The sequence below is a fragment of the Marinobacter sp. F4216 genome (genome assembly GCF_019931195.1).
Taxonomy (GTDB): domain Bacteria; phylum Pseudomonadota; class Gammaproteobacteria; order Pseudomonadales; family Oleiphilaceae; genus Marinobacter; species Marinobacter suaedae.
In genome coordinates this window covers 573,454-630,493 of record NZ_JAIOUO010000002.1, presented here as the reverse complement: position 1 = coordinate 630,493, position 57,040 = coordinate 573,454, and the positions used below count along the sequence as shown (strand labels likewise).

General features: G+C 56.7%; 56 protein-coding genes (2 of these 56 running past the window's edge). 32 read left to right on the top strand and 24 right to left on the bottom strand.

Features of this window, described 5'->3' with window-relative positions:
- On the bottom strand, positions 1–1,017 hold the 5' portion of the coding sequence (gene guaB, locus K8I84_RS03410) for an IMP dehydrogenase (RefSeq protein WP_223793308.1). It extends 447 nt beyond the left edge of the window; the window shows 1,017 of its 1,464 coding nt (coding positions 1–1,017); the start codon lies at positions 1,015–1,017; its stop codon lies beyond the left edge, outside the window.
- 190 nt (positions 1,018–1,207) lie between these two features.
- On the opposite strand from guaB, the gene xseA reads away from it, so the two are divergent.
- From xseA to K8I84_RS03395, 3 genes are all read left to right on the top strand, one after another.
- Positions 1,208–2,608, top strand: a complete 1,401-nt coding sequence (xseA, locus tag K8I84_RS03405; protein ID WP_223793307.1) for an exodeoxyribonuclease VII large subunit — start codon at positions 1,208–1,210, stop codon at positions 2,606–2,608.
- Positions 2,609–2,715: 107 nt separating this feature from the next.
- Positions 2,716–4,587 carry a propionyl-CoA synthetase gene (locus tag K8I84_RS03400; RefSeq protein WP_223793306.1) on the top strand — a complete coding sequence of 624 codons (1,872 nt, stop codon included), beginning with the start codon at positions 2,716–2,718 and terminating at the stop codon, positions 4,585–4,587.
- Between the two features lie 312 nt (positions 4,588–4,899).
- Positions 4,900–5,109, top strand: a complete 210-nt coding sequence (locus K8I84_RS03395; protein ID WP_223793305.1) for a cold-shock protein — start codon at positions 4,900–4,902, stop codon at positions 5,107–5,109.
- 97 nt (positions 5,110–5,206) lie between these two features.
- On the opposite strand, the gene leuA is transcribed toward K8I84_RS03395, so the two are convergent.
- Positions 5,207–6,901, bottom strand: coding sequence for a 2-isopropylmalate synthase (gene leuA, locus K8I84_RS03390; protein ID WP_223793304.1), 1,695 nt, complete (start codon positions 6,899–6,901; stop codon positions 5,207–5,209).
- A 146-nt stretch (positions 6,902–7,047) separates the two neighbouring features.
- On the opposite strand from leuA, the gene K8I84_RS03385 reads away from it, so the two are divergent.
- Complete coding sequence (locus tag K8I84_RS03385) at positions 7,048–7,545, top strand: Lrp/AsnC family transcriptional regulator (RefSeq protein ID WP_223793303.1); 498 nt, start codon at positions 7,048–7,050, stop codon at positions 7,543–7,545.
- A 169-nt stretch (positions 7,546–7,714) separates the two neighbouring features.
- Positions 7,715–9,448 carry a proline--tRNA ligase gene (locus K8I84_RS03380; RefSeq protein ID WP_223793302.1) on the top strand — a complete coding sequence of 578 codons (1,734 nt, stop codon included), beginning with the start codon at positions 7,715–7,717 and terminating at the stop codon, positions 9,446–9,448.
- A gap of 37 nt (positions 9,449–9,485) precedes the next feature.
- Here the strand turns inward: K8I84_RS03380 and murB are convergent, their stop codons facing one another.
- From murB to K8I84_RS03335, 9 genes are all read right to left on the bottom strand, one after another.
- Entirely contained in the window at positions 9,486–10,526 is a 1,041-nt protein-coding gene (murB, locus tag K8I84_RS03375; RefSeq protein WP_411722642.1) for a UDP-N-acetylmuramate dehydrogenase, read from the bottom strand.
- Positions 10,523–11,002, bottom strand: a complete 480-nt coding sequence (locus tag K8I84_RS03370) for a low molecular weight protein-tyrosine-phosphatase (RefSeq protein WP_223793301.1) — start codon at positions 11,000–11,002, stop codon at positions 10,523–10,525. Before K8I84_RS03370 ends, murB begins: the two co-directional genes overlap by 4 nt.
- Positions 11,002–11,787: a 3-deoxy-manno-octulosonate cytidylyltransferase gene (gene kdsB / locus K8I84_RS03365; protein WP_223793300.1), complete on the bottom strand. Its 786-nt coding sequence runs from the start codon at positions 11,785–11,787 to the stop codon at positions 11,002–11,004. The genes K8I84_RS03370 and kdsB overlap by 1 nt, the downstream gene beginning before the upstream one ends.
- Before the next feature lie 25 nt (positions 11,788–11,812).
- Positions 11,813–12,001 carry a Trm112 family protein gene (locus tag K8I84_RS03360; RefSeq protein WP_223793299.1) on the bottom strand — a complete coding sequence of 63 codons (189 nt, stop codon included), beginning with the start codon at positions 11,999–12,001 and terminating at the stop codon, positions 11,813–11,815.
- 41 nt (positions 12,002–12,042) lie between these two features.
- Complete coding sequence (gene lpxK / locus K8I84_RS03355; protein WP_223793298.1) at positions 12,043–13,071, bottom strand: tetraacyldisaccharide 4'-kinase; 1,029 nt, start codon at positions 13,069–13,071, stop codon at positions 12,043–12,045.
- Positions 13,068–14,846 carry a lipid A export permease/ATP-binding protein MsbA gene (msbA, locus tag K8I84_RS03350; RefSeq protein WP_223793297.1) on the bottom strand — a complete coding sequence of 593 codons (1,779 nt, stop codon included), beginning with the start codon at positions 14,844–14,846 and terminating at the stop codon, positions 13,068–13,070. The genes lpxK and msbA overlap by 4 nt, the downstream gene beginning before the upstream one ends.
- Positions 14,843–15,268 carry an ExbD/TolR family protein gene (locus tag K8I84_RS03345; RefSeq protein WP_223793296.1) on the bottom strand — a complete coding sequence of 142 codons (426 nt, stop codon included), beginning with the start codon at positions 15,266–15,268 and terminating at the stop codon, positions 14,843–14,845. Before K8I84_RS03345 ends, msbA begins: the two co-directional genes overlap by 4 nt.
- Before the next feature lie 5 nt (positions 15,269–15,273).
- Positions 15,274–15,900, bottom strand: coding sequence for a MotA/TolQ/ExbB proton channel family protein (locus K8I84_RS03340; RefSeq protein WP_223793295.1), 627 nt, complete (start codon positions 15,898–15,900; stop codon positions 15,274–15,276).
- A 72-nt stretch (positions 15,901–15,972) separates the two neighbouring features.
- Entirely contained in the window at positions 15,973–18,396 is a 2,424-nt protein-coding gene (locus K8I84_RS03335) for a DNA internalization-related competence protein ComEC/Rec2 (RefSeq protein WP_223793294.1), read from the bottom strand.
- Positions 18,397–18,476: 80 nt separating this feature from the next.
- Here K8I84_RS03335 and K8I84_RS03330 point away from each other — a divergent pair, with 80 nt between their 5' ends.
- The gene (locus tag K8I84_RS03330) at positions 18,477–19,022 is read left to right on the top strand and encodes a DUF2062 domain-containing protein (protein WP_223793293.1); all 546 of its coding nucleotides are present in this window, start codon (positions 18,477–18,479) and stop codon (positions 19,020–19,022) included.
- Here the strand turns inward: K8I84_RS03330 and K8I84_RS03325 are convergent.
- Both K8I84_RS03325 and K8I84_RS03320 read right to left on the bottom strand, forming a co-directional pair.
- Positions 19,010–19,720 (bottom strand): ABC transporter ATP-binding protein, encoded by a 711-nt coding sequence (locus K8I84_RS03325; RefSeq protein ID WP_411722641.1) that lies wholly within the window; start codon positions 19,718–19,720, stop codon positions 19,010–19,012. The two genes, K8I84_RS03330 and K8I84_RS03325, sit on opposite strands and share 13 nt — an antisense overlap.
- On the bottom strand, positions 19,713–20,954 hold the full coding sequence (locus K8I84_RS03320) for a lipoprotein-releasing ABC transporter permease subunit (protein ID WP_223793292.1): 1,242 nt from the start codon (positions 20,952–20,954) through the stop codon (positions 19,713–19,715). Before K8I84_RS03320 ends, K8I84_RS03325 begins: the two co-directional genes overlap by 8 nt.
- A gap of 189 nt (positions 20,955–21,143) precedes the next feature.
- Between K8I84_RS03320 and K8I84_RS16970 the strand changes: the two genes are divergently transcribed.
- From K8I84_RS16970 to infA, 9 genes are all read left to right on the top strand, one after another.
- Complete coding sequence (locus K8I84_RS16970) at positions 21,144–21,437, top strand: hypothetical protein (protein ID WP_317848195.1); 294 nt, start codon at positions 21,144–21,146, stop codon at positions 21,435–21,437.
- A gap of 262 nt (positions 21,438–21,699) precedes the next feature.
- Positions 21,700–22,002, top strand: coding sequence for an outer membrane protein assembly factor BamE (locus tag K8I84_RS03310; protein WP_223793291.1), 303 nt, complete (start codon positions 21,700–21,702; stop codon positions 22,000–22,002).
- Between the two features lie 159 nt (positions 22,003–22,161).
- Positions 22,162–23,163, top strand: coding sequence for an agmatine/peptidylarginine deiminase (locus K8I84_RS03305; RefSeq protein ID WP_411722640.1), 1,002 nt, complete (start codon positions 22,162–22,164; stop codon positions 23,161–23,163).
- Positions 23,160–24,071 (top strand): carbon-nitrogen hydrolase, encoded by a 912-nt coding sequence (locus K8I84_RS03300; protein ID WP_317848194.1) that lies wholly within the window; start codon positions 23,160–23,162, stop codon positions 24,069–24,071. The genes K8I84_RS03305 and K8I84_RS03300 overlap by 4 nt, the downstream gene beginning before the upstream one ends.
- 7 nt (positions 24,072–24,078) lie before the next feature.
- Complete coding sequence (locus K8I84_RS03295; protein ID WP_223793289.1) at positions 24,079–24,990, top strand: AAA family ATPase; 912 nt, start codon at positions 24,079–24,081, stop codon at positions 24,988–24,990.
- Between the two features lie 137 nt (positions 24,991–25,127).
- A complete protein-coding gene (gene trxB, locus K8I84_RS03290; protein WP_223793288.1) occupies positions 25,128–26,081 on the top strand; it encodes a thioredoxin-disulfide reductase in 954 nt (317 codons plus the stop codon).
- Positions 26,082–26,231: 150 nt separating this feature from the next.
- The gene (gene aat, locus K8I84_RS03285) at positions 26,232–26,945 is read left to right on the top strand and encodes a leucyl/phenylalanyl-tRNA--protein transferase (RefSeq protein ID WP_223793287.1); all 714 of its coding nucleotides are present in this window, start codon (positions 26,232–26,234) and stop codon (positions 26,943–26,945) included.
- Positions 26,946–27,659, top strand: coding sequence for an arginyltransferase (locus K8I84_RS03280; protein WP_223793286.1), 714 nt, complete (start codon positions 26,946–26,948; stop codon positions 27,657–27,659).
- 81 nt (positions 27,660–27,740) lie between these two features.
- Entirely contained in the window at positions 27,741–27,959 is a 219-nt protein-coding gene (gene infA / locus K8I84_RS03275) for a translation initiation factor IF-1 (protein WP_014421226.1), read from the top strand.
- A gap of 130 nt (positions 27,960–28,089) precedes the next feature.
- On the opposite strand, the gene clpA is transcribed toward infA, so the two are convergent.
- Together clpA and clpS are read right to left on the bottom strand one after the other, a co-directional pair.
- Entirely contained in the window at positions 28,090–30,360 is a 2,271-nt protein-coding gene (gene clpA, locus K8I84_RS03270) for an ATP-dependent Clp protease ATP-binding subunit ClpA (protein ID WP_223793285.1), read from the bottom strand.
- A gap of 18 nt (positions 30,361–30,378) precedes the next feature.
- The gene (gene clpS, locus K8I84_RS03265; protein WP_223793719.1) at positions 30,379–30,738 is read right to left on the bottom strand and encodes an ATP-dependent Clp protease adapter ClpS; all 360 of its coding nucleotides are present in this window, start codon (positions 30,736–30,738) and stop codon (positions 30,379–30,381) included.
- A 310-nt stretch (positions 30,739–31,048) separates the two neighbouring features.
- Here clpS and K8I84_RS16965 point away from each other — a divergent pair, with 310 nt between their 5' ends.
- The 8 genes from K8I84_RS16965 (at position 31,049) to K8I84_RS03225 (ending at position 38,087) form a co-directional block, all read left to right on the top strand.
- A complete protein-coding gene (locus K8I84_RS16965) occupies positions 31,049–31,345 on the top strand; it encodes a cold shock domain-containing protein (protein WP_302910160.1) in 297 nt (98 codons plus the stop codon).
- A 193-nt stretch (positions 31,346–31,538) separates the two neighbouring features.
- Positions 31,539–32,177: a pseudouridine synthase gene (locus tag K8I84_RS03255; RefSeq protein WP_223793284.1), complete on the top strand. Its 639-nt coding sequence runs from the start codon at positions 31,539–31,541 to the stop codon at positions 32,175–32,177.
- The gene (locus K8I84_RS03250; RefSeq protein WP_223793283.1) at positions 32,174–32,623 is read left to right on the top strand and encodes an NUDIX hydrolase; all 450 of its coding nucleotides are present in this window, start codon (positions 32,174–32,176) and stop codon (positions 32,621–32,623) included. Before K8I84_RS03255 ends, K8I84_RS03250 begins: the two co-directional genes overlap by 4 nt.
- Positions 32,624–32,673: 50 nt before the next feature.
- On the top strand, positions 32,674–33,852 hold the full coding sequence (mnmA, locus tag K8I84_RS03245; RefSeq protein ID WP_223793282.1) for a tRNA 2-thiouridine(34) synthase MnmA: 1,179 nt from the start codon (positions 32,674–32,676) through the stop codon (positions 33,850–33,852).
- A complete protein-coding gene (gene hflD, locus K8I84_RS03240) occupies positions 33,849–34,487 on the top strand; it encodes a high frequency lysogenization protein HflD (protein ID WP_223793281.1) in 639 nt (212 codons plus the stop codon). The genes mnmA and hflD overlap by 4 nt, the downstream gene beginning before the upstream one ends.
- Before the next feature lie 89 nt (positions 34,488–34,576).
- Entirely contained in the window at positions 34,577–35,944 is a 1,368-nt protein-coding gene (purB, locus tag K8I84_RS03235; RefSeq protein WP_223793280.1) for an adenylosuccinate lyase, read from the top strand.
- 16 nt (positions 35,945–35,960) lie between these two features.
- Positions 35,961–37,112, top strand: coding sequence for a cupin domain-containing protein (locus K8I84_RS03230; protein ID WP_223793279.1), 1,152 nt, complete (start codon positions 35,961–35,963; stop codon positions 37,110–37,112).
- Between the two features lie 9 nt (positions 37,113–37,121).
- Positions 37,122–38,087, top strand: a complete 966-nt coding sequence (locus K8I84_RS03225; RefSeq protein ID WP_223793278.1) for a GNAT family N-acetyltransferase — start codon at positions 37,122–37,124, stop codon at positions 38,085–38,087.
- Here K8I84_RS03225 and K8I84_RS03220 read toward each other — a convergent pair.
- Positions 38,076–39,086: a LysR family transcriptional regulator gene (locus K8I84_RS03220; RefSeq protein WP_223793277.1), complete on the bottom strand. Its 1,011-nt coding sequence runs from the start codon at positions 39,084–39,086 to the stop codon at positions 38,076–38,078. The genes K8I84_RS03225 and K8I84_RS03220 overlap by 12 nt on opposite strands.
- A gap of 239 nt (positions 39,087–39,325) precedes the next feature.
- Here K8I84_RS03220 and K8I84_RS03215 point away from each other — a divergent pair, with 239 nt between their 5' ends.
- Together K8I84_RS03215 and K8I84_RS03210 are read left to right on the top strand one after the other, a co-directional pair.
- Complete coding sequence (locus tag K8I84_RS03215; RefSeq protein ID WP_223793276.1) at positions 39,326–40,102, top strand: hypothetical protein; 777 nt, start codon at positions 39,326–39,328, stop codon at positions 40,100–40,102.
- A 42-nt stretch (positions 40,103–40,144) separates the two neighbouring features.
- Entirely contained in the window at positions 40,145–42,487 is a 2,343-nt protein-coding gene (locus tag K8I84_RS03210) for an ATP-binding protein (RefSeq protein ID WP_263282926.1), read from the top strand.
- On the opposite strand, the gene K8I84_RS03205 is transcribed toward K8I84_RS03210, so the two are convergent.
- Both K8I84_RS03205 and K8I84_RS03200 read right to left on the bottom strand, forming a co-directional pair.
- Positions 42,441–42,905 (bottom strand): MarR family winged helix-turn-helix transcriptional regulator, encoded by a 465-nt coding sequence (locus tag K8I84_RS03205; RefSeq protein WP_223793274.1) that lies wholly within the window; start codon positions 42,903–42,905, stop codon positions 42,441–42,443. The two genes, K8I84_RS03210 and K8I84_RS03205, sit on opposite strands and share 47 nt — an antisense overlap.
- Positions 42,906–42,907: 2 nt before the next feature.
- Complete coding sequence (locus K8I84_RS03200; RefSeq protein ID WP_223793273.1) at positions 42,908–43,420, bottom strand: glutathione peroxidase; 513 nt, start codon at positions 43,418–43,420, stop codon at positions 42,908–42,910.
- Positions 43,421–43,643: 223 nt separating this feature from the next.
- Between K8I84_RS03200 and K8I84_RS03195 the strand changes: the two genes are divergently transcribed.
- The 3 genes from K8I84_RS03195 (at position 43,644) to htpX (ending at position 46,306) form a co-directional block, all read left to right on the top strand.
- A complete protein-coding gene (locus K8I84_RS03195) occupies positions 43,644–44,858 on the top strand; it encodes a pyridoxal phosphate-dependent aminotransferase (RefSeq protein WP_223793272.1) in 1,215 nt (404 codons plus the stop codon).
- Positions 44,859–44,868: 10 nt separating this feature from the next.
- A complete protein-coding gene (locus K8I84_RS03190) occupies positions 44,869–45,327 on the top strand; it encodes a hypothetical protein (protein ID WP_223793271.1) in 459 nt (152 codons plus the stop codon).
- Positions 45,328–45,424: 97 nt separating this feature from the next.
- Positions 45,425–46,306, top strand: coding sequence for a protease HtpX (gene htpX / locus K8I84_RS03185; RefSeq protein WP_223793270.1), 882 nt, complete (start codon positions 45,425–45,427; stop codon positions 46,304–46,306).
- Between the two features lie 50 nt (positions 46,307–46,356).
- On the opposite strand, the gene pdxB is transcribed toward htpX, so the two are convergent.
- The 3 genes from pdxB to K8I84_RS03170 are packed head-to-tail and all read right to left on the bottom strand — an operon-like array spanning position 46,357 to position 49,381.
- The gene (gene pdxB, locus K8I84_RS03180; protein ID WP_223793269.1) at positions 46,357–47,511 is read right to left on the bottom strand and encodes a 4-phosphoerythronate dehydrogenase PdxB; all 1,155 of its coding nucleotides are present in this window, start codon (positions 47,509–47,511) and stop codon (positions 46,357–46,359) included.
- Positions 47,512–47,528: 17 nt separating this feature from the next.
- The gene (gene rhlB, locus K8I84_RS03175; RefSeq protein WP_223793268.1) at positions 47,529–48,794 is read right to left on the bottom strand and encodes an ATP-dependent RNA helicase RhlB; all 1,266 of its coding nucleotides are present in this window, start codon (positions 48,792–48,794) and stop codon (positions 47,529–47,531) included.
- Positions 48,791–49,381 carry an elongation factor P hydroxylase gene (locus K8I84_RS03170; protein ID WP_223793267.1) on the bottom strand — a complete coding sequence of 197 codons (591 nt, stop codon included), beginning with the start codon at positions 49,379–49,381 and terminating at the stop codon, positions 48,791–48,793. The genes rhlB and K8I84_RS03170 overlap by 4 nt, the downstream gene beginning before the upstream one ends.
- Before the next feature lie 163 nt (positions 49,382–49,544).
- Between K8I84_RS03170 and dsbD the strand changes: the two genes are divergently transcribed.
- Complete coding sequence (gene dsbD, locus K8I84_RS03165) at positions 49,545–51,434, top strand: protein-disulfide reductase DsbD (protein WP_223793266.1); 1,890 nt, start codon at positions 49,545–49,547, stop codon at positions 51,432–51,434.
- A gap of 8 nt (positions 51,435–51,442) precedes the next feature.
- Here the strand turns inward: dsbD and tusA are convergent, their stop codons facing one another.
- A complete protein-coding gene (gene tusA / locus K8I84_RS03160) occupies positions 51,443–51,685 on the bottom strand; it encodes a sulfurtransferase TusA (protein WP_223793265.1) in 243 nt (80 codons plus the stop codon).
- An 83-nt stretch (positions 51,686–51,768) separates the two neighbouring features.
- Here tusA and K8I84_RS03155 point away from each other — a divergent pair, with 83 nt between their 5' ends.
- On the top strand, positions 51,769–52,059 hold the full coding sequence (locus K8I84_RS03155) for an antibiotic biosynthesis monooxygenase family protein (protein ID WP_223793264.1): 291 nt from the start codon (positions 51,769–51,771) through the stop codon (positions 52,057–52,059).
- Positions 52,060–52,074: 15 nt separating this feature from the next.
- Here the strand turns inward: K8I84_RS03155 and rlmM are convergent, their stop codons facing one another.
- Positions 52,075–53,151, bottom strand: coding sequence for a 23S rRNA (cytidine(2498)-2'-O)-methyltransferase RlmM (gene rlmM / locus K8I84_RS03150; RefSeq protein WP_223793263.1), 1,077 nt, complete (start codon positions 53,149–53,151; stop codon positions 52,075–52,077).
- A gap of 252 nt (positions 53,152–53,403) precedes the next feature.
- Here rlmM and K8I84_RS03145 point away from each other — a divergent pair, with 252 nt between their 5' ends.
- A complete protein-coding gene (locus K8I84_RS03145) occupies positions 53,404–55,116 on the top strand; it encodes a diguanylate cyclase (RefSeq protein ID WP_223793262.1) in 1,713 nt (570 codons plus the stop codon).
- On the opposite strand, the gene K8I84_RS03140 is transcribed toward K8I84_RS03145, so the two are convergent.
- Complete coding sequence (locus K8I84_RS03140) at positions 55,113–55,757, bottom strand: alpha/beta family hydrolase (protein WP_317848192.1); 645 nt, start codon at positions 55,755–55,757, stop codon at positions 55,113–55,115. The two genes, K8I84_RS03145 and K8I84_RS03140, sit on opposite strands and share 4 nt — an antisense overlap.
- Before the next feature lie 225 nt (positions 55,758–55,982).
- Between K8I84_RS03140 and ccoN the strand changes: the two genes are divergently transcribed.
- Positions 55,983–57,040: the 5' portion of a cytochrome-c oxidase, cbb3-type subunit I gene (gene ccoN, locus K8I84_RS03135; RefSeq protein WP_223793261.1), read on the top strand. 370 nt of this gene lie beyond the right edge of the window; the window shows 1,058 of its 1,428 coding nt (coding positions 1–1,058); it begins with the start codon at positions 55,983–55,985; the stop codon falls past the right edge of the window.

The following is a 57,040-nucleotide window of genomic DNA, read 5'->3' as shown; positions in this document are numbered from 1 at the left end:
ACCACCATCGGCAATCACGGGAACGCCGCGCTCTTTCAGAGCTGCAGCCACATTGGAGACGGCTGAAATCTGGGGCACACCGATGCCCGCCACAATCCGCGTGGTGCAGATGGAGCCAGGACCAATTCCCACCTTCACAGCGTCTGCACCGGCATCGGCCAGGGCGATAGCCGCCTGAGAGGTCGCAATGTTACCACCAATAACCTGTACGTCCGGAAAGTTCTGCTTCACCCAGCGAACCCGCTCGACCACACCACGGGAATGCCCGTGCGCGGTATCCACAACGATCACATCAACACCGGCTTCGGCCAGCGCAGACACTCGCGCTTCCGTATCGCCACCGGTACTGACCGCCGCGCCAACACGCAGGCGCCCCTGATCGTCCTTGCACGCCAGCGGGTAGTCCTTGGCTTTCTGGATATCCTTTACGGTAATCAGGCCACGCAACTGGAAGGCATCGTTCACAACCAGAACTTTCTCGATGCGGTGGCGATGCAGCAATTCCTTGACCTGGTCAAGGCTGTCACCCTCCTTGACCGTAACGAGCTTCTCCTTCGGGGTCATGATGTCCCGAACCAGGGTATCCATCCGGCTTTCAAAGCGAATATCGCGACCAGTCACGATACCAACCAGATCATGCCCATCCACCACAGGCAGGCCAGAAATGTTGTTGGCCATGGTGATGTCGACCAGCTCGCGGACGGTTGTGTCCGGAGCAACGGTGATCGGGTCTTTCACCACACCGCTTTCGAATTTCTTGACCTTACGGACCGCGGCAGCCTGTTGCTCCACAGTCATATTCTTGTGCATGATGCCGATGCCGCCTTCCTGAGCCATGGCAATCGCCAGCTCGGCTTCGGTAACCGTATCCATGGCGGATGAAAGCAAGGGAATATTCAGGGTAATATCCCGGGTGAGTTGCGTCTGAAGGACAACTTCGTGCGGAAGAACTTCCGAGTATCCAGGAACCAGCAGAACATCATCAAATGTGAGGGCTTCTTCGGCAATTCGCAGCATTGGGACCCGCCTTGTGAACATGCTAATTTGGAAATTTCAATGCTGCTCCAGGAGCGGAACAGCAAAGCAAAAACCGTAATCGATCTATTATAAAGTGGCTCAACTGGCCAGTAAACCGCACCCAAAGGGCATCAACTCCCCATCCCTTTGAAATAACAGTTTTTTTAAACATACGTCTCGGCTATTCCTTATGAATCAATCCGGTCCGCGCGCCCACATGCCCTCACTTGGAGATCCACGCCCCCGTGCGCTCAGTGTGAGTGAGTTGAATCACCAGGCTCGACACCTGCTGGAATCGAGCTTCATGCAGGTCTGGGTGGAAGGAGAACTGTCAGGGTTCTCGCGCCCCTCCTCCGGACACTGGTACTTCTCCCTGAAAGATGCCCGGTGCCAGATCCGCTGCGCCATGTTCCGGGGATTCAACCAGCGAATCCGTACCATCCCCAAGGAGGGCGACCAGGTTCGAATTCGGGGGAAAGTGACGCTTTACGAAAATCGCGGGGATTTCCAGATCATAGTAGAGCACATCGAACCTGCCGGACTGGGTGCACTCCAACAGGCCTTCGAGCAGCTGAAAGCCAAACTACAGGCCGAAGGCCTGTTCGACACGGCCCGGAAGAAACCCATTCCGGATCCGCCCCGACATATCGGCGTGGTCACCTCACCCACCGGCGCTGCGATCCACGACATCCTGACTGTGCTGGCGCGGCGCTGCCCGGCAATTCCTGTCACACTGTATCCGACCGCGGTTCAGGGAAACGAAGCAACATCAGACATCGTTCGCGCCATTGAGCGGGCGCAAGCCCACGGCAAAGCCGATGTGCTGATTGTCGGGCGCGGAGGCGGATCACTGGAAGACCTGTGGTGCTTCAATGAAGAGGCCGTGGCGCGGGCGATAGCCAACTGCACTATTCCGACCGTGAGCGCGGTCGGTCACGAAGTGGATGTCACCATCGCCGATTTTGTCGCGGATCTCAGGGCCCCGACACCATCCGCAGCCGCAGAGAAAATTTCACCGGACCAGAGCCACTGGCTGCGACAGATACGCGAGCAGGAGCTTCGGCTGGCCAACGCTGCCCGAAGAACCCTGAAGCGACTCGAAACCCAGCTTGGCCACCTGGGTGCCCGCCTGCGAGATCCACGCCGAACCCTGCAGGAAAAAGCACAACGCCTGGATGAGCTTGAAGTGAGACTGGCAAAAACCGCTCTTCAACGGCTCGAACAGAAAAAGATTCGCATTACGCACCTGGACCAGCGACTGGCCATGCAGTCACCCGTTCGGCAACTGGCGAACAGCGAACAGGCGCTCGGGTATGCTGCCAACAGTCTGATGAACATCATGCGCCAGCAGCTGGAGCGACATCGCAACAAACTTGACCACACGGCTCAGACACTGCATGTGGTTAGCCCGCTGGCGACCCTAGGGCGGGGATATTCAATCTCACGAGATACTGACGGGCACATTCTTCGCGACACAACCGTGCTGTCCCCGGGCAACACGGTAACCACCCGGCTAGCCAGGGGGTCTTTTTCCGCCACCGTCACCAGAATTGATGATCAGGAGAATGGAACAACCGCTCAGGAAGACTAAGCCAATGGTCTACTAGTCCATGATTTCAAACCGCTTAGAGTTGGAGCTGTACAAGGGTTGTACAACAACAAGAAAAGATAAACGCGGTCTGAATGAAGGTGGAATGTATGGGCTACTACACGGAGTTCGGACGGTCTATCGACCATCCGGAAGACTTCTGGCGCGAACAGGCTGAACAAATCGACTGGATCAAGCCGCCGAAAACCATATGGCAACCGACGGAGAACGGACACGGCGTCTGGTTTCCCGACGGTGAACTCAACTCATCACACATTGCCCTGGATGCCAATATCGAAGCCGGTCGGGGCGACCAGACAGCACTGATCTATGACTCCCCCGTCACAAACACCAAGCGCTCCTACACCTACCGCGAACTGACCGATGCCGTCGCCCGCTTCGCCGGCGCCCTTAAGAACCAGGGCATCACCAAGGGCGACCGGGTCATTATTTACATGCCCATGATCCCGGAAGCGGTCATCGGCATGCTGGCATGCGCCAGGATTGGCGCCATTCACTCGGTGGTATTCGGTGGCTTCGCGTCTCACGAACTGGCCGTTCGGATCGATGACGCCCAGCCCAAAGCGGTGCTGACGGCCTCGTGCGGAATCGAAATCAACCGAGTCATCGCCTACAAGCCTCTGGTGGACAGGGCCATTGACCAGACCACGCACAAGCCCGAGTGCTGCATCATCTTCCAGCGCCCCGAGGTCCAGGCCGAATTCAATTCCGATCGCGATTTCGACTGGCAGGCAATCACCGAATCAGCTCAACCGGCTGACCCGGTACCGGTCAAGGCGACGGATCCGCTTTACATTCTTTATACCTCTGGCACTACCGGCAAACCCAAAGGCGTTGTCCGAGACAACGGCGGGCACGCCGTCGCCATGACCTACAGCATGAAGCTGGTGTACGACGCCAATCCCGGTGATGTCTACTGGGCCGCCTCGGATGTCGGCTGGGTCGTGGGTCACAGCTACATTGTGTACGGCCCCCTGTTTGCCGGTTGCACAACCATTCTATACGAGGGCAAGCCGGTAAAAACCCCGGACTCCGGCGCCTTCTGGCGAGTGGTCCAGGATCACGGCGTCAACCTGCTGTTCACAGCACCGACGGCATTCCGCGCCATCCGAAAGGAAGACCCGGAAGCCGACCAGCTGGCCCGTTACAACATCAGCTCACTGAAGCGCGTTTTCCTTGCCGGCGAAAGGCTGGACCCGCCGACCTATGACTGGCTAAAGGAACACACCAATCTGCCGGTACTGGACCACTGGTGGCAAACCGAAACCGGCTGGGCCATCTGCTGCAATCCGGTGGGCATCGAAATGATGAAAACCAAGCCCGGATCGGCCACGGTTCCCTCCCCGGGATTCAATGTGCAGATTCTGGATACCCGCGGCCATCAGTGCCCATCTGGCACTCAGGGTCAGGTTGTGGTCAAGCTCCCTCTTCCTCCAGGATGCCTGCTAACGGTCTGGGGCGACGACCAGCGCTTCCAGCAAAGCTATCTGAACCCCGCACCCGGCTACTACACCTCTGGTGATGGCGGTTTTATCGATGAAGAGGGGTATGTATTTATCATGGGCCGCACGGACGACGTCATCAACGTGGCTGGCCATCGGCTGTCGACGGGCGAAATGGAAGAGGTACTGGCCTCCCATCCGGCAGTTGCCGAATGCTGCGTTGTGGGTGCTCAGGATGAACTCAAGGGACAAATTCCGATTGGCCTGGTGCTGATCAAGGACAGCGCCACCATCAATCACGACGAACTTGAAGATGAACTTGTCGAAATGGTGCGGGAAAAGATCGGTGCCATAGCCTGTTTCCGCCGGGCCCTGGTCGTTGAACGCCTGCCCAAGACCCGATCCGGCAAGATTTTGAGGCGGGTTATCCGCCAGATTGCCGACGGCGAGGAATACACGGTACCAAGCACCATTGACGACCCGGCCATTCTGACGGAAATCAAAGAACAACTTGGCTAATTAGTGACCATTAACCTGTCAGCCAGCGACCTGAAAGGATATGGATACTTTATCGACACACATTGCACAAACATTTGTTTTAAATAGCGAAATTTAATGACAAAAGGAGTGAAAATGCGTTGACGCCCAATTAAGTCGGTCTATACTGAAATTTGCTGTGAAAATGCAGCGGTATTTTGTGAATGTGATTTGACGTCCTGCCGAAGCGCTTTTCGTTATCCCTTTCTCAGTACTCCGTGATTTTCCCAGCACGCATTCCGAATGGAATAGAAGGTCCCCGTGAGGGAAAGATTGAAAAATACAGGAAAGATCATGTCCGATACAAAAACAGGCCACGTAAAGTGGTTCAACGACTCCAAGGGCTTTGGCTTTATCGCTCAGGACGGTGGCAGTGACGTATTCGTTCACTACAGTGCAATCAACTCATCCGGTTTCCGCTCCCTGGCCGAAGGTCAGCAGGTGCAGTTCACGATCACCCAGGGACCGAAAGGCCCCCAGGCTGAGAACGTGACCCCGGTGTAAGCTTGCCTTACCCGTCCACTGCCCCTCACGGGCATTGGAAATCTAAAAAGCCGGCATTTCTGCCGGCTTTTTTATGCTCAATTTTTGTGCGCGTATCTCAGGCGCCAAGGGCCACCGGATCCTCCTGCCGAGTTCCATGACGCTCTCCCACCACTTGGGCAACTGCAGACAACAGCGCCTGCAACGTAGCCGATGTGGTGTCTTCCGCCAGAGCCGCAGCGCTGCAATGCTGGTCGTTCACCGTCACCCGAATGCACGCCATGGCGTTGGCCTTGGTGCCTTCGCCCAGCGCAAACTCATCGTAAGCTTCGACGGCGATCGACAGATCGAACTGACGCTCCAGGGCATCCGAAACCGCTTCGACCGCACCCAGTCCCTGCCCGACCAGAGGCATGGCATTTTCCCGGCTGCCCACGGAGATCTCGGCTTTCACCCCGGAGTCATCCCGGCGCAGGTCGTAAGATGACAAAGTCCAGCCTGCCGGTACATTCAGATACCGTGATTCAAACAGGCGATGAATGGTCAGCGAATCAATCTCGCCACCATTGGTTTCGGCTTCACGCTGAACCACCTTGCTAAACTCAATCTGCAACCAGCGGGGCAGGCTGATGTCGTAGTCCCGTTCCAGCACGTAGGCCACACCACCCTTGCCAGACTGACTGTTGATGCGGACCACTTCCTCGTACCGGCGCCCCACATCGAACGGATCGATCGGCAAATAGGCCACGTTCCAGGTGTCATCCGACTGACGACGGGACAGGCACTTGCGAATGGCATCCTGATGGCTGCCGGAAAACGCGGTGAACACCAGCTCCCCGGCGTAGGGATGACGCGGATGCGTGGCAATCTCGGTACAGGCCTCGACCACTTCCGTGATTTCAGCCATACAGGCCAGATCCAGCTTGGGGTCAACGCCCTGGGAATACAGGTTCATGGCCATGGTGACCAGATCCATATTGCCCGTGCGCTCACCGTTCCCCATCAACGTGCCTTCCACACGGTCGGCACCGGCCATCACCGCCAGCTCTGCAGCTGCCACACCGCAACCACGATCGTTGTGGGTGTGCACGCTGATGCTCAGATATTCACGGCGCTGGATGTTATCGCAGATCCATTCGATCTGATCGGCGAACACGTTCGGCGTTGCCATCTCAACGGTAGCAGGCAGGTTAATAATGACAGGCTGCCCCAGATCCGGGCGCCACACCTCGGTGACCGCATCCACCACCTCGGCCGCAAAATCCAGCTCGGTACCGGTGAAACTCTCCGGCGAATACTGGAAGGTCCACTCGGTTTCCGGGTATTTGCCGGCGAACTCCTTCACCACACGGGCACCATTAACGGCGATATCGCGAATGCCCGCCCGATCCAGCCCGAACACCTGTTCCCGCTGAACCGTTGATGTCGAGTTGTAGACATGAACAACGGCTTGCTTTGCGCCTTTCAGTGCTTCATAAGTCCGCGCGATCAACTCCGGCCGGGCCTGAGTCAACACCTGAATCTTGACGTCATCCGGAATCCGGTTTTCGTCGATCAACTTACGGCAGAAATCGAAGTCCGGCTGGCTGGCCGAGGGAAAGCCAATTTCAATCTCCTTGAAGCCCAGCTTCACCAGCAAATCGAACATGCGCTGCTTCTGCTGCACGTTCATGGGCTTGACCAGCGCCTGGTTGCCGTCTCGTAGATCAACTGCACACCACATCGGAGCCTTCTCAATGACCTTATCGGGCCACCGGCGGTCGGTTTTACCAATGGGTTTAAACGGTGCGTATTTACGATGATCAAAAGACATTTGAGTAAATCCTTGCATTAGCCAGGGCTGAATGGTGTCGATGTACCTAGCTTAACCTCAGATCGTCAGAATTTGATTGCTATTTAGCGCTTTTAACTCTACTTTTTGACATATTCTTTCAACCCAAATAAATACATCGCTATTTTATGTCAATCAAGTCTGAAACCCTGGTGAAAATCGACAAAACCGATCGCCGGATTCTGGAGCAGCTCCAGCAAAATGGTGCGCTTACCAATCAGGAACTGGCTGAAAAAATCGGCCTTTCCCCGTCGCCGTGCCTGAGGCGCGTCAGAGCACTGCAGGAAGCAGGCATTCTGTTGCGTACAGTAACCGTGCTGGACCATAAAAAACTCGGGCTGTCGCTCACAGCGATCATTCTGATCGGCATGGACCGGCACACACCGGAACGCTTCGCAGCGTTTGAGGAACAGGTGTCCGAGTACCCCGAAGTTCAGGAGTGCTATCTGATCACCGGGCAGGATGCGGACTACATGCTGAAAGTCGTGGTGCCGGATATGGATCACTACCATCATTTCCTGTTGAACAGGATTACCCGCATCCCCGGCGTCAGCGGCGTCCATTCGAGCTTTGTATTACGACGGGTGATCGACAGTACCGCCCTGCCCCTCGGCTATCTTTCCTGACCAGCTATCGGCCCGATCAACCGGTTGAGAGATTCCATCCTTCCCGTCTGTACCTTGGCACAGAGCGTCCGTACAATATCGGCCACATGATATTCAGGCATGGGCCAGCTGCCCATTTCTGCCTGTCCACGAATCCAATAACTCTTGATTTGATCACACGGAAAACACCATGCGAGCAAGCCGTTATCTGATTGCAACCCAGAAAGAAACTCCGGCAGACGCCGAGGTTATCAGTCACCAGCTTATGCTGCGTGCCGGGATGATCCGCAAGCTTGCGGCCGGCTTGTACACATGGCTTCCCATGGGCCTGCGCACCCTCCGCAAGGTTGAGCGGATTGTTCGGGAAGAAATGGACAAGAGCGGTGCCCAGGAAGTCCTGATGCCAGCGGTTCAGCCGGCCGAGCTCTGGGAAGAATCCGGCCGCTGGGACCAGTACGGCGGTGAACTTCTGAGACTGAATGATCGTCACGGACGGGACTTCTGTTTTGGCCCGACCCACGAGGAAGTCATCACCGACCTGGTCCGCCATGAACTGAAAAGCTACAAGGAACTGCCGGCTAATTTTTACCAGATTCAAACCAAGTTCCGGGATGAGCGCCGCCCTCGCTTTGGCGTGATGCGGGCCCGGGAATTTGTGATGAAGGACGCCTATTCCTTCCACCTGAACGCAGAGTCTCTGGGCGAAACCTACGACGTCATGCACCGGACTTACTGCGCCATCTTCGACCGTCTGGGGCTCGATTATCGCCCGGTTCAGGCCGATTCCGGCGCCATTGGCGGCAGTGCGTCCCACGAGTTCCACGTACTGGCTTCCTCCGGCGAAGACGACATCGTGTTCAGCACCGAAAGCAGCTACGCCGCTAACATCGAAAAAGCAGAAGCGGTCGCACCGGCCGGCGAACGTGCCGCACCTTCTGAAGAACTCCAGGAAATCGCCACCCCGGACCAGCGCACCATCGAATCTGTCTCCCAATTCCTGGGCGTGGACACCACCCGCACCGTAAAAACGTTGCTGGTCAAAGGTGAAGAAGATGAGAACGGCCAGTCAGGTCTGGTGGCGCTTATCCTGCGTGGCGACCACACCCTCAACGAAATCAAGGCGGAAAAGCTGGAAGGCGTCGCGGAACCGCTGACCATGGCCACCGACGAGGAAATCGAGCAAGCCACCGGCTGCAAGCCGGGTTCCATTGGCCCCGTGAACCTGAACGTCCCGGTGATCGTCGACCGCAGTGCCGCTCACCTGGCGGACTTTGTATGTGGTGCCAACAAAGAAGGCCACCACCTGACCGGCGTGAACTGGGATCGTGACGCAGACCTGGGACGCGTCGAGGACCTTCGCAACGTGGTTGAAGGCGATCCGAGCCCGGATGGTCAGGGCACCCTTGAAATCCGTCGCGGCATCGAAGTTGGGCACATTTTCAAACTGGGCGACAAGTACAGCCAGGCCATGAACGCCACCGTTCTCGATGAACACGGCAAGAGCATCGTGATGCAGATGGGCTGCTATGGCATCGGCGTTTCGCGGATTGTCGCCGCGTCCATCGAGCAGAATCATGACGACAAGGGCATTATCTGGCCGGACGCTATCGCACCGTTCGAGGTCGCGATTGTGACCCTGAATGCCCACAAGTCGCCGACCGTGGCCGAAGCCGGCGATAAGCTTTACGAGCAGCTGCGCCAGGCTGGTTTTGATGTATTGCTGGATGACCGGAACGAGCGCCCGGGTGTGAAGTTTGCCGATATGGAACTGATCGGTATTCCACACCGCTTTGTGGTTTCTGACCGGGGCTTGAGCGCCGGAACACTGGAATACAAAGGTCGACGGGATACAGATAAACAGGATGTGGCGATAGAAGACGCGCTGAGCTTCCTGATCAACCGCTCCCCGCGTAAAGGACTTTAAGCACGCGATTCAGGCGGCCCGCCCGGGCCGCCTGGATTTATTCCCTCACCGCCTGGCTTACAACGCCGGGCTCCATTTCCAGCTTCACACCATACCTGGCTTTCACGGATTCCCGAATTTCCTTCGCCAGCGAAAGAATATCCGCTCCAGTGCCACCGGAGTGATTGATCAGCACCAGCGCTTGCCGGTTGTGTACGCCCACATGGCTGTTCCGAAACCCTTTCCAGCCACTCTGATCGATCAACCAGGCTGCCGCCAGCTTGACACCTTCAGGCTGGGGATAGCCGACCACCTCGGGAAACAGTGCCCTCAAGCGGTCGAACTCCGCGTTAGTAACCACGGGGTTTTTGAAGAAACTGCCGACGTTCGGCAAGGTCATAGGATCCGGTAACTTGCGGCGGCGAACGGCCATCACCGCCTCTACCACATCCATCACATCAATGTCCGAGGGAGCAAAATCACCGAGGTATTCCTGCAAATCCTTGTAACCGAGTTGCAGCGGTCTGTGGCGGGACAGGCGCAGACGGATATCCGTAATCACATACTGTCCGGGCTGCTCTTTGAAAAGGCTGTTACGGTAGGCAAACTGACACTCTTGGCCGGCCAGTTTCACCAACTCACCGGTGTGGCGGTCCAGTGCCGTCACAGATACCAGCGTATCGCACAACTCCACGCCATAGGCGCCAATATTCTGAACCGGGGCAGCGCCGGCCGTACCGGGGATCAACGCCAGGTTTTCAATTCCCCGGTACCCGGAACCAGCCGCATAGAGCACGGCGTCATGCCAGTTCTCGCCGGCGCCAAGTACCAGAGTTGCCTCACCGTCCGAGACATCTTCCCAGTACCTCGCACGGATACAGATGCGAATCACCAGCCCATCAAAGTCCCCATCGAACACCAGGTTGCTTCCACCGCCAAGAATCAGTATCCGATACTGATTGGCGTCCGCCCATGCCAGTGCCGCCCGGAGGCTCTCGTTATCCGTCACCTCCACGTAGTATCGGGCGACAGACGCCACCCGGAGGGTATTGAGATCCCTCAGTTCAACCCACTCGCTGGGCTCCATCACAGCATTCAACTCAGGCGCTCCCGGATATCGGCCAACAGCCCTTCGCCGGCTTCGTGGATCAGGTCCAGAACCAGTTCGAAACCGTCCTCTCCGCCGTAATAGGGATCGGGGACCTCTCGATGGGCCGACTGACCGTAATCAAGAAACAGCTCGGGGCGGGTTCCACCGCAGCGATGCCAGGCCTCGGTAACATCCGTCAGATTCTGGCGATCCATCACCAGCACATGATCGAAACGTGCGAGATCGTCACTGACGAACTGCCGGGCCCGCAAATGACCAATATCGATACCCCGCTTTCGGGCCGCCTGAATAGCGCGGGCGTCCGGTGTTTTGCCCACGTGCCAGCTGCCCGTGCCACAGGAATCCACCTCTACCCGATCGCTCAGTCCTGACTGGTCAACCAGGGATTGAAAAACGCCTTCCGCGCTGGGAGAGCGGCAAATATTACCTAGACACACAAACAGCACACGAACTTTGTCGGTCATTACTCCACCTTTCCCTGCATCCATTCACGAAGCCGTTCCAGGTCCGCCTCGGTATCCACACCTGCCGGTGGCGTTTCCGCCGCCACATCGACATGAATTCGGGCACCGTTGTACAGCGCTCTTAGCTGCTCCAGTGCCTCAACCCGCTCCAGGGGCGCCGGCGGCCAGCTGACAAATTGCTCCAGAACACGGGCCCGATACCCGTAAATACCAATGTGTCGGAAATACCCCACGGTTTCGGGCAAGGACACATCCGGATTTACCAGAGGGTTACCGCCCTGCCAGTGATCCCGGGCCCAGGGAATCGGTGCCCGGCTGAAGTAATGGGCCATGCCCTCATGGTCGAACACCACCTTGACCACATTGGCATTAAAGACCTGGCCGGCATCGTGGAGCCTCTCGCACAGGGTTGATATCTCGGCATCCGGATGGAGCTCGAGATTGTCCGCCACCTGATTAATCAGCGCCGGGGGGATCAGAGGCTCATCGCCCTGCACATTGACGACCCGGTGCTCCGGCTCAAATTCCAACAACCGGGCTACCTCCTCCAAACGATCCGTACCACTGGCGTGCTCGGGTGAGGTCATCACCACATCGGCCCCGAACGCCTCACAGGCAGAACGAATGCGTTCATCATCCGTGGCAATCACCACTCGCTCCGCACGGCTTTCCTGTGCACGCTCGAAGACGTGCTGGACCATAGGCTTACCTGCGATATCCGCCAGCGGTTTACCGGGCAGTCGAGAGGATGCGTAGCGGGCGGGAATAACAACCGTAAATGACATGAGATTGGTATCCTGGTTCGGTGTTTCAGCGCTTATCGAGACGTTCATCCGTGCTCAGCGTTCGGGCCTCCCCGGCAAGCATCACCGGGATCCCCTCGCGGATCGGAAACGCCATAGCGTCCTGATAACAGATGAGTTCAGTCCGCGCGTCATTCAGTTTCAGATCGCCCTTGCAAACGGGGCAGGACAACATAGCCAACAATCTCTTATCCATAATGACTCTTTTATCCACGTGATAGGCACGAATGCCCGAGACTATCCATTCAATGTCTGAGCGCTTTCGCGAATTCTTTCCAGCACTGATCTTGTGAAATCCTCTGACACCCTCGCTCTGACCGAAAATACCCAGGCGTTTTCAGGAGCGAATCCCTGGCACTTCACGGCATCCTTGGCGGTCATTACCACCCACTGCCCCGGTTCAGACTTCAGGTCGGCAGGTTCGAAGCGGTGATGGTCGGGAAAGGGGGACTCCTGCACTTTGGCGCCAAGTCCCTTTAGTGTATCGAAAAAACGATCAGGGTTGCCTATGCCCGCCACCGCTTTGACCGAACGCCCGCTCAAATCACTCAGCGGGCGCGATTCACCTGATTTCAGGTTTTCCAGAGAGGAAGGTTCCAGATCCATGACATGGATTTCCGGGTGCTTGATGTCATGAAACGAGTCGAGCTTCTCGCCTGCGTCAAATGGTCCGCCGTTGACCACCATGAAGTCCACAGAGGACAACCGTGAAACCGACTCCCGCAGTGGCCCGACAGGGATAATGCCCCCATTACCAATCCCGCGGGCTCCATCGAAAACCGCCAGTTCGACATCTCTGGGCAACTGATAATGCTGCAGGCCATCGTCACAGACGAGAATGTCCCCCAGATCCTGCTCCAAAGCCCAGGCCGCTGCCCGACGACGCTGCGGGTCCACAACGACGGGAACGCCAGTCGCCTGGACCAGCATGACAGGCTCGTCGCCAACCACCTTGGGGTCGGATTCGCCTGACACAAGCTGAGGGTAGTGAGAGGATTTGCCACCGTAGCCCCGGCTCAGAACAACCGGACGCCAGCCTGCATTTCGCAATTCAGTGACCAGCCAGGCGGTTAGGGGCGATTTACCGGTGCCGCCAGCTGTAATGTTGCCCACAACAACCACAGGAACGAGCAGCGCATCGTCTTTAACCTCCCAGGCCTTTTTACGCCGGGAGTTGGACACCGCCTGAAACAGCCAAGCGAAGGGTGCCAGAAACCAGAGAGGGCGCCCTTCTCCATACCAGAGCCGATCAACCAGGGAGCTCATGCCTGCTCGCTGAATTGCATCTGATGCAACTGAGCGTAGGCACCGCCTGCAGCAAGTAGTTCGTCGTGGCACCCGGACTCGATGATGCGCCCGTTATCCATCACCAGAATACGATCGGCCTTCTCGATGGTTGAAAGCCGGTGGGCGATCACGAGAGTTGTCCGCCCCTGCATGACGGTCTCCAACGCTTCCTGGATATGGCGCTCGGATTCGGTATCCAATGCTGAGGTGGCCTCGTCCAGAATCAGAATCGGCGCATCCTTGAGCAAAGCCCGGGCAATGGCCAAGCGCTGTCGCTGGCCACCGGAGAGCATTACACCGTTATCACCAATCATGGTGTCCAGGCCCTCCGGCATACGTTCAATAAATTCCAGAGCGTGGGCCTTCCGGGCGGCTTCCCGGATTTCTTCACGTGTGCAGTCTCTCAGTGCACCGTAGGCAATATTGGCTGCAATGCTGTCATTGAACAGCACCACGTTCTGGGTCACCAGGGCGATCTGGGCACGAAGGGCTTTCAGCGAATAATCGCGCAACGCATGATCATCAATGACAATCTCTCCCCCCGTGTACTCATAAAAACGCGGCAGAAGGCTCACCAGTGTCGACTTCCCGCTACCAGATTTGCCAACCAGCGCTACACTCTGGCCCTCCGGTATCTCTATGGAAATACCTTCCAGCACATTATCGAGCTGATTCCGATAGCGAAACGCAACATCCTTGAATCGGATATTTCCCTTGACCCGCTCAGGCGCATAGGTGCCGGGGTCATCCTCCGGTACCTCATCGATGGTTTCGAACACATCGTAAGCGGCTGCCACACCCTTCTGGATCTTGGCGTGCACCGAAGTAACCTGCCGGATCGGCTTGGCCATGGTCGCAGCGGCCGTAATAAAGGCCACCAGCTGGCCCGTTGTCATGCCATCACGAATATCCGGTGCCAACATCGTCCATACCAGGGCGGCGATGGCGATCGCCACCAGCACCTGAATCACCGGTACGCTGATCGCCTGGGTGGAGGCCATCTTGAGGCTTTGCTTCAAGTTGCGATCGTTCACTTCGGCAAAGCGTTGCCGCTCGTAATCCTCACCGCCAAAGGTTCGCACCACCCGGTAACCGGTAATAGATTCGGATGCCACATGGGTAATGTCACCCATGGACCCCTGTATCCGCTTGCTGATCCGACGGAAACGCTTACTGGCGTAGCTGACCACGGCGCCGATCAGTGGCCCAACCGCCAGGAAAATCAGGGTCAGCTTCCAGTTGGTGTAGAGCATAAAACCCAGCAGACCGACCACCGTCAATCCTTCCCGGAGGGTAATGGTCACGGCACTGGTCGTCGCTTCAGCCACTTGCTCGACGTTAAAGGTCAGTTTCGAAACAAGCCGCCCCGAGGCGTTGTCGTCAAAATAACGTGAAGGGAGGGTGAGCAGACGATGAAACACATCCGTACGCAGGGCATTAATGACATGCCGCCCCACGTAGTTGATGAAGTACTGGCTCATGAAGGTGCCGACACCACGAAGGGCAAAAACCCCCACGATAATGGTCGTCAGCAGCAGGCGGTTGCCTTCGGTCGGATTCTCGATGGCCTTGATGACGTATTCCATCGCCGCGGCCATGCCGGTAGACGCACCGGCATAGATGACGTTGCCTATAATGGCCAGCGTGAACGCCAGCCAGAATGGCTTTACGTAGGCCAGCAGGCGTTTATAAGTTTCCCAGCTGCCGGGCGATGCCTCCTGGCCCGCAGAGGGAAGAGGATCGCTGCTGCTCACTGAGTTTCAGTCTCCCGCTCGGTCGTGATGCTGAGTTTAGCAAACCCAAGGCGGCCGGCAACGTCCATGGCCCGGACGACAAACTCGTGGGCGGTACGCGCGTCGGCCGTAATGATGTACGGCAGTGAGCTGTCGCCACCGGACAGCTCCTTGACTCCACGTTCCAGGGTTTCACGGCGATTGTTCACCAGTGACCGGCCATTGAGTATGTACTGGCCTTCGGCATTGATGACGACATCGATCTGCTCGACTTCATCGGGCGAAACCGGTTCGCCACTGGCTTCGGGCAATTCCACCTGGAGATGACTTTCCCGGGTGAAGGTGGTCGAAACCATAAAAAAGATCAGCAGCAGGAACACCACGTCAATCAAGGGCGTGAGATCGACACCAACTTCCTGACTTCTCTGGCGCTTGAACTTCACGGTGTTCAGGCTCCTTCCACGTCGATTTCACGGTCTCCGTGAACCACCTCGACCAGTTTGATGGCTTCCTGTTCCATACCCACCACGAGTTCGTCAACGCGACGGAGGAAGTAACGATGGGCAATCAGAGCCGGGATGGCGACGCTCAGGCCAGCTGCAGTGGTGATCAGTGCCTCGGAGATACCGCCAGCGAGGTTGCCGGCATTACCGACACCTGACAGCTGGATTTCGGCAAACACCTTGATCATGCCAATGACCGTACCCAGCAGGCCCAGCAATGGTGTTACAGTGGCTACGGTACCGAGCGGGTTGAGGAAACGTTCGAGATCATGGATAACCTGACTGGCCTCGTGTTCGATGCTTTCCTTCATGATCTCCCGACCATGTTTGGCGTTCAGCAGGCCACCGGCCAGAATGCGGCCCATGGGAGACGATGCCTGCAATGCCTTGAGCTTCCGGCCATTCAGCTCTTTTTTCTTGATCCAGCGCCAGAGTTCATTCACCGATTGGTTGGGGGCTACTCTGGAAGGACGCAGAGTCCAGAACCGCTCCAGGATAATCGCAAGGGCAAGAATGGAACAGGCAACAATGGGCACCATCAAAATGCCACCGGCTTTCAACAGCTCAAACACGCTCGGTCTCCCTGATTAATGACAAGCGGCGCTACTTTAGCATAGCTGCCGCGAGAGGCCACACCCGGAATGTCACGGTAGTTTGCAGGCCTCCCGGGTTTGCCCTTCGGCGCCAATCCAGAATGGCGTGTCGTGCCACGTTTCAAGAACATTCACCCTGCCTTTGTCCGCTGACATCGTCAGCGCTCCGCTACACGCTGTGCTGAAGGGCACGGCACCAAACTCCCGATACCGGCGGGTGACAGACGGGTGAGGATGACCGAAACGGTGTCGATACCCTGCCGAGAAAACCACCACATCGGGCCGGATATAAGCCACCCAGGCTCGGGAGGAGGACGTTTTACTGCCATGGTGGGGAGCAATCATCACCCGATAGACGGAGTCTTGCCAGGTGCCCGCCGAATGCGCCAGGTATTCTAGCTCCGTTTCCCGGCTGATATCCCCGGGCAAAACCCATTCAACACCGAGCCGAACACTTCGAACACGCAGAACGCAGGACGCATCGTTACCCTCGCTGCCTACCGATGACTGCCAGAAATCCACCTTGAGTTCGCCAACATTGGTCTGAACCTGCCGGCAGGGAGCCACCGCGACGCCAGACGCCATCCGTTGCCGGGCCTCCCCGGGCTCGCCACTCACCACCGAATCAATTTCAAACGTGTCTGACAGCCTGGTCAGACCGCCCGCATGATCGGTATCCGCATGACTAACCACCAGTTGATTGATGCGGCTTACCCCCAAGGCTCGCAAGTTGGGTTCGATCACGGACTCTACCGCTGAGAACACGCCGGGCAACTCGGGTCCGGTATCGTAAAGCAGAACATCGCGCTGGTGACGAACCAGGACCGACAACCCCTGCCCCACATCCCAAACCCTGACCTCTGGCTCTGACACAAACACATTCCCCGTCGAAGGATCGGCACGAAACAGCCAGACACCCGCAAGTAGGCCAGCCGCCAGACGCAACGAGGCCGAGGGAACCCACAAGGCAACCAACACCATAACAGCGAACAGAGTCACTGCCAGGGCACCGCGAAATGTCGCGGGAAAAGGAAAGGCGGAGACAAACCCTAACCAACCCCAGAAAACATCCAGCGCAAGGTCCAGAACCGGCACGAAGAGCAGGCCCAAAGCTGGAAAAATGGCCGTCAACACCCCTGCGGCCATTAATAACGGCATCACCACAAAGGAGACCCAGGGAATGGCCACAAGATTTGCCAGGGCTCCGGCCAGCGGCTGGCTTTGCCCCATCAACAGCAAGACCGGCCAAAGTCCGGCAAAAACGCCACATTGAGCCATCAACAAGGTCCGAAACCACCCTGGCTGCCTTAACCGGCCGGCGAACACCCATACCAGAACGGCCACAGCGGTAAAGGACAGCCAGAATCCCTGATCCAGCGGTGCGAAGGGATCAAGAAAAATAACAGTTCCCAGCGCGTAAACCAGAGGGCGCCAGGCACCCCCGGTTCGAGCCACCAGGAGACTCCAGCCGACCACCAGCGCCATAATCAACGCCCGTTGGGTGGGCACCGTGAAACCGGCCAGCAGTGCATAACACAGGCAGCTGATGGCCATGATGGCGAAAACCCAATGGCGTCGGGCTGTCTCATCCAACCAGGACACCGGCACACGCCGGACGACCCCCCCCGCTACCAGGGTCGCGCCCAGCGCAACCAGCCCCAGGTGCAATCCGGAAATGGCAACCAGATGAATCGTTCCGGTTGACTGCAGAAGCGCCCACTGTTCCGGTTCAAGCTCACCGCGGTATCCTACGAGTAGTGAAGCCACCATAGATGCGTTGCGAGCCTCAGCGAACTCCGCCTGAACCCAACGGGCCATCTGTCCATGAAGATTTGCGTACTGACAACGCAGGCCGCATGGGACCTCCATATCCACCTGAAGAGCCCGAACGCTGCCGGTTGCACGATACCCGTTCCGGTACAGCCAGTTTTCGTATCGGAATCCCTCCGGATTCAATGAGCCGTGGGGGCGCTTGAGAACCACCGTAAGGTGCAACCGATGGTCGGGCATCCACCGGTCGTCAGCGTTATACCAGGCGAGCCTTAATGTTTTTGGCAAGACCCGATTACTGGCAATGTCGCCCGCTTGATGCCACTGAGTTACGCAGAAACTGAATTTGAGGCTTTGAAAACTTCCAGGCGAGGGTACGTCGCACACATACCCGGACACCGATACAGGAACCCCTTCCATGTCGGCCGGCAATCGTTCCTCAAGGCGCACCTCGGCATGCCAGAGGGCCCAGCCGATACCCGCACACCCCCCAATAAGGGCAAAGGCAACGTGACGAACAAAACGGGAGCCGGATCGGACTACAATGCAAAATGCTGTGATAAAGATCGCCAAGACAAAGGCGAGAGGTGGTAACTCAGACTGCCAATACAGTATGATTGCGCCACAAGAAAAGGCGATAACGCCAAGGACCGCAGAATAGCGTTCCGTCCCGGCCTGACCGCGACGACAAGAATTCCCGGACACTCCATGTCCTCCCGAATAAATCATGCACCGGCCGCATCCTTGCCGCCGTATAACGATCTTTAAGACACGCAGAGCTTCCGATGCCAAAGAAGTTCATGAAACGATATCTGCCAACACCTGAAAAGGTTAAGGCCATGAAGTCCCTGCACTTTCTGGGCGATATCCTGCATGAACCCAACCTCTGGCACATCAATCGTCACAGTGTTGCCAGAGCCTTTCTCGTCGGTATCTGGTTCTGCTTTATTCCGATGCCCTTCCAGATGGTAGCCGCGGCCTTCTTCGCCATCTGGTTCAACGCCAACCTGCCCTTGTCGGTGATGCTGGTATGGATCAGTAATCCAGTCACCATGCCACCCATGTTCTACTTCAACTACAAGGTGGGCGCCTGGATTCTGGACCGTCCGGTACTGAACTTTGATTTTCAGCTCACCTGGCAGTGGATCAGCGAACGCTTGCTCGACATCGGGATTCCTCTATACCTTGGCTCCCTCATTATCGCAACGGCATCCGCCTGCGTTGCCTATCTGAGCATCCAGTACCTGTGGCGTCGCAAGGTACGCTCCAGCTGGCGACTCAGACAGCTGGGCCGGGTAAAGCGGACGCGACCCGCCGATCAGATTTCCTGAACCAGCCGCCCCTGTTCCAACCGCAGCACCCGACCAAGACTCCGGGCCATGGCCATGTCATGGGTTACCATGACGAATGATATGGCCAGCTGGTCCCGCAGGGATTCAATCAACTCCCTGACACCCTCAGCCGTCTGCTCATCGAGGTTGCCCGTTGGCTCATCCATCAGCACGCAATCCGGCTCATTCACCAGCGCCCGCGCAATCGCGACTCGCTGACGCTCCCCACCGGATAACTCACCCGGTTTGTGAGTCAGACGCTCTGCCAGACCAACCCGCTCCAGCAACACCTCTGCCTTCTCACGGGATGCGCGAACAGACATCCCCCCCAAAGCACAGGGCATCATGACATTCTCAACGGCAGTGAATTCAGGCAACAAATGATGAAACTGGTAAACAAACCCCAGGTGGCCGTTCCGGAAACGCGCCCGACCTGCCTCGGACATCCCATGGATATCCTGGCCACAAATAAAGATGTGGCCAGAGGAAGGCCGATCAAGGCCGCCCAGCAGATTCAGCAGCGTGGTCTTCCCCGCACCACTGCTGCCGACTATTGCCACCGTTTCGCCCTTGGCAACCTGCAGGGAAATATCGGAAAAGATCGTCAAAGACGCCGGCCCTTCCTTGTAGGTTCGGGTCACCTGCCGGCAATCAATCACGCTGGATGCACTTTCCATTACTGCCTCAAACTCATTCATAACGAAGCGCCTCTGCCGGATCGACCCTGGATGCACGCCAGGCCGGGTAGATTGTCGCAAGCAAACTCATGACCAGCCCGGAACCGCTGATAATCAACACATCTTTCCACTGAAGCTGCGATGGCAGATAACTGATGAAATAGACATCCGCGCTCAGGAACTGATGCCCCAGCACCCCTTCCAGCCAGGAGATAAAGTCACTGATATTCAGGGCGCCGAGCACACCCAGGGCGGTACCAACCAGCGTACCGAAAATTCCGATCACCGCACCCTGAACAATAAAAATCCGCATGATACGGCCCGGCGTGGCGCCCATGGTTCGCAAAATGGCGATGTCGGCCGTTTTATCGGTTACCACCATCACCAGGGTGGAAACGATGTTGAAGGCCGCCACCGCAACAATGAACATCAGCAGCAACCCGATCATGGTTTTTTCCATACGAATCGCCTGGAACAGATTGCCGTGGGTACGCGTCCAGTCAGAAATGTAGTAGCGGCCATTCAGCATGCGTGCTGTTTGCTCGACGACTTTAGGTGCCGCAAAGAGGTCGTCCACCAACAGCCGAACGCCCATGGCTTTGCCCCCGGTACGCATCAACTTGGCAGCATCGTCCATGTGAACCAGCGTGTAATTACCGTCCAGTTCTGCCCCCACACTGAAGATACCTTTCACCGTAAACCGCTTGAGCCTCGGCAATACACCTGCCGGTGTGACGGATGCCTCGGGCAGCACAACTGTGACCCTATCACCGATCTTCAGGCGAAGGCTTGCAGCCATCAGCCGACCAATGATGATACCGAACTCACCGGATTTGAGATCGTCCAGACTGCCTTCGATCATGTGGTTCTCAATAATCGAGACCGAAGCCTCCTCACTGGGCAACACCCCATTGAGCAGAACACCGCGAACATTGCCACCACCAGTCACCATGCCTTGCCCCTTGATAAACGGAGCGGCCGCCAACACCCGGGGATGGGCCTGCACTTCCTGATCAATCGCCTCCCAGTTGTCCAGCGGACCAGCGCCCTCAATCACTGCGTGGGGCACCATCCCCAGAATGCGCTGCTTGAGTTCCCGATCGAAGCCATTCATGACGGAAAGCACAATGATCAGTACGGCCACCCCCAGAGTCAGGCCAATCATGGAGGTAAGTGAAATAAAGGAAATAAAGTGGTTACGACGCTTGGCGGCGGTATACCGCAAGCCGATATAGAACGATAAGGGTCTGAACATGGAGAGGCGCCCGCGCTACCTTCAGATCTGTCGTGGCTGTTATTCCCCCGCCGTCTTCAGGCAGCGTGGGAAACTGATAAACTTTACTTTGACAATAAAAACTCAACACCGGAGTCAGGGTGCCGTCCAGCAGCCCTCCCCCGCACCGGAGGAAAGCGCCCCCTTAACGCAGGGACTTTTACCGGACTGATGATCAAATCGGACTGGAAATCCGAAAGTTCTCGCCGCCTTGACCAGGACGTTCGCACACACCCTAACGCACTCGCTGAGCGGGACAGGTTCCTGGCCGGGCTGCTCAAATCATTGAACGGTAAGCTGGATACGCTCGGGCGCATTATGGCCTTTGTGCAAAATCCGTTGCAACCGGAAGACTGGCAGGACGTGACCCGGAGCGAAGGTGGCCTGGTTTTCTCCACCGCAACCCGGGTATGGAAAACCGGCGACTGGCTGGCGCTTCAGATGACGCTTTCCCCGGACCGGTAGCAACCCCGGACGATTGCCGAAGTCATTAGAACCGCGCCTGATCACGCCGGTGGTACCCCGGTGCATGCTCAATTTCACCAAATTACAGACGGTGACCGACAGCGGATTGCAAGACAGGTCCTGCGCTGGCAAATTCGTCAGAGACAAAATAATTAAACTTCGTAAAGCTGGTGACTTTTGCCTGCCGTTTTAAGATATTAGGTCTTTTCCATATCTGCCGAGCCAGGCCGTCGGCAGTACCCTGCATTAATGGAGAGTATTCATGAAGAAAAACAAGACTCTGCTGAGTTCCATAGCCATGGCAGCAATACTTGCACTGGCCCCCGCTGGTAGTGCAGTGGCTGAACAGATCGCGGTCCCCGTTGGCTCGCAGGCTGACCGCTCCGGAACCAGCACCCCATCAACCGGAATGACCAAAGAGTCGGTCCGGGCAAAGTGGGGATCTCCGCAGGACATCCAGGGCCCGGTTGGCGAACCACCTATCAGTCAGTGGCATTATCAGGGCTTTATCGTCTATTTCGAGCACGACCGCGTACTCCATTCTGTACTGAAACCCAACCGCTGATGGCCAACTGCACCAGATCCTCGACGATCTGTGGGGCAACGACCTGTGATCTATGAGCGCAATATTGGGCAGAATGGCGGCAAATAAAACAGATAAGGTGGCTGTACAGTGACTTTCAGACGCACACTTCCAGCCGAGTGGGCTCCGCAGAGTGCGGTCATGCTCACCTGGCCCCACTCAGGAACCGACTGGGCGGACGACCTGCCGGATGTTGAGCCAGTGTTTCGAGCAATTGCCAAAGCCATACTTCGCTTCGAACACCTGGTGATCAGTTGTGAAGACGAACGCCAGCTACAAACAGAAACCGGGGCACTGACCGATTTCGCCACCAAGCATGGGCTTCCGGGGCGAGTCGTCAGCGTGACCGCACCAGCCAACGATACCTGGGCTCGCGACCACGGCCCGCTCACTGTGACGGCAGGCACCGAAGCCCGTTTACTGGATTTTGGCTTTAACGCCTGGGGCGGGAAGTTCGAGTGGCAACAGGACAACGAACTGAACCGCCGGCTAAGCGACGCCGGAGCCTTTGGATCCACACTTCTTGAGTCTATCGACTTCATACTGGAAGGTGGCTCTATCGAATCCGATGGACAAGGCACCCTTCTGACCACGAGCGAATGCCTGTTGACCCCAACTCGCAACCCGGCCAGCGATCGTTCCGATATCGAACGCCTCCTGGGTGAAAACCTCGGCGCAGAACGACTGCTCTGGTTGAACCACGGGTACCTCGCCGGTGACGACACCGACAGTCATATCGATACCCTGGCCCGCTTCTGCGCCGCTGATCACATCTGCTATGTCGCCTGTCCAGACGTGGCCGATGAGCACTACAGCGCCCTTGCTGCCATGGAGGAGGAGCTCCAGGAGTTCCGCCAAAGCAACGGTCAACCCTACAGGCTCACCCCCCTGCCCTGGCCGGAACCGATTTACGATGACGATGGCGAGCGGCTTCCCGCCACCTACGCCAATTTCCTGATCATCAACGGCGCGGTGCTTCTGCCCACCTACGGCGTATCGCAGGACGAAGAAGCCATCAACGTTATGGCCAGCATTTTCCCGGATCGGGAAATAATCCCAATTGATTGCCTCCCCCTAATTCGCCAGCACGGGAGCCTGCACTGCATCACCATGCAACTGCCCGCCGGAGTCGTTCAGCCATGAGCACCAGCACATTGAATCTGGCCGCGATCCAGCAGACCTGCAACAACGACAAAGACGCCAGCCTGACCAAGAGCGAATCACTGGTCAGACACGCGGTGGCCGAGGGTGCGCAGCTGGTGGTATTGCAGGAACTCCACGCCACCTCGTATTTCTGTCAGTCCGAAGACACCGAGATTTTCGAGCTGGCCGAACCGATTCCCGGCCCCACCAGTGAACGCCTGTCCAATCTGGCAAAGGAACTGGGCATCGTGCTGGTGGGGTCCATTTTCGAGCGGCGCATGAATGGCGTCTATCACAATACCGCCGTAGTGTTTGAGAAAGATGGGTCGATCGCTGGCCTCTACCGGAAGATGCACATTCCGGACGATCCCGGCTTCTATGAAAAGTTCTACTTTACTCCGGGCGACGCGGAGTTTAACGATGGCCGCAGCGGCTTTACCCCCATCCAGACATCCGTCGGCAAGCTTGGTGTACTCGTGTGCTGGGATCAGTGGTATCCGGAGGCAGCCAGACTGATGGCACTGGCTGGTGCGGAGATCCTGATCTACCCCACGGCTATTGGCTGGGACACGAACGATTCCCCGGAGGAACAGGCCCGTCAGCTTGACGCCTGGATCACCGTCCAGCGTGGACATGCGGTGGCCAACAACCTGCCGGTTGTCGCCCCCAATCGCGTCGGTCTCGAGTCCGACCCGTCCGGACACAGTCAAGGCATCCGATTCTGGGGCAACAGTTTTATCTGCGGCCCCCAGGGCGAGTTCCTGGCTCGAGCCGACGACTCCAACGAAGGCGTGATTAAGGCCAGCCTCGACCGCTCCCGAACCGAATCGGTACGCCGGATATGGCCGTACCTGAGGGACCGGCGGATCGACGCCTACCAAGATCTATTGAAACGAGTGAGGGATTAACCCAAGCATGAAGAAACTGGTCGATTCCGTTGTCAGCGAACTGAACCAGATCCTTCTCGGCAAGGAACAGCAGGTGAGACTCTCCCTCTGCTGCCTTCTGGCAAAAGGTCACCTGCTGATCGAAGACATCCCGGGCATGGGCAAGACGACACTGTCCCACGCGCTCGCCAGAATCATGGGCCTGAGTTACCAGCGCATCCAGTTTACCAACGACCTGCTGCCGGCGGACGTGCTTGGCTACTCCATGTACGACAAGGAGGCCGGCAGTCTGGTCTTTCATCCGGGCCCAATTTTTGCGCAAGTAGTCCTGGCCGACGAAATCAACCGTGCCTCCCCCCGAACCCAGAGCGCACTCCTGGAAGCCATGGAGGAACGGCAAGTCTCCATCGAAGGCGAGACACGCCCACTGCCACACCCCTTTTTCGTCATCGCCACTCAGAATCCCATTGAGCAAGGGGGAACCTACCCCCTGCCCGAATCTCAACTTGACCGCTTCCTGATGAAAATCCGCTTGGGCTATCCCGATCCGCAAGCCGAACGGGAACTGCTCGAAGGCGACGACCGGCGCGCGATGACCGAAAAGCTGTCATCTACGCTGCCAGAGCAGCAATTGTCAGCGCTCCAGGAAGCCGCAAGCCGGGTGACCGCAAGCCCTGCCCTGCTGGATTATATCCAGCGACTGCTGGAACAAAGCCGCCGCATGCCCGGCTTACTCTACGGGTTGTCTCCACGGGCCGGCCTTGGCCTGCTCAGAGCCGGAAAGGCCTGGGCAATGATGAACGGCCGCCATCACGTCCTGCCCGATGACATCCAGGCCGTATTTCCAGCCGTAGCGGAGCACCGCCTTGAACAGGGCCAGTCCGGTAAAGGCGCGGAGCGGGTTTGGCAACTACTGGGCTCCGTATCCGTGCTTGAGTAAATAGCAAACTTTTATAGTAAGAATTGGCCAAAACGAATGGCAGAACCCGGCTTTCATGTTAGCCTGCCACCCTTTATTCCCCGGCTGGAACCGGCGGCAGGCTCCAGCATGAAAGCATGTGTAAGGAAGAGAACTCGATGAGCGACACCAAACATTCCCGACTGATTATTCTTGGCTCCGGTCCCGCGGGCTACACCGCAGCCGTCTACGCAGCGCGGGCGAACCTGACCCCCACCCTGATCACGGGCATTGAAGTCGGCGGTCAGCTCACCACCACCACCGACGTTGATAACTGGCCCGGCGATAACGATGGCGTTCAGGGACCGGAACTGATGCAGCGAATGCTGAAGCATGCGGAACGGTTCGAAACCAACATCGTTTACGATTACATTAACGAGGCCGACGTCCAGAGCCGTCCCTTTCGCCTCAAGGGCGACAGTGGCGAATACACCTGCGATGCACTGATCATCGCGACCGGCGCATCGGCCATGTACCTCGGTCTGGACTCAGAAGAGAAATTCAAGGGTCAGGGCGTTTCAGCCTGTGCAACCTGTGACGGTTTCTTCTATCGCAAGAAGAAAGTCGCAGTCATTGGCGGTGGAAATACAGCTGTTGAGGAAGCCCTTTACCTGTCCAACATCGCCGAGGAAGTGACTCTGGTTCACCGCAGGGATAGTCTGCGCGCGGAAAAGATCCTGCAGAAGAAGCTGTTTGAAAAAGCCGAGAACGGCAACGTGAATATCGTCTGGGATCACACTCTGGACGAGGTGCTTGGCGACGACACCGGCGTGACCGGCATGCGCATCAAGAGCACCAAAGATGGCACCACTCAAGACCTGGATCTGGCGGGCGTGTTCATCGCCATTGGCCACAAGCCGAACACTGGTCTGTTTGAGGGGCAGCTTGAGATGAAGCATGGTTACATTCAGATTCAGTCAGGCCTTCAGGGCATGGCGACCCAGGCAAGCGTCCCTGGCGTTTTTGCTGCGGGCGATGTTGCCGACCAGGTGTATCGCCAGGCCGTGACCTCCGCCGGCTTCGGTTGTATGGCAGCATTGGATGCAGAGAAATTCCTGGACGAACAGGAGTAAACTAAGCTCGAACCGGCCAACTATCCGTCCGTTGCACGAATTCAGCAGGCTGCCTTATAGCTCGAAGCTCATGAACAGGTAGCCTGCTGCTTTCCTTTGCAGAGGAAGACGTATTACGATCACAACAAATCACTCAAGCAATGAAACAGGATGACATCTCTACCCTGGCTTGATCCTGACCAACTCTGGTTCCCCCCCGCAGAGGAAGCGTTGGGCGATCCCGACGGGCTTCTGGCCCTCGGCGGCGACCTATCTACCGAACGAATTCTGCTTGCCTATAAAAACGGCATTTTCCCCTGGTACAGCGATGACCAACCCATTTTATGGTGGTCTCCCGACCCCCGCTGCGTCCTGATTCCGGGGGGCATTCATATTTCCCGAAGTCTTCGCAGAACCCTGAATCGAGGCTATTTCCGAATAACCAGCAACAAAGCGTTCGGCAGAATCATTCGCCTTTGCGCAACAACCCGGGCAGAAGGTACCTGGATTACCGAAGACATGGTTGCGAGTTATTCCGAACTACACCGCCAGGGCTTTGCCCACTCGATCGAAGCCTGGAATCCCAACGGAGAACTGGCCGGAGGCATGTACGGGCTTGCTATTGGTCAGTGCTTTTTCGGGGAATCCATGTTCTCTTTGGAAACAAATGCCTCCAAGGTTCTGATGGTTCACCTGGCCAATCAACTGAAAGCCTGGAATTATCGGCTGATGGACTGCCAGGTTGAAAGCCGCCACCTGCTCACCATGGGGGCTCGTAGCATTCCGCGCAGCGAATTTTTATCTATACTCCGGGATTGTGTAGATCAACATCCCAGCCAGGCGGACTGGGAGCTACGCTGGCAGTGGCCCGGGCCGGAGGTGTGAATGAGCAATCTGAGAACGCTGGTATTCTTTGCCACGCCCCCGCACGACTGCAGCTACTTGCCAGACCGCGAAGCAACCACCATGTTTGTCGACCCCCGCGCACGGGTCGACAAAAAGCTTTACAGCCAACTGACGTCGCTTGGTTTTCGCCGCAGCGGTTCTCACTACTACCGCCCTCATTGCGATCAGTGCAATGCCTGCGTACCGGTACGCCTGAGGGTGAAGGATTTTTTTGCAGACCGTAGCCAGAAACGCATACTGAAAAAGAACCGGGATCTGCAATGCGCGCTGGTCCCGGCGGCGTTCAACGAGCAGTACTACTCACTGTACGCGGATTACATTCGCCAACGTCACAGCGACGGCGATATGTATCCCCCGTCCCGGGAGCAGTTCACTTCATTTCTCGTCGACGGTGCCACAGACTCATGGTTTCTGGAAATTCGCCTGAACAAAGAATTAGCCGCCCTGGCAGCCATTGATGTGCTTGATGACGGACTATCGGCCATTTACACAGTGTTCAAACCCGAACTGGAACACCGCAGCCTGGGTACCTATGCCATTCTGTGGCAGATCGAGGAAGCCGCACGGCGCGGGCTTTCTCACTTGTACCTGGGCTACTGGATCAAAGAGTGCCGAAAGATGAACTACAAGACCCGCTTCCAACCGATAGAAAAGCTTCAAAATGGCCACTGGCAGACAATGAGCCCAAACTGATTTTTGCCAAATGGCGGCAATTCAGGCAGAATTGCGCAATTTAAAATCACTGGAAGCACATCCAAGAGAGGTTTCTACTTAATGGCGAAGTCAGATGTCATTGAAATGGAAGGCGTAATTATCGACACCCTTCCGAATACCATGTTCCGAGTTGAACTCAGCAACGGCCACGTGGTGACTGCTCACATTTCCGGAAAGATGCGCAAGAACTACATTCGCATCCTCACCGGCGACAAGGTTAAGGTCGAACTGACACCCTATGACCTGAGCAAAGGCCGCATCGTATACCGCGCTCGTTAAGGCTGACCGACATCTGGTATCAGCCCCAACCAGGGGCTTTTTTGTTTGCTCGAAAGGTTATCCTGCAAACATAAAAAAACCGCTGCTCATGGCAGCGGTTTTTTGTATCCAATCAACGGACACTGTTCAGTTAAACGGCCTCAGCCGGTTCGTCCTCATATTCGAAGACCAGATCATCATCACGCAGATGAATAAACACGTCCCCCCCTTTCTCTGACAGACGACCGAATAGGATTTGCTCAGCCAGCGGACGCTTGATCTTGTCCTGAATCAGACGGGACATTGGGCGGGCGCCCATCGTCACATCATAACCCTTCTCCGCGAGCCACTGCTTGGCGGCATCGTCCACATGCAGAACCACATGCTTCTCATCCAGCTGAGCCTGTAGCTCAGTAAGGAACTTGTCCACCACGTGGGTGATGGTTTCCTTATGAAGATCCGCAAACTGGATAATGCCGTCCAACCGGTTTCGGAACTCCGGTGTGAAGGTCTTGCTGATGATCTCCATACCGTCTGTGCTGTGGTCCTGCTCACTGAAGCCAATGGACCGGCGAGCCATGCTCTCAGCTCCTGCGTTGGTGGTCATCACAAGAATCACATGACGGAAGTCGGCTTTCCGACCGTTATTGTCAGTCAGGGTGCCGTGATCCATGACTTGCAGCAGCAAGTTGAAGACTTCCGGGTGCGCCTTCTCGATTTCATCGAGCAACAACACGCAGTGCGGGTGCTTGTTCACCGCTTCGGTTAGCAAGCCACCCTGATCGTACCCCACGTAACCTGGAGGTGCCCCGATCAGACGGGATACCGTATGCCGCTCCATGTATTCGGACATATCGAAACGAACCAGTTCGATGCCCAGTACCTTCGCAAGCTGCTTGGTGACCTCGGTTTTACCAACCCCGGTCGGCCCGGCAAACAGGAAGGCACCTTCCGGCTTCTCCGGCGCTTTCAGTCCAGCGCGAGCCAGCTTGATAGCCGTGGACAGGGACTCGATGGCCGGATCCTGACCAAAGACCACCATCTTGAGATCCCGCTCCAGGTTTCTGAGCAGATCCTTGTCGCTGGTAGACACATTCTTCGGAGGAATCCGCGCAATGTTGGCGACGACATCCTCGATATCGCCAATATCCACCACCTTCTTGCGTTTTTTCTCCGGCTGCAGGCGTTGCCGCGCGCCCGCCTCATCAATGACATCAATGGCCTTATCCGGCAAATGGCGGTCGGTGATGTATCGATCGGCCAACTCGGCTGCCACCCGAAGAGCTTCGTCGGTATAGCTGAGTTCGTGGTGTTTCTCGAAGTTCGGTTTGAGGCCCTTGAGGATCTTGTAGGTGTCCTCAACGCTCGGCTCGTTCACATCGATTTTCTGGAAACGACGTGCCAGAGCGCTGTCCTTCTCGAAAATGCCACGGAATTCCTGAAAGGTAGTGGAACCGATACACCGGATTTCTCCGGAACCCAGCATGGGCTTGAGAAGATTCGACGCATCCATGACACCACCGGAAGCCGAACCGGCACCAATGATGGTATGAATCTCGTCAATAAACAAAATTGCGTGCTTCTCTTTCTTCAGCTCAGCCAGCAACCCCTTCAGACGTTTCTCAAAATCGCCGCGATACTTGGTACCCGCCAGCAACGCACCGAGATCCAGAGAGTAAACCACGGCATCGGAAATAATATCTGGCACATGGCCATCAACAATGCGCTTGGCCAGACCTTCGGCGATGGCGGTTTTACCTACGCCGGCTTCGCCCACCAACAAGGGATTGTTCTTACGGCGGCGAACCAGAATCTGCACCACCCGCTCTACTTCGTGTTCCCGGCCAATCAGCGGATCAATCCGGCCTTGCCGTGCCTGCTCATTCAGGTTGGTTGCGTAGCTTTCCAGGGGTTTGGAGTGACCGCCTTCCTCTCCGGTTTCATCCGGTGCGACCTGATCATGTCCGTCCTGCTCTTCGGCACCCTGGACCCGGGAGATGCCATGGGAAACAAAGTTAACAACGTCAATACGGGCAATGTTCTGCTTCTTCAGAACGTAAACGGCCTGACTCTCCTGCTCGCTGAAGATTGCGACAAGCACATTCGCGCCAGTCACCTCTTTCTTGCCTGAAGACTGAACATGGAAGACAGCTCGCTGGAGAACCCGCTGAAAGCCAAGGGTTGGCTGGGTTTCCCGCTCACTGTCGGTGCTTGGAATAAGCGGAGTGGTCGAATCGACAAACTCAACCAGTTCATCCTGCAGCCGCTGCAGGTCGGCCCCGCAGGCCTTCAATACGCCCACCGCGGATTCGTTGTCCAGAAGTGCCAGCAACAGATGCTCCACGGTCATAAATTCGTGGCGCTTGTCCCTCGCATTTTTGAAAGCGGTGTTAAGCGTTATTTCAAGATCTTTGCTCAGCATGGGCCACCCCAACGTCTGTCAATCCGCACGTTCAATCTCGCAAAGGAGCGGATGCTCGCATTCCGAGGAATACTGGTTCACCTGGGCCGCCTTGGTTTCAGCGATGTCGCGGGTGTAAACACCACACACGGCTTTACCCTGAGTATGCACGAGTAACATCACCTGTGTCGCTTTTTCCTCATTCATTCCGAAGAACTTCATTAGCACGTCCACAACAAAGTCCATGGGTGTGTAATCGTCGTTAAGAAGTACCACGCGATATCGCGCTGGTCTCTTCAAGGCGGGCTTCTCGGGCGCAACGGTCAGGTCATCCTGACGCCCTGGCTGATCATCCTCCCTTTGATTCAATACTAGTAGAGAATCTTCGATAGTCCGCATCATTTAATACCGGTCTTTTTCAAAACCCTTTAACGAGAAGGTGGTTGGCAGAAGCCCGGATTTCAAGTCACTCGGTAACCGGGCGCGTGAGATTTAACAATACGAGCATCATACCGGTTCCGGACCGTTGAGAACCACACATTCCCCGCACAGAAATATTGACTCCTCGCAGAGTTTGGTCGAAAGTTAGGCTGTAATGTTAAATATTGTAAACTTCGGTTTCAGTATTGTTATAGAATCCACGTCGATTGGCTCTTGGGGAGCCTGAAAACAGCAATAATAAGACAGCACATGAACAGGGGAGTTCATCATGCCTAGAGGCAAGGTCAAATGGTTCAACAACGCCAAAGGTTACGGTTTCATTATTGAAGATGGCTGCAGTGACGACCTGTTTGCCCATTTCTCTTCAGTGCAAATGGAAGGATACAAGACACTGAAGGCAGGCCAGTCCGTTACTTTTGACAAAAAACCCAGTGACAAAGGTGTCCACGCGATCAACATTGTCCCGGACGAAGGCGCACAGAAGCAGCCTCAGGACAAGAGCGACGAGTCGGCATCGCAGGAAACGGACGGCGAAGGCTATCCGTCACAGGCCGCCAACGGCTGATCTTGCCAAGTCCTCGGGAATGCTCGCGCCCACCTTAACGGGTGGGCCTGTGTTTTATTTTTGCCTGAAATTTTCCAAGTACTGATTTCGCCCCAAATAGAATCCAAGCGCGGGGCCAAAGCAGGTTTTACATGCCCATTCCTTTGAGTAACCTTGCGGCCCCGAACTCATTCGCCCGAGATGACCAACCGGAATGGCAAAACTCATTTTATTCAACAAACCTTTCCATGTGCTGAGCCAGTTCACCCCGCCAAAAGGCGATCCTGAGAACGTTAGACGAGCCACGCTGGCTGACTGGATTGACATTCCGCAGATCTACCCTGCTGGTCGCCTGGATTACGACTCTGAGGGGTTACTGCTATTAACGGACAACGGCCGCCTTCAGCACCGTATTGCCTCCCCGAACCAAAAAATGCCCAAAACCTACTGGGTGCAGGTCGAAGGCGACATTACCGACAAAGCCCTGCGCCAACTGGAAAATGGCGTCCAGCTCAAGGACGGCATGACGGCACCTGCCAAGGTTAAACCGATGCCGGAGCCAGATACCTGGGAGCGCGTACCTCCGGTTCGGCATCGCCCCTCGATACCTACAAACTGGCTGGAGATAACCATTACCGAAGGCCGCAATCGTCAGGTCCGACGAATGACCGCGGCAGTGGGGCTCCCTACCCTGCGCCTTATTCGATACCGGATTGGCGACTGGACGCTGAATGGGCTGACACCGGGGGAGCACAGGATCATTCAGGTAAATCTGCCCACGACGTCAACACAACGACGCCAGTCGTCCCACAGTCCCAAACCAAAGTTCGCCAGGAGGTCACCCAAACGATGACATGGAAACCTCATGCCACAGTAGCCGTCATTGTTGAAGACGATCAGGGACGTTTTCTACTTGTGGAAGAAATGAGCAATGGCAAGGTGGTATTCAACCAACCCGCCGGCCATATTGAAGAAGACGAAGCCATTCTGGAGGCGGTCCGTCGAGAAACCCTTGAGGAAACTGGCTGGCTGATCGAACCGGAGCATTTTCTGGGCGTCTACACCTACAAGGCGCCGTCCAACGGAGCAACCTATTACAGGTTCTGCTACGCTGCCCGGGCAATAAGTCGTCAAACCGACTCATTGGACACAGGCATCATAGCGGCACACTGGCTCGACCTTGAATCCGTCCGCAATCTTGGTAGCCGTCTGCGAAGCCCCATGGTGCTCCAATGCATAGAAGATTACCGAAAGGGCCGCCGTTTCCCGCTGGATGTGGTGGTTGACGAACAGACGTAATCGGCGCGAAGTGTTAGAATTTGAGGTTTTTACGGCGAACTGAAGTATTCATGGAAAACGCAGCTCTCTCATCAACTCCCGAAAATACCCGAGTCATCGTCGGAATGTCTGGCGGCGTTGATTCTTCCGTTGCCGCCTGGCTGCTAAAAGAACAAGGCTACCGGGTCGAAGGCCTGTTCATGAAAAACTGGGACGAGGATGACGGCACCGAATATTGCACGGCCATGACCGACCTCGCCGATGCCCAGGCCGTCGCCGACGCCATTGGCATCAAGCTACACACGGCCAGTTTTGCTGACGAATACTGGGACCGCGTGTTCGAACATTTCTTGTCGGAATACAAGGCCGGCCGTACGCCTAACCCGGACATCTTGTGCAACAAGGAAGTCAAGTTCCGGGCCTTTCTCGATTATGCCATTACCCTTGGCGCAGACTTCATCGCCACCGGCCATTATGCCCGCCAACGGCCGGGCAGTGTAGATTCCGAGCCTGCCAAGCTGCTGAAAGGGCTCGATAGCAACAAGGACCAGAGCTATTTCCTGCACGCGGTATCCGGCGAGCGCATTGCCCGCACCCTGTTCCCTGTCGGTGAACTGGAAAAGCCTGAAGTACGCCGGATCGCTGAAGAGCAGGGATTTGTCACCTATGACAAGAAAGACTCCACCGGGATTTGTTTCATCGGCGAGCGAAAGTTCAAGGACTTCCTGAGTCAGTACCTGCCCGCCCAGCCAGGTGATATAGAAACCCCGGACGGGCAAGTGATCGGCAAGCATCAGGGGCTGATGTATCACACAATCGGGCAGCGGCAGGGCCTTGGAATCGGCGGCCTGAGCGATTTCAGCGATGATCCGTGGTACGTGGCGGAAAAGGATCTGAGTCGAAATGTACTGATTGCTGTCCAGGGCAAGCATCATCCACTGCTGTTTTCCCGCGGGCTTCTGTCGGGGCCGATCGACTGGGTTGCAGGCGAAGCTCCTGCCCTGGAATTCCGCTGCAAGGCCAAAACACGTTATCGCCAGCCGGATCAGGACTGCGTCGTCCGGGTCCACCCCAAAGGCGTCAAAGTGGTCTTTGATGACGCCCAAAGAGCCGTTACACCAGGCCAGTCCGTGGTGTTTTATGACGGTGACATTTGCCTTGGGGGCGGTGTGATTGAGCAGACCTGGCGTGATGACGAGGCCGAGCCGCAGCATTCCCAGCAGCTATCGACAGAGGAAGCCGGTTCATGAGCCAATCCTCAAGCGACAAGATATATGCACTGGCAGGCATTTTTCAGGCGGCCCACCTGGTACATCAGGTTGCCACAAAAGGCGACTGCGCGCAGGAAGACCTCGAGACCTGCATACGCTCCCTGTTTGCCACCGAACCCGCGTCAGCGCTCGACGTATATGGCGGTGAACTCAGCGATATTCAGGATGGGCTTACCGTACTCACCTCGGTACTGAGCAGGAGCGTCAACGATGGCGACGCCAATGTCCTGCGCTATGTACTGAACCTGATCCAGCTTGAATCCATGCTCCACAGGCGCGGCGATATGCTGGACGTTATTGGCAGCCGGATCGAACAGGCTCGCCACACCGCAAGTCACTTCGGCTACACCCACAGCAACCTGGTCAGTAACCTGGCTTCCATCTATTCGGACACTATCAGCACATTCAAACTGCGAATCCAGGTGTCGGGTAACCCCTCGATCCTGCAGCGCGACGAAATGGCCAATAAGGTTCGCGCCCTGCTGCTCGCCGGCATTCGCTCTGCCGTGTTGTGGCGACAAACTGGCGGTCGCCGCTGGCAGCTTATTTTCTCGCGGGGCAAAGTTGTCCGGGAAGCCCGTTCTCTCGCCAAGAGAGCCAGCGAGTCTGCCTGACCCTCATAAAACTGATTCAGAAGCGCAGGTGGTGTATGATATGCGCCCCTGTTTTTGGCCCGTTTCTTTGACGATTTGAGAGGTTTTCGATGGAACTCACCGCACTGACCGCTATCTCCCCGGTCGATGGACGTTATGGCAGCAAAGTCAGCGTTTTCCGAGGCATTTTCAGTGAATACGGCCTGATCAGGAATCGGGTTACCGTCGAAATCCGCTGGCTGCAGAAGCTGGCAGCACATCCCCAGATCGACGAAGTGCCGGCGCTTTCCGATGCGGCCAATGAGTTCCTCGATAGCATGGTCAGCGACTTCAGCCTCGCAGACGCCGAGCGCATCAAGGAAATCGAGCGCACCACCAATCACGATGTGAAAGCGGTGGAGTACTTCATCAAGGAAAAAATTGCCGGCGTACCGGAGCTGCAGGCCATCACCGAGTTCGTGCACTTCGCCTGCACCTCGGAAGACATCAACAACCTATCCCACGCGCTGATGCTGCGCGAAGGCCTTGATGAAGGCCTTCTGCCAACGATGGACCGTGTGGTCGAAAAACTGGCCGAGCTCGCGAAAGAACATGCGCAGCAGCCGATGCTGTCCCGGACCCACGGCCAGACCGCCTCCCCTTCTACAGTGGGCAAGGAACTGGCCAACGTGGTATTCCGTCTCCAGCGGCAGATCAAACAGATTCGCGGTGTTGAGCTGCTGGGCAAGATCAACGGTGCGGTTGGTAATTACAACGCTCACCTCTCCGCCTACCCGCAGATTGACTGGGCCACCAATGCCCGCGAATTCGTCGAAAGCCTGGGCCTGAACTGGAACGCCTACACCACCCAGATCGAGCCGCACGACTACATCGCCGAACTCTACGATGCCATCGCACGCTTCAATACCATCCTGATCGACCTCGATCGGGATATCTGGGGCTACATTTCCCTTGGCTACTTCAAGCAGAAGACCGTCGAAGGCGAAGTGGGCTCCTCCACCATGCCCCACAAAGTGAACCCCATCGACTTCGAGAACTCCGAAGGCAACCTGGGTATCGCCAACGCATTGTTCGGTCATCTGTCTGCCAAGCTTCCCATCTCACGCTGGCAGCGTGACCTCACCGATTCCACGGTACTGCGCAACCTCGGGGTGGGCTTTGCCCACAGCCTGATTGCCTACGAGGCCACACTGAAAGGCCTTGGCAAACTGGAAATCAATCCCCCCCGTCTTGACGAAGACCTGGACCAGGCCTGGGAGGTTCTTGCAGAACCTATCCAGACCGTCATGCGCCGCTACAATATCGAGAAGCCATACGAAAAGCTGAAAGCACTGACTCGAGGCAAGGCCATGACTCCGGAACTGATTCGGGAGTTCGTAGACACCCTGGATATTCCCGAGGCTGCCAAGAAAGACCTGATGGCGCTCACGCCGGGCAACTACATCGGCAACGCCATCGAACAGGCAAACAACATCTGAACCCGGGGGCACACCCATGGACATGCTTGGCGGACTCACTGCTGCAGAGTTTCTGCGCGACTACTGGCAAAAAAAACCACTGGTCATCCGCCAGGCATTTCCCGGCCTGCAATGCCCCGTGAGCGCCGATGAACTGGCCGGACTTGCCTGCGAGGAAGGGGTGGAATCCCGCATCGTCATCGAAGACGACAAGGGTAAACCCTGGCAGTTACACAACGGCCCGTTCAGTTCGGACCGTTTCAGTGAGCTGCCCGAACATGACTGGACGCTGCTGATTCAGGGGCTGGATCACTGGGTACCGGAAATTGCAGACCTGCTGGAACACTTCCGTTTTATCCCCAACTGGCGCCTGGACGATATCATGGCCAGTTTTGCGCCCAAAGGCGGCAGTGTCGGGCCCCATTACGACCAGTACGATGTCTTCCTGCTGCAAGCTCAGGGGCAAAGACGTTGGACCTTCGGCGGCCACTGCGACCACACATCCCCCCGGGTGGAAGGAACGCCCCTCCGAATTCTCAGCAGCTGGGAAGGGGAAGAAACGGTAACCCTCGAACCCGGGGATATGTTGTACCTGCCGCCTGGCGTGGGCCACCACGGTGTTGCTGAGAACGACTGCATCACCCTGTCGGTCGGATTTCGCGCGCCCACGGTGGATGACATCCTGACCGGCTTCACCGACTACCTCTGCAACCAGGCCGGCGCCGAGGCCCATCTGACGGACCCTGATCTGGCGCTGCAGCACAACCCGGGCACCATCGGCCCGGAGGTCATCGACAAGCTTGACGCCCTTATTCGTGAGCAGCTCAGCGACCGGCGCCAACTATCTCTGTGGTTCGGCCAGTACACCACGGCACCGAAGAACATGGATATCGTCGTACCCGCTGAGGAACCGCTGGAACCAAAACAGATGGCAGACCTGATCCAGGATCAGCAACCACTTCGCTGGAATGAAGGATCACGTTTCGCCTACCACGATCTGTGCGACGAAACGGCCCTGTTCGTCGACGGGGAACAGTACCTGTTGCGCGGTGACGCTCGCCCTCTCGCTCCCCTGCTTTGTGCCGCAGCCCGGGTGGATATGCACGAGCTGACCCGATTTGCAGAAGACGAGGCCCTGCTGGGACTCCTGTGCAACCTGTACAATCAGGGCTCCCTGTATTTCGAGTAACCAGGTGACATGAACCTCAAGTTCAGGAAGTACAGCTGGCAACTGGCGCCGGGACACATCCGGGACATCCGGGAGCAGGTGTTTATCCGGGAGCAACGTGTCCCTCCCGAGCTGGAATGGGATGACACCGACGAGATCGCCGATCACTATCTGGCGGTATTGCCCGGCAACACACCCGCCGGGGTAGCGAGGCTTTTCGGGACGCCGGGCGAGACGGCCCACATAGGCCGGATGGCCATACTCCCCGATTTTCGGGGCCAGGGTATCGGCGAAGCCTTGCTTCGGCACGTCATGAACGATGCCGCTGTCAGCCACCCGGAAATTGTGCTCTCCGCGCAGGAGTACGCGATCCCCTTTTATCAGCGTTCAGGCTTCCACGTGTGTTCCGACCTCTACGACGATGCCGGCATTCCTCATGTAGACATGCGCTGCCTGTCGCCGGACCTGGTGAGCCAGTCCCTCCAGGATCAAAGTACCCCTCATATACTCGGCGAGGACGACACCAGCTGGCTGTTTAGCGAAGAAAAGCACATGCTCAGCCTACTGGACTCGGTGGCTGGACAGGCCCGGCAAAGAATCTGGCTGTATGACCGGTTTCTGGAGCACGACCTGTACGATCGCTTCCGGTTTCGCGAACTGATATCCCAGCTCGCTCGCCGCCACAGGCTGAGCGAGGTTCGCCTGCTCATTCACGACGACAAACCGCTTGTGAAACGGCGGCACCGTCTGGTGGAATTGATGCGCCGGTTACCCAGCAGAATTGAGCTCCGACTGACCAGCGACGACCATCCGTCGGAAGACCAGCCGTTTCTGCTGGCCGATCGGGAGGGCGTGGTTTTCCGCCACGATTTCTACAAGCCCGAGGGGGTCGCCAAGTTCTCAGACAGCGGGCGGGTGAAACTGCTATCGGAGAATTTCCAGCGCATGTGGGACGCCGGTCGCAGCTCACTGGAACTAAGGGAGCTACCGCTCTGAGTGGCCGGTAGCCGGCAAATCACTGGACTCAAACTGCGCGCCAAATGGCACGAACTCCGCGTCCACCTCCTCGGCCACCTCAAGAATCAACTTCCGTAACCACTGATGATCCGTGTTGTGCTGCAGCAAAGGGCTCCACGCCATCTTCAACTCAAACGGAGGAATCTCGAAGGGGGGCACTTTCACCACCAGATCGGTGTTGCCTCGCTGGAGCCAGGCTGCCCGTGATGGCAGGGTAGCAATCAGGTCGTGCTGCTCGGCCAACAGCATGGCCACCTGGTAGTGCCGGGTGAACACAGAAATTTGCCGTTTCCGCCCCATTCGGGCAAGAGCCTCATCCACCCAACCCAGGCGCTGAACGTCTTTGGGGTTCACCCCAACGCCAACACCAAAACCGGTTTTACTGACCCAGATATGACTGGCGTCCAGGTAGGTATCAAGGGTGAACGGCTGATTGACCATTGGATTCCGGGCACTCATCAAGCAGGCAAAGTACTCGGTCCAGAGAATTTTCTGGTGAAATGACTGGGGAATCTTATCGAAGCGGTTGATGGCCATATCCAGCCGACCCTGCTCCACGTCCAGAAAACTGACGTCACTTGGTGTCAGCACATCCAGGGTGACGTGGGGCGCCTCCTGACGAATCCGACGAAGTACCCGGGGCATCAGGCAGGATTCGGCGTAGTCACTGGCCATAATCCGGAATACCCGGTGACTTTCCTGTGCCGAGAAAGGGTTTTTTTCCTGCACGGCCTGTTCAATATCCGAGAGAATACCCCTTACCGCCGGCTGCAACTCACGCCCTCGCTCCGTAGCAGTCATGCCCTCACTTGTGCGCACCAGCAAAGGGTCACCAAACAAGTCTCGCAGGCGTCTCAAGCCATTACTCATCGCAGGCTGGGTTATGCCAAGATGGTTGGCAGCCTTGGTGACATTTCGCTCCCGCAGGAGAACATCAAGATAAACCAGCAGGTTCAAATCGACTCGGGAAAGATCCATCAGCAGCTCCGGGAAAATGGCAACCTGAGATCGGTGCCTCGCTCACACATCATTCATTCGAACAATATACACAAGCAGAAAGATTCATGACATCTATGGCTGAATATCACCATCACCCTTCCGAATAAGGCAAACGATTCATTTCTGGTATTCTTTTATGTGCGTGGTTGAATGCTATCAAGACCTATAGGCCGCGATGGGCATCTGTTTCTTCCAAGTCCGGAGTTTGTGACTGACCGATGAACACAACAACTATCGTCTCCATCCTCGCCGCTGTGGTTGTCACCTCGATTGTCTTCATTGGTATCAGGCAAATGCGGAGACGCGCCCGGATTGAAAGGCTGCGAAAAACCACCGCCAATGAAAACACCTACAACCATGCCCTTGGACTGCTCTCGGACATTCCAGGCCAATACCTTAATGCCGAACTCAAGCTACTGCTTGTGAACCAGATGGAATACGCCAGCCGTCAACTGACACGCCTTAGGGCAGACCTGCCAGCCCAAAACTGGCTAGAATCCTGCCAACAGACCAAACAACAGATTCTCGAAAACGGGGACGATCGGAAGCCGGTCAAAATTGACTCTCCGGAACGTGCAGGCGAGGTAAAGGGACGCCTCCAGAGTCTTGCTACTCTTATCGAGGGCATGCACAAAGACGGCAAGATAGATTCAGCCACCGCCAGGAAAAATCTTAAGTACCTTCGGTTCCTTGCTCATAAAACCGACGCCGACATGCACGTATTCCAGGCCAGGGAGTATGTAAAGCAGAACCGGATCCAAAAAGCGATCCAGGCCTACCACCTTGCCAGTACAGAACTCGGCAAATCGCGGGACAATCCCATTGCATTGCGCGCTATCAAGAGCTTCCGAACACGTATCAGGGAACTGGAAGCGCTGAATGTCGATGGTAAGGAAACCGCCAGCACGGGGCTTCAAGCCAGGCGGGACCGGGAATCGGGCCAGCCCCTCCACAAGGAAGAGCGGATGACAAAGCGGGCCGACAATGACAATTGAGTATTTTCAGGGTACCGCCAACAGAGATTGGATAAAGCAGTGATGTCAGGATTCAGGCAACATCTGTCAAAACGCCTCACCCGGGACACCGTTCTGGTAGCCATGGCGCTGGGACTCATCCTCAACCTCATCCAGATCAATCTCGAATACTTCAAGGCACGGGACTCCATGGAGGATGAAATCCATGCGTTGATGGACATCAGTATCAGCCCTGCCTCCCAGATCGCCTACAACATCGATATTATCCTGGCCAACGAACTGCTGGACGGCCTGCTGAAGCACCCCGCGGTCATCGATGCCCGCATTATCGACAACGAAGACTTCACCATGGCCGCCTCGAGCGGCCGGAGCCCGGACTCCCCCTACCGCTGGGCCAGCGACCTTTTGTTCGAGGAAAACCGGGTCTTTACCCAGGATTTGCAGACGACCCAACACGACAACCTTGAGCTTGGGCGACTGACCCTCACCATCGACACCTACCACTACGGTGTTCAGTTTTTGGAGCGGGCCACTTACACGCTGATCAGTGGGCTTCTTAAAAGCCTTGCCTTGTCGGCAGCCCTTCTGGGCATCTTTTACCTCGCCCTTACCCGCCCCCTCCTGAATGTCATTGGCGCGCTGGGCAGAGTCGATACCAAATCGCCGGAAAAGACTCGCCTGCCGCTACCAAGGACTCACGAACAGGACGAAATCGGCACCCTCGTCACGATCATCAATCAGCACCTGAACACGATCGATTCAAGCCTGGCTCAGCTGCGCGCGGCGGAAAGCGCCATGAAAAACCACTCCAACCACCTTGAGCATGAGGTAAAAGACCGAACCCGGGAAATCTCCGAGAAAAACGAGGCCCTGCAACGAGGCAACCAGGCTCTTATCAAGGCCAAGGAAGAGGCCGTCCAGCGAGCCAGAACCCGGGCCAGTTTCCTGGCCAACATGAGCCATGAGATCCGAACGCCGCTCAACGGCTTGCTCGGGATGCTGGGATTAACCCTGCAGAGCGAACTGAAAGCGAATCAGCGGGAACGACTGGATATTGCCCTGAAGGCCGGTGAAAACCTGCTCTGCCTGCTGAATGACATACTGGACATCTCGAAGGTCGAAGCCGGCAAACTCAATCTGGAAAACATACCGTTCAATCCCCGCAAACTGATTGAGGAGTCGGCGTCCCTGCACGCCCAGCAAGCGCACGAAAAAGGGATTGAACTGGTCTGCGACATCGACCCCACATTGCCCTATAGCCTGATTGGCGATCCGACCCGGATTCGCCAGGTTCTCAACAACCTGCTGAACAATGCGGTCAAATTTACCGAGGCCGGGACGGTTCGAATTCAGGCGAGTCATGACCGAGGCAGTTTGACCCTTGAGGTGACAGATACTGGCATTGGTATCCCGGAAAACAGTCTCAAGCGGATTTTTTCGCCCTTCTCCCAAGCTGATGCTGAAACCACCCGACTCTATGGCGGAACCGGGCTGGGCCTGACACTTTGCCAGCAGCTCGTGGAACACATGCACGGGCGAATCCAGGTGGAGTCGGAACAGGGAAAGGGCGCGCAATTCAGGGTTTCCCTGCCACTGGCCATCCAAGGTCAGTATGCACCCGGAAAATTACCAGAAGTTGCTGAAAGCCTCCGTACCATTGGTGTGGCCTTGGCCATACCGAAGTCCAACCCTCATCGCCGTCCCATCGAACGGCAATTGTCGGCTTGGGGCATTCCCACCCGGGAGGTCGGGCAGTCCAAACAGGGCATTCTCATCGCCCTGATTGCCGATGATGATTCAAGCGGCATGGCCGTTGCCAAGCACTGGAAAGGACCTGGTGTGGTGCTTACCGATCGTCTTGGCGCCCACACCTCCAAACTGGCCGACACCAATGCACTGAATTTGCCGGTCCGCCGAGAGGAACTGTTACGATGCCTGTGTCACGCCGCCGGCCTGCCTTGGGGCCCACTCGAGGCGGATTCCAACGTCGACCTCGAACCGCCAGCAGCAGATCTGACGCTCGACATACTGTTGGTAGAGGACAACCGGGTCAACCAACTGGTGGCGGCCAGCATTCTCAAGAAGCTTGGCCACCGCGTTGCCACCGCCCAGCATGGCCGGGAGGCTCTGGAAGCATTCGAATCGGGATCGTACGACCTGGTACTGATGGACTGCCATATGCCCGTCATGGATGGCTATGAGGCCACGCGAGAGATTCGGAAGAATCCCAGTCTGAGAGACCTGCCAATTATCGCTGTCACCGCCAATGTCATGGAGGGCGACAAAGAGGATTGCCTGGCCTGCGGCATGAACGACTACCTGACCAAACCTTACAACCGGTCCCGGCTGGAGGAAATTGTCAATCGTTGGGCGCCGATGCCTCCAGCGACTTCAGAACTGCCCTGAGCTCCTTGCGCAGGGCCATGAGTCGGCCCTCATCCACACCCAGACCACACAGCAACCGCTCAGGCACAGACCTGGCCTGCGCTTTCAGGCTTCGGCCCTGATCCGTTAGCGACACGGTTACCACGCGTTCGTCCTGCTCACTCCGGCGCCGCTCAATCAGCCCCCGCTCGGCCAGACGCTTGAGCAAGGGCGTGAGGGTTCCCGAATCCAACCGCAGCCGATGCCCCAGATCAGACACCCGGATCACATCGCCGGCATCCTCCCCTTCCCATAATACCAGCATGACCAGGTATTGCGGGTAGGTCAGATTCAGCTCCGCCAGCAAAGGACGATAACGCGCTGTCACCGCACGATTGGCGGCGTACAGCGCGAAGCAGACCTGATTATCCAGCGCGAGAGGGTTGTCTGTTCCGGCCATGTCTACAGCAGCTTTTCTATGTCTTTGCGAATGTCTTCCGGCTTGGCCGTGGGCGGATATCGGCGCACAACCTCACCGTCAGGACCCACCAGGAACTTGGTGAAATTCCATTTGACCTTTTCGGTTCCCATCAGGCCTTTGGCCTCTTTCTTGAGGAAGCGGTACAGGGGATGAGTTCCATCACCGTTGACCTCAATCTTCGCAAACATGGGAAAGCTAACCCCATAGTTCAGGCTACAGAATTCACTGATGGACTCGTTGTTGCCTGGATCCTGATTCATGAACTGGTTGCAGGGAAAGCCCAACACCTCGAGCCCTTTCTCCTGAAGATCCGAATACAGAGCCTGAAGCCCCTCAAACTGAGGGGTGAAGCCACACTTGCTGGCCGTATTGACGATGAGAAGCACTTTGCCGCGGAAATCCGCCATGCTCTTCTCGTTTCCCTGAATATCATTCACCGTGAAGTCGTAAATACTCGATTCGGACACGCGACTCTCCTTGATTTCTCCGAACATAAATTTCTTGCAATTAGATTGTGCACAATTTTAGGCGTAAAACAACCCTAGGCACACTCCCTGATGACCGGCCTCACCCACTCCCCGGCTTCGCTCCAAACCCGCAAAGCAGGCCACAATTCATCACAATTGCCCTGTTGTTGGCTCCCCGTGCTCAGCTAGAATAAGAGCCTCAAATCAATAACATTGATCACAGCACACTAACCAAGGAAGTGAGTCTCCCATGCAGAACTACCACAAGTCCGCCAAGCTGGATAACGTATGTTACGAAATACGCGGAGTGGTTCTTCGGGAGGCGCGCCGCCTGGAAGAAGAAGGCCATCGGGTCCTCAAGCTCAACATCGGCAACCCTGCGGCCTTTGAATTGGACGTCCCTGAAGAAATTCAGCAGGACGTAATCTACAACATGCACCAGGCTCAGGGCTATGTAGAATCCAAGGGACTCTTCTCCGCTCGCAAGGCCGTCATGCATTATTGTCAGCAGCGCGGCATCGACAAAGTCGATATAGACGACATCTTCCTGGGTAACGGCGTCAGCGAACTCATCGTGATGTCCATGCAGGCTCTGCTCAACACCGGTGATGAAGTACTGATCCCGGCCCCGGACTATCCGCTCTGGACAGCCGCAGTCACCCTGTCCAGCGGCAAGCCAGTTCATTACCGCTGCGACGAACAGCAAGACTGGTTTCCGGACCTCGACGACATCAAGAAAAAAATCACCTCTCGCACCCGGGCGATTGTTCTGATTAACCCCAACAACCCGACCGGTGCTGTTTACGCAAAGGAACTGCTGGAACAGGTGATTGAGCTGGCTCGCGAGCACAACCTCATCATCCTATCGGACGAGATTTACGACAAGATCCTCTACGACCAGACCCAGCACGTCTCTACCGCGTCGCTGGCCGACGATGTGCTGTTTCTCACCTACAACGGCTTGTCCAAGAACTACCGCGCTGCCGGCTACCGGTCCGGCTGGATGATTGTCAGCGGCGCCAAGCACAGGGCCCGGGACCTGATCGAGGGCATCGAGATGCTGTCAAACATGCGTCTCTGTTCAAACGTCCCCGCCCAGCTCGCAATACAGACATCCCTCGGCGGCTACCAGTCGATCAACGATCTGGTCACACCGGGAGGTCGCCTCTACCAGCAACGGGAAACGGCCTGGCGCATGCTTAATGACATCCCCGGCGTCAGTTGCGTAAAACCACAGGGAGCGCTGTACCTTTTCCCGAAACTGGATCCCAAATACTTCCCGATTGCCAACGACGAGAGGCTGGTACTGGACCTGCTTCTGCAGGAAAAAATCCTTCTGGTGCAGGGCTCAGCGTTCAATATCGACGACAAGCAGCACCTCAGGGTTGTATTCCTGCCACGGGAAGACGTACTAGAGGACTCCATGGCCAGGCTTGGCCGGTTCCTCAGCAATTATCAGCAGTAACGGAGATCCCATGGCCGATATTCATGTGGAGGAATTCTACAAGGACGTTGCCATAGCCCTGGTGCAGCTCTACGGCTCGTTCCCCCGCCGGGTAAACGTCTTTGTCGAGGATATCGCCGGCCCCGACGAGCCGGACGAGTTCGGTCTGCACAGCAAACGCCACATGGCATGCTTCAGCGCCCTGCTCTGGCTTCAGGAGGAAGGTCTGTTGCGCTACGTGGACACCATTCGCCAGGAAGCGTTGGATCAGGCGGTACTCACCCAGAAAGCCTTTGTGCGCCTGAGCAGCCCGACCCTGGAACACCAGGCTCTGCCTCGGGAGTCCGTCGAAAGGGAAGCGCTCCCGGACTCGGTGCAAAAAGATCTGTCCACCCACATCCACCGTATCCGCCAAGCCCTTAAGAGTGGACACTCAGGCCGGATCAGCGAGGCCGTGCAAACCGCTTTTTTCGAGGACACCCTGGGTTAAAGTTCTGCTAAGGGTATTGAACGCCTGAGCCAAGCCCTCATATCAGAATTTCTGGTTTTACTTCATCAGTGTTCGTTTAACAGTACGGAGACACGACATGCGAATTCTGCTGTTCCTGGCCACCAACCTGGCGGTGATTCTGGTCGCAAGCTTTACGCTTCGACTGCTGGGTGTCGACAGCTATCTGTCCCAACACGGCATCCAGTACGGACCATTACTGGCGTTTGCGGCGGTGTTCGGCTTCGCCGGCGCCATCATCTCCCTGCTCATATCAAAACCCATGGCAAAATGGAGTACCCGCGCCAAGGTTATTGAAACACCCCAAACGCCGGCCGAACGCTGGCTGGTGGAGACCATCAGCGAACTCTCCAAGAAGGCCGGCATCGGCATGCCGGAAGTAGCCATCTTCCCGGCCAGCCAGTCCAATGCCTTTGCCACCGGCTGGAACAAGAACGATGCCCTGGTGGCCGTAAGCGAAGGACTGCTTACCCGTTTCGACAAGGACGAGATTCGAGCCGTTCTGGGGCACGAAATTGGTCACGTGGCCAATGGTGACATGGTGACCCTGGCATTGATTCAGGGCGTCGTGAACACCTTCGTGATCTTTGCCGCCCGGGTTATCGGTTCGTTCGTTGATCGCGCGGTTTTCAAGAACGAAAGCGGCCACGGCATTGGCTTCTTTGTTGTCAGCATCGTTGCCGAAATCGTGCTTGGCATTCTGGCCAGCACCATTGTGTTCTGGTTCTCCCGACGTCGCGAGTATCGCGCGGATATTGCGGGCGCCCAGCTCGCCGGGCGATCGGCCATGATCAACGCACTGGCGCGGTTGAAACAGGAAAGCGAAATGCCGGACCAGATGCCAGACACCCTGCAGGCATTCGGAATCAACCGGGGAGCACGGGCCGGCCTGAGCGCCCTCTTTATGACCCACCCGCCACTGGAAGACCGCATCCAGGCCCTGCAAACAGCCAGCCTGTAACAAAAAAAGCCGGGGCATTGCCCCGGCTTTTTGCTTTGAATCTTCGAACATCAGATCTTGAGTTTGAACCCTACCGCCCGGAAGCTGTCCTGCAACGATTTGCTGGTACCTTTGAGCTGGACGTTCAGGCTCGAACACTCTCTGCGAACTGGATAGTTGCGCCGCAACCGGTCAAACGCCAGCGCCCGCTCTTCTGCATTGCCCTTCATTGCAGCGCGCAGGCGGCCATCGTCACCTCTTGGATCGTAACAAGCCCTCAACGCCACACAGATGGCGCGATCTTCTTCCGCCGCGCCGGTAAACGCAACTTTGCTCAATGCCGGCTCAGGAAGAAACTGTCCAGACTTCTTTCGTACCGGCAGGCCGAGAAAACCACTCAGAGCCTGATAAATCATCTCTGTGCCTTTTACCTTGCCTTCCAGGCTGTAGCCCGCAATGTGCGGCGTGGCAATCCAGACCCGATCCACCAGCCCCGGATCAATCCGGGGTTCCTGCTCCCAGACATCCAGAGCCACCAATGGTGCATTGGGCGCATCGAGCCGATCTGCCAGTGCCTGGGTGTCGATCACTTCCCCGCGTCCGGCGTTGATCAGCAATTGCTCGCCGGTGAGCCCTGCCAGCTGGTCCGCCCCGATCATATGGTAGGTGGCATGCTCCTCGTCTCGGGTGAGCGGGGTGTGAAGCGTCACCACATCGCAAGCCAGCGCCTGCTCCAGGGAAACAAATTCAGGTCCCTCGTCTCCCTCTCGCTCTGCTCTGGGAGGATCACACAACCGGACCTCGAAACCCAGACGCTCCAGCTTGTGGGAAAGCTCGCCACCTACATTACCGGCACCGACGATGCCGACGGTCAGTTCGGTCCAGTCCTCAAGCCCCTGTTTCTCGGCATACACCGACACCACTGACAGCACATATTCAGCAACACTGTTGGCATTGCAACCGGGTGCAGAGGCAAACCGAATGCCGGCCGGCTCCAGCCACTCGAGATCAATATGATCAGTGCCAATGGTGGTTGTGCCCACAAACCGGACCCGACTGCCTTCAAGCAGTTCCCGACCGACCTTCGTCACCGAGCGGACCAGCAGTACGTCGGCCTCTCTGACGTCATCTGGCCCCATGTGGCGACCTGAGACCCGACGAATCTCACCAAAGTCGTCAAAGAACGAGTCCACCAGGGGAATATTTTCGTCTGCAACGATCAGCATGATGACATCCGTCCCTGTTAGTTCCTTCTCGGGCGCGGGCCACCACGCCCACCCTGATTACGGCGACCACGTTTTCGGGTGATGGGCGGATTCTCCATCGGCTGCATCAACTCCTCATCGGGTACCGTTGTCTTCAGTTTCTGGCTGATGTATGTCTCAATCGCCGGCAACGCAAATGAATCTTCCTCACCAGCAAAACTGACGGAAACGCCGCTCGTGCCGGCCCGGCCCGTGCGGCCAATACGGTGCACGTAATCCTCGGCATTCTCCGGGAGGTTGTAATTAAAGACATGGGTTACGCCATTGACGTGGATGCCTCGGCCTGCAACATCCGTCGCTACCAGCACCTGAATCTGACCCTTTTTGAACTTATCGAGGGTTTTCAGACGCTTGTTCTGAGCGATCTCGCCGGACATCAGCGCCACCTTAACGCCCTGATTTCGGAGGTCCTCTTCAAGGTCGCGGCACTGGTCACGGCGGTTAGCAAATACAATTGCCTTTTCCACCTCAGGGCGTTTCAGGTAGTTCACCAACACCTGCACCTTGTCGTCGTCTCCAACCAGGAACACGGTCTGTTCTACACGCTCGGCGGTCTTCTGTTCCGGTTCAATTTCGACAAACTCGGCATTCTGGGTCCACATGGAGGCAAGATTCAGCACGTCCTGGTTAAAGGTGGCACTGAACAGCAGGGTCTGTCGATCTTCCTTTTGAGGACACTTCCGAATGATCCGCTTCACGTCCGGAATGAAGCCCATATCGAGCATCCGGTCAGCTTCGTCCAGAATCAGGATATCGAGCTGGTCCAGGAACACATCCTGGGATCCGAGGAAGTCAATCAAGCGACCCGGGGTGGCCACCAGGATGTCAACGATCTGGTTCTGCAACTGGTCACGTTGCTTGTCGTAATCCATACCACCCACAACAGTCACCACGTTATGGCCGGTATGTTTGCACAACTCCTCGGCATCTTTGGCAATCTGCATGGCCAGTTCCCGGGTTGGGGCGAGCGCCAGCACCCGGGGTTCGGAAGCGAAGCGTTCCTTCGGGGCAATCGGAACTTCCAGCAGTGTCTGGATAGCGGTGATCAGGAATGCCGCGGTTTTACCGGTGCCGGTCTGGGCCTGGCCGATCAAATCCTCGCAAGCCAGGGTCCACGGCAAGGTTTCGGCCTGAATGGGCGTGCAATACTCGAAACCAATCGAGGTAATGGCGTCCAGGAGTCGCTTGTCCAGGTTCAGATCACGGAAACGCAGGTCGCCAGTGTGTTTTGGGTCAGATGTCATACAGCCTCAGTTTTCCTCGAAAAATTCGATGTGCACGTCAGGGGAGCGATGCGTTCAGCGTCTTGGCGCCACGCCTGTATCAACCCCGCCCTGGTGCCATAAAACGATAGTAATGCGTTAAAAAAATCATCAGCCCGGTCAGGCAGCCCCTGCTCAAGGTAATGCTGGGCTTGAGCCCTGACTTTCCGCCGGAACCCCGGCTCATCCGCAGCCCCGGCGCCGGACAGGTTATCCACACTGATGTGGAAACGGGAACCTGCAGCAAGGGAAAACAGCCATTCCATCGCCTGAGGCTTCACTTCCACCTGCTCAAACGCCTGCTGCTGTTCGGCGGTCCGGCCATCAGGACAGTACCAGTAACCGTAATCGTGGAGTGTGCGCCGATACTCACCAGCAATACACCAGTGGCTGATTTCGTGCAGCGCGCTGGCATAATAGCCATGAGCAAACACTACCTGCGCTAGCCCCTCTGGACCATCGGCAGGAATGTATTCGGGTTCGTGGCTGCCCTTGACGAGAATTGTCCGGTATCTTTCCCGAAACACGTCATTGAACAGCATGATAAGATCGTTCGGACTGAGATTCATAGTGGATGGCTATTGTGCGACTTTAAGCCGCTCAATACCAGAGGGAACTTAAACCGTTGATCGGTGTCCCTCGCAGCGTAAACAGGCAGGCCTCCACTCAACTGATAAACTGGTCTGTGCCAGGCTCCCGACAATCAGAGACAATGAGGATCCGGATTCACCCATGACAGCCGTACCCCAGGACATCCGACAAAGCACACTGAGCCAGATCCTGGCATTGTTCACCAGCCTTTTCCTGTTCCTGGGAGCCTCCACTCCAGCACTGGCTCTTGGCTCCGGAGGCAGTAGCCTGTTCGGCCCGGGCAACAATGACTTCCTGCCCGTGGACGAAGCTCTGCCCTTCAGCTTCAAAACAGAAGACGGAGCTGCCGTGCTGTTCTGGGATATCGAGCCCGGGCATTACCTTTACCGCGGCCGGATCAGCGTCTCTTCCAACGACGATTCGATCCAGTTGGGCACAACGTCCTTTTCCCAGGACGGCGAGCGAATCGAAGACGAATTCTTCGGTGAGGTGGAAGTCTTTTACGACCCGGTTGAAGCCCGTGTTCCGGTCACCCTGCCGGCAGGCATGAAAGAAGCCGAGTTGCTGGTGACCTACCAGGGCTGTGCGAGTGCAGGGCTTTGCTATCCACCTCAAACCCGAGAAGTACTGTTTTACCCTGGGGGCTCAGACACAGCCTCAGACAGCGAGGAAAACAATGCTTCCCCGCCTCCCTCGAATGGCACTCGTATTAACCTGGACACGGATTCCGCTACCGGGCTCGCCGGTTTTCTGGAAAGCCAGTCGATCGCCCTGATTGCGGGGCTGTTTTTCCTCCTGGGCCTCGGCCTGACCTTTACGCCCTGCGTCCTGCCCATGGTTCCCATCATTTCCTCACTGGTGTCCCGGCGAAACACCCAGACCACCGGCCACGCGCTGGTGCTCTCGGGCAGTTACGTACTGGGCATGGCGCTCACCTATGCGGCAGCCGGTGTGCTCACGGGCCTGGCCGGAGCCAGCTTCAACCTGCAGGCGCACCTGCAATCGCCCTGGGTACTGAGCGTGTTCGCCGGCCTTTTCGTGCTGTTCGCGCTGTCCATGTTTGATGTGTTCGAACTTCAACTACCGCGTTTTATCCGTGACCCACTCAACGAGGCCAGCCACCGGATTACCGGTACCCGGGTGTTCAGTTTGTTCGGGATTGGCGCAATCTCGGCACTGATTGTGTCGCCCTGCGTATCGGCCCCTCTGGCGGGCAGCCTGCTGTATATTTCCAGCACACAAGACGCCGTGATTGGCGGCGTCGCGCTGCTTTCCCTCGGGCTGGGTATGGGCGTCCCCCTGATTCTGGTTGCCGTTGGTGGCCGCAAATTTCTGCCCACTACCGGCCATTGGATGACGGCAGTCAAGCACCTGTACGGTGTATTGTTGATGGCTGTCGCCATCTGGCTTATTGAACGCCTGGTTCCGGCCTGGCTGGCTCTGACACTCTGGGCCTTGCTGGTGGCCATCACCGGTGTTCAATTGGGGGCGTTTGATGCCGCCAGGGCAGGATGGGAAAGAACTCGAAAAGGTCTGGGACTGCTGCTGTTCGCCTACGGCCTGGCCTTACTGGCCGGCGCCCTCGGCGGTGCCAGCGACCCACTCAAGCCTTTGACGCCGTATACCGCCGCCGCACCGACTTATCCAGGCACCGCTGCGGTGCAGCATGGAGGGTTTAACAGGGTGGAATCCCCGGTTGAGATGCAAGCCATGCTCACCCGGGCGAAGGCGCAAAATCAGGCAGTCATCCTCGACTTCTACGCCGACTGGTGCGTCAGCTGCAAAATCATGGAACGCAATGTTTTCAGCGATCCTCAGGTGGCTCGGGCCATGTCAGATTTTGCCCTGCTGCAGATCGATGTGACCGACAATACGCCTGCCCAGCAGGCACTGCTGGACGATCTCGGACTGTTCGGTCCGCCCGCGATCCTGTTCTTCGGTACCGATGGGCAGGAACGATCCGACCGGCGGGTACTCGGGGAAATGGACCGCGACCAGTTTCTGAGACACCTACAGACCCTGGGCAGCTGACACCAGCCTCAGGCGTCTCCCTTGCGAATCACAAAGGTGAAGACGCCCTCCTGCTCCTCTTCCCGAACCAGTTCATGGCCGAGGAACTGACAGAAACGGGGAATATCCCGAGTGGTTGAGGGGTCCGTTGCCAGTACCCGAAGCAGCTGCCCCTCGTCCACATCGTTAATCCGGTTGTGCAGCATCATGACCGGCTCGGGACAGTAGAGGCCACGGGCATCCAGTTCGGCGTCATAGTGGTCAGCGGTCAAAGCAATCTCCTGTTGTTTACCTGATTTTTTAGGGGAATGTGCTAGTTTTTTCTTTAGTTAAGGACGAAAAATCGAGGTGATCCATGATCCGGGTACTGATTGAGCGTCACATTGCTGAAACCCTCGAATCCGCCTACGAAGAGCGGGCCCGTAAAGTACTCCAGCAAGCAGTCAGTGCGCCCGGCTTCATCTCCGGCGAGACCCTGTCTGACAGCCACGACCCAAACCACCGGATCACTCTCGCCAACTGGCGCTCCGAGGCGGACTGGGATCGATGGTATCACTCCGAGGAACGCCGCAACCTGATGGCGGAACTGGTTCCCATGATGGATCAGGATGAGGCCATCACGGTTCTGGAGCAAAGCGCATTCTAGAAAACCCGGAGCAACTCACCCCGTACGCTCGATAAAACAAGTAATTTCTTCCCGGTCGTGGTAAAGGTGGCGAGCCCTGAACCGGAATCCGAGGTTGGCCTCGGTCAAGCCCTGCAAGATGATATCACGGCAAATCAGCCACTCCTCATAACGCTTTTTCATCGGCAGCTTCAGGTTGAAGACCGTATAACGGCAGTATCCACCAACGATCCAGTCCACAACCATTCTTGCCGTTTTGCGCGGCTGGTCAACAATGTCACACACCATCCAGTCGACGGATTTCCGGGGCCGCCAGCCGTATCCGTCGGCTTTAACATGCTCCACCTGCCCGGATGCCATCAACTCTTCATTCATCGGGCCGTTATCGACAGCGGCTACCATCATGCCCTGACGAACCAGTTGCCAGGTCCAGCCACCGGGCGCAGCTCCCAGATCGACGGCTTTTTTCCCGCCACCGAGATAATCCAGCTCCTGCTCGGGTGGCAGGAATACTTTCCAGGCCTCTTCCAGTTTGAGCGCAGAGCGGCTCGGAGCCGAGGCAGGCAGGCGCAGTCGTGGAATACCGCCAACGTAGCGGGCGCGATTGTCCCGAAGACTGATGCCGATAACCGCCTCGGAAAAACTGCGAAGCAACACTTCGAATCGACCCGGCGTCGAAGCGTTTTGATCCGCCAGTAACAGCCCGGCTCCTCGCATGGCCTTAGAAAGTGGCGCCACCCACTTGCGGGAAAAATTACCCAGATCGCCATCGTCGTTATTTTCTGGCAAACGAACTTCGAGCCTCGCACACCCCGGATATCCCCGTTCCAGACCACGCACGCTTTCGATAACCGCACCCACGCGATCCGCCTGTGGCAGCTCGATACGCTCCAGCACCATAATCCAGTCACGAACAAACACCAGGTTCTGAAGTTCGACCCTGTTCATGAACGCATCGGTCGAATTCTCATCAACGAGGGTAAACCAGACCAAGCCTTCATTTCGCTCAGGCTCGAAATAACCGAAGATCCCCTTTTCGATCGCCTGATCGGTGAGCTCCTGACCAGCTTCGGCTTCGAAACCAGGACGGCAAAACGCAAGAATTTGTTCCATGACATATCCGTAGGTTGCGAGCAGCGGACAACCACTCCAAAAATTTGAAACTATTTAACAGTCAAATGCGTCTATTTTGATTACACTTCAATATCGATACGTTTTCGGGGACTGATGATGTCGTCGGTATTGCGCCTGTTTTTGGCCCTTGGCCTGTGCCTTTTACCTGCCTTGGGTTTTGCTGATACAACTACAAAAAAGAATAGCTGCCCCACGCTCGATGCCAGTGACGACCGTGCCCGGCAATCTCTGATGACTTACGTGTGTTACCACACAGCCTCCCCTGAGACGCCCGCATACACCGCCCAGTCTCCCACTCAACTGCCCAATGACATGAGTTGGAGCAGTGCCCAGGGCCACGACCTCGTATTCACCCAAACAGATTCGGTCTACTGGATTCAGGTAAACCTGAAGAACACCGCTGAGGAAACCGGATTCTGGTACCTGAAACTCAGCTACCCGTTGCTGGACAACGTCACCTTCTGGCAGTCCGGTCACGCGACCCCAGCCACGATGGCAACAGGCGACCGCCACGCTTTTGACACACGGGCCGTAGATTATCGTTATTTCCTTCTGCCCGTCACCCTCGGGCCCGACGGTTCCCGCACCATTACGTTGCGCATTCAAAGCAGCGGCGCGCTGAACGTCCCTCTCTCACTGGTTACGCCGGACGAGGTCATTGGCGAGAGCAACAAGCTCACCATGACTCACGGTATGTTCTACGGTGCTCTGCTGATCCTTGCCGTATTCAACATACTGCTGTTCTTCAGCTCCCGTACGGTCTATTACTTCCACAGCGCCTTTTTTATGACCACGCTGGGACTGTTCATGTTCGCCATGGGTGGTTTCGCCAATCAGTATTTCTGGCCAGACACCCCGGACCTGGCCAACACGTCGATTCCGGTGAGCCTGGCACTCTGTTCCCTGGCAATGCTGTTGTTCAGCCGCTCTTTCCTTGAAGCCGGCAAAAAGACATGGCCTGATCGCATCATGACCAGCCTGATCTGGGTGTCCAGCGGTTTTCTTGTTCTGACCTTTATCCTGCCCTACACGACGACTATCGCCATGAACACCATTCTTGGCGTGGCAGTCATCTCCTGCATGATGCTGGTTTCAATAGCCAGACTTCGACAAGGCTACCAGCCGGCACTCTGGTACGTATCGGCCTGGATCACCATGCTGGTCGGCGTGGTCATATACGCTCTGGCCGCCTTTGGTTTCATTCCCAACTTCCTGGCCACCGAGGCAATGATGCAGACCGCCGTAGGCGGCCAGGTTGTGCTACTGAACTACGCCATGGTGCAACGCTGGCGCCTGCTGAACGAGAAGCTGCTCGCGGTTGAATCCCGGGCTCGATCGGAAATGGAATCCAAGGTTCACGAGCGCACCTCCCAGCTGCGAAATACCATGCGGGAACTTGAAAAAGCCAACCGCCAGCTGGCCGTGCTCAGCCTCAACGATTCGCTGACCGGCCTGAGCAACCGGCGTCACATGGACACCCGGCTGCCAGAACTTCGCGCCGAATCCATCCGAAAAGGAGCCCCTTTGACCATCGCATTGATTGATGCGGACCACTTCAAGCGAATCAACGACACCTGGGGGCACGGCTTTGGCGATGTCTTCCTCCAGATGATTGCAGAAGTGCTCAAGAAACACGCCCAGCGCCCGCGGGACATGGCTGTTCGGTTCGGTGGCGAGGAATTTGCCCTGTTGTTGCCGGATACGGACTTAACCGGCACGCTCAGCGTTTGCGAGAACATTCTGGACGACATCCAGAACACCGAGGTAGAGACACCGGATGGTGATTTCACATCCATCACGGTGAGCGCTGGCATTGCCGCCCTGAATGCCAACGAAAGCATCACCGACCTTTTCAAACGGGCGGACAAAGCCCTGTACAAGTCCAAATCCGACGGGCGCAACCGTGTTACCGTCGCAAGCAGCACCATACTGAATCTGGCCTAGCCCGCCAGAATATTCTCGACAAACCGACCTGAAGCGACAGCGGCCTCTTCTATAAGGGTCCGCTGGCTGCTCTGCTGCTTGGCAAGGGGCTGGAAGTCGTGATTCCCACCTTCCAACCAGTGCAAATCAGCACGCTCTATAGACCGCTCAGGCTCTTCGACCTCGTCCCGCTTGCCGAACGGGTCGCGGGTACCCTGAATCACCAGAAACGGACAGTCGATCTTGTCAAAGTGGTCCGTACGCCAGCGATCCGGCTTTCCGGGCGGGTGAAACGGATAACCGAAGCCGATCACCCCATCAATGCCTCCGCGCTGAGTCGCCAGGATACTGGCCATTCGACCGCCCATGGACTTACCGCCAACCAGCAGCAGGGCGCTACCGGGAATATCCTTGCGAACCGACTCAACCACCTCGGAGAAGCACTGAAGCAGTTTGGGCTGACGATCCGGCGGACGCTTCTTGCCGTCTTCTCGCCGTTTTTCCATATAAGGAAACTCGAAGCGAACGGTGGCGACACCCTGCGCTTCCAGTGCGTCTGCCAGCGTTTCCATAAACGGCGAATCAGCCGGTGCACCCGCTCCGTGAGCCAGAACCAGAAAGGCTCTGGGATGATTTTCAAAGCCCTGTTTTTTTATCCACACTACAATTTTCACCTTCACCAAATCAGGGTCTATCATTACAGGTCACTCAGCGACCTTTTGCCTTCTGGCATTCCGTATAAATACCTTGGTCGCCAAGGATGCCATGTTGCTGATTTGCGCGCACTTAACTGGGTTGAGGAGTTGACCTGAGTCATTGCAAAGAGCTAATGGTTTCTCCATACTTGCGCCCGCATATTTCCCCACTCTAAATCCATTGGTAAGGCTATGAGCACAGTGAATGCAAACCTGACATACAACTACAAGGTGGTGAGACAGTTTGCCATCATGACAGTGGTATGGGGTATTGTAGGAATGGCCATGGGCGTGCTGATCGCAGCGCAACTCTACTGGCCAGCCCTCAACCTCGACCTTCCCTTTACCCACTTCGGCCGTCTGCGGCCGTTGCACACCAACGCCGTTATCTTCGGCTTCGGTGGAAGTGCCCTGTTCGCGACCTCATATTACGTGGTCCAGCGCACGTGTCAGGCACGCTTGATTTCCGATAGCCTTGCTGCTTTTACCTTCTGGGGCTGGCAGGCGATCATCGTGGCAGCCGCTATCACCCTGCCGCTGGGCCTTACCAGCGCCAAGGAGTACGCTGAGCTCGAATGGCCGATCGACATCGCCATTGCCGTGGTGTGGGTGACCTACGCACTGGTTTTCTTCGGCACCGTGATGAAACGCAGCACGCCGCACATTTATGTCGCCAACTGGTTCTACGGTGCGTTCATCATCACCGTGGCCTGCCTTCACATTGGTAACAACCTGGCCCTGCCGGCCAGCGCCTTCAAGTCTTACTCTGCCTACGCAGGTGTGACAGACGCGATGATGCAGTGGTGGTATGGCCACAACGCAGTAGGCTTCTTCCTGACCGCCGGCTTCCTGGGCATGATGTACTACTTCGTGCCGAAGCAGGCTAACCGTCCGGTTTACTCCTACCGTCTGTCCATCGTTCACTTCTGGGCACTGATCGCCACTTACGTCTGGGCCGGCGGTCACCACCTGCACTACTCTGCCCTGCCAGATTGGGCCCAAACCGCAGGCATGGTGATGTCCCTGATCCTGCTTGCTCCCTCCTGGGGCGGTATGATCAACGGCATGATGACCCTGTCCGGTGCCTGGCACAAACTCCGCACCGACCCGATCCTGCGCTTCCTGGTGGTTTCCCTGTCCTTCTACGGCATGTCCACCTTCGAAGGACCGATGATGTCTATCAAGACCGTTAACGCGCTGTCTCACAACACTGACTGGACCATTGGCCACGTGCACTCCGGTGCGCTGGG

Bases quoted from the DNA above. Each gene is read 5' to 3' on its own strand.
- xseA (WP_223793307.1), top strand. From the start codon at position 1,208: ATGAATCAATCCGGTCCGCGCGCCCACATGCCCTCACTTGGAGATCCA.
- K8I84_RS03400 (WP_223793306.1), top strand. From the start codon at position 2,716: ATGGGCTACTACACGGAGTTCGGACGGTCTATCGACCATCCGGAAGAC.
- K8I84_RS03395 (WP_223793305.1), top strand. From the start codon at position 4,900: ATGTCCGATACAAAAACAGGCCACGTAAAGTGGTTCAACGACTCCAAG.
- leuA (WP_223793304.1), bottom strand. From the start codon at position 6,901: ATGTCTTTTGATCATCGTAAATACGCACCGTTTAAACCCATTGGTAAA.
- K8I84_RS03385 (WP_223793303.1), top strand. From the start codon at position 7,048: ATGTCAATCAAGTCTGAAACCCTGGTGAAAATCGACAAAACCGATCGC.
- K8I84_RS03380 (WP_223793302.1), top strand. From the start codon at position 7,715: ATGCGAGCAAGCCGTTATCTGATTGCAACCCAGAAAGAAACTCCGGCA.
- K8I84_RS03370 (WP_223793301.1), bottom strand. From the start codon at position 11,002: ATGACCGACAAAGTTCGTGTGCTGTTTGTGTGTCTAGGTAATATTTGC.
- kdsB (WP_223793300.1), bottom strand. From the start codon at position 11,787: ATGTCATTTACGGTTGTTATTCCCGCCCGCTACGCATCCTCTCGACTG.
- K8I84_RS03360 (WP_223793299.1), bottom strand. From the start codon at position 12,001: ATGGATAAGAGATTGTTGGCTATGTTGTCCTGCCCCGTTTGCAAGGGC.
- lpxK (WP_223793298.1), bottom strand. From the start codon at position 13,071: ATGAGCTCCCTGGTTGATCGGCTCTGGTATGGAGAAGGGCGCCCTCTC.
- K8I84_RS03330 (WP_223793293.1), top strand. From the start codon at position 18,477: ATGCCAAAGAAGTTCATGAAACGATATCTGCCAACACCTGAAAAGGTT.
- K8I84_RS03325 (WP_411722641.1), bottom strand. From the start codon at position 19,720: ATGAATGAGTTTGAGGCAGTAATGGAAAGTGCATCCAGCGTGATTGAT.
- K8I84_RS03320 (WP_223793292.1), bottom strand. From the start codon at position 20,954: ATGTTCAGACCCTTATCGTTCTATATCGGCTTGCGGTATACCGCCGCC.
- K8I84_RS16970 (WP_317848195.1), top strand. From the start codon at position 21,144: ATGATCAAATCGGACTGGAAATCCGAAAGTTCTCGCCGCCTTGACCAG.
- K8I84_RS03310 (WP_223793291.1), top strand. From the start codon at position 21,700: ATGAAGAAAAACAAGACTCTGCTGAGTTCCATAGCCATGGCAGCAATA.
- K8I84_RS03305 (WP_411722640.1), top strand. From the start codon at position 22,162: ATGCTCACCTGGCCCCACTCAGGAACCGACTGGGCGGACGACCTGCCG.
- K8I84_RS03300 (WP_317848194.1), top strand. From the start codon at position 23,160: ATGAGCACCAGCACATTGAATCTGGCCGCGATCCAGCAGACCTGCAAC.
- K8I84_RS03295 (WP_223793289.1), top strand. From the start codon at position 24,079: ATGAAGAAACTGGTCGATTCCGTTGTCAGCGAACTGAACCAGATCCTT.
- trxB (WP_223793288.1), top strand. From the start codon at position 25,128: ATGAGCGACACCAAACATTCCCGACTGATTATTCTTGGCTCCGGTCCC.
- aat (WP_223793287.1), top strand. From the start codon at position 26,232: ATGACATCTCTACCCTGGCTTGATCCTGACCAACTCTGGTTCCCCCCC.
- K8I84_RS03280 (WP_223793286.1), top strand. From the start codon at position 26,946: ATGAGCAATCTGAGAACGCTGGTATTCTTTGCCACGCCCCCGCACGAC.
- infA (WP_014421226.1), top strand. From the start codon at position 27,741: ATGGCGAAGTCAGATGTCATTGAAATGGAAGGCGTAATTATCGACACC.
- clpA (WP_223793285.1), bottom strand. From the start codon at position 30,360: ATGCTGAGCAAAGATCTTGAAATAACGCTTAACACCGCTTTCAAAAAT.
- clpS (WP_223793719.1), bottom strand. From the start codon at position 30,738: ATGCGGACTATCGAAGATTCTCTACTAGTATTGAATCAAAGGGAGGAT.
- K8I84_RS16965 (WP_302910160.1), top strand. From the start codon at position 31,049: ATGCCTAGAGGCAAGGTCAAATGGTTCAACAACGCCAAAGGTTACGGT.
- K8I84_RS03255 (WP_223793284.1), top strand. From the start codon at position 31,539: ATGGCAAAACTCATTTTATTCAACAAACCTTTCCATGTGCTGAGCCAG.
- K8I84_RS03250 (WP_223793283.1), top strand. From the start codon at position 32,174: ATGACATGGAAACCTCATGCCACAGTAGCCGTCATTGTTGAAGACGAT.
- mnmA (WP_223793282.1), top strand. From the start codon at position 32,674: ATGGAAAACGCAGCTCTCTCATCAACTCCCGAAAATACCCGAGTCATC.
- hflD (WP_223793281.1), top strand. From the start codon at position 33,849: ATGAGCCAATCCTCAAGCGACAAGATATATGCACTGGCAGGCATTTTT.
- purB (WP_223793280.1), top strand. From the start codon at position 34,577: ATGGAACTCACCGCACTGACCGCTATCTCCCCGGTCGATGGACGTTAT.
- K8I84_RS03230 (WP_223793279.1), top strand. From the start codon at position 35,961: ATGGACATGCTTGGCGGACTCACTGCTGCAGAGTTTCTGCGCGACTAC.
- K8I84_RS03225 (WP_223793278.1), top strand. From the start codon at position 37,122: ATGAACCTCAAGTTCAGGAAGTACAGCTGGCAACTGGCGCCGGGACAC.
- K8I84_RS03220 (WP_223793277.1), bottom strand. From the start codon at position 39,086: ATGGATCTTTCCCGAGTCGATTTGAACCTGCTGGTTTATCTTGATGTT.
- K8I84_RS03215 (WP_223793276.1), top strand. From the start codon at position 39,326: ATGAACACAACAACTATCGTCTCCATCCTCGCCGCTGTGGTTGTCACC.
- K8I84_RS03210 (WP_263282926.1), top strand. From the start codon at position 40,145: ATGTCAGGATTCAGGCAACATCTGTCAAAACGCCTCACCCGGGACACC.
- K8I84_RS03205 (WP_223793274.1), bottom strand. From the start codon at position 42,905: ATGGCCGGAACAGACAACCCTCTCGCGCTGGATAATCAGGTCTGCTTC.
- K8I84_RS03200 (WP_223793273.1), bottom strand. From the start codon at position 43,420: ATGTTCGGAGAAATCAAGGAGAGTCGCGTGTCCGAATCGAGTATTTAC.
- K8I84_RS03195 (WP_223793272.1), top strand. From the start codon at position 43,644: ATGCAGAACTACCACAAGTCCGCCAAGCTGGATAACGTATGTTACGAA.
- K8I84_RS03190 (WP_223793271.1), top strand. From the start codon at position 44,869: ATGGCCGATATTCATGTGGAGGAATTCTACAAGGACGTTGCCATAGCC.
- htpX (WP_223793270.1), top strand. From the start codon at position 45,425: ATGCGAATTCTGCTGTTCCTGGCCACCAACCTGGCGGTGATTCTGGTC.
- pdxB (WP_223793269.1), bottom strand. From the start codon at position 47,511: ATGCTGATCGTTGCAGACGAAAATATTCCCCTGGTGGACTCGTTCTTT.
- rhlB (WP_223793268.1), bottom strand. From the start codon at position 48,794: ATGACATCTGACCCAAAACACACTGGCGACCTGCGTTTCCGTGATCTG.
- K8I84_RS03170 (WP_223793267.1), bottom strand. From the start codon at position 49,381: ATGAATCTCAGTCCGAACGATCTTATCATGCTGTTCAATGACGTGTTT.
- dsbD (WP_223793266.1), top strand. From the start codon at position 49,545: ATGACAGCCGTACCCCAGGACATCCGACAAAGCACACTGAGCCAGATC.
- K8I84_RS03155 (WP_223793264.1), top strand. From the start codon at position 51,769: ATGATCCGGGTACTGATTGAGCGTCACATTGCTGAAACCCTCGAATCC.
- rlmM (WP_223793263.1), bottom strand. From the start codon at position 53,151: ATGGAACAAATTCTTGCGTTTTGCCGTCCTGGTTTCGAAGCCGAAGCT.
- K8I84_RS03145 (WP_223793262.1), top strand. From the start codon at position 53,404: ATGACTTACGTGTGTTACCACACAGCCTCCCCTGAGACGCCCGCATAC.